Source organism: Synechococcus sp. PCC 6716, from assembly GCF_022570815.1.
Taxonomy (GTDB): domain Bacteria; phylum Cyanobacteriota; class Cyanobacteriia; order Thermosynechococcales; family Thermosynechococcaceae; genus Thermosynechococcus; species Thermosynechococcus lividus.
This window is the reverse complement of sequence record NZ_JAKLTU010000008.1, coordinates 113,971-171,362: the sequence shown is the minus strand read 5'-3', so window position 1 is coordinate 171,362 and position 57,392 is coordinate 113,971. Positions and strand designations below refer to the sequence as shown.

The 57,392-nt window shown below is 51.7% G+C and carries 56 protein-coding genes and 2 pseudogenes (2 of these 58 only partly in view); 30 read left to right on the top strand and 28 right to left on the bottom strand.

Annotated elements, in window-relative coordinates:
- Positions 1-901, bottom strand: the 5' portion of a protein-coding gene (locus tag L5220_RS06690; protein WP_499572493.1) for a CmpA/NrtA family ABC transporter substrate-binding protein. 428 nt of this gene lie to the left of the window's left edge; only the first 901 of its 1,329 coding nucleotides appear in the window; the start codon lies at positions 899-901; its stop codon lies beyond the left edge, outside the window.
- Between the two features lie 389 nt (positions 902-1,290).
- Between L5220_RS06690 and L5220_RS06685 the strand changes: the two genes are divergently transcribed.
- From L5220_RS06685 to L5220_RS06640, 10 genes are all read left to right on the top strand, one after another.
- The gene (locus L5220_RS06685) at positions 1,291-2,442 is read left to right on the top strand and encodes an NAD-dependent epimerase/dehydratase family protein (RefSeq protein ID WP_099799911.1); all 1,152 of its coding nucleotides are present in this window, start codon (positions 1,291-1,293) and stop codon (positions 2,440-2,442) included.
- Between the two features lie 115 nt (positions 2,443-2,557).
- On the top strand, positions 2,558-3,019 hold the full coding sequence (locus L5220_RS06680; protein WP_099799213.1) for a VOC family protein: 462 nt from the start codon (positions 2,558-2,560) through the stop codon (positions 3,017-3,019).
- A 10-nt stretch (positions 3,020-3,029) separates the two neighbouring features.
- Positions 3,030-3,302 carry a glutaredoxin family protein gene (locus L5220_RS06675; RefSeq protein ID WP_448526685.1) on the top strand — a complete coding sequence of 91 codons (273 nt, stop codon included), beginning with the start codon at positions 3,030-3,032 and terminating at the stop codon, positions 3,300-3,302.
- Positions 3,303-3,363: 61 nt separating this feature from the next.
- Positions 3,364-4,059 (top strand): potassium channel family protein, encoded by a 696-nt coding sequence (locus tag L5220_RS06670; protein ID WP_227517346.1) that lies wholly within the window; start codon positions 3,364-3,366, stop codon positions 4,057-4,059.
- A gap of 8 nt (positions 4,060-4,067) precedes the next feature.
- Complete coding sequence (locus tag L5220_RS06665; protein WP_499572487.1) at positions 4,068-4,982, top strand: energy-coupling factor transporter transmembrane component T family protein; 915 nt, start codon at positions 4,068-4,070, stop codon at positions 4,980-4,982.
- Positions 4,983-5,247: 265 nt separating this feature from the next.
- Complete coding sequence (locus L5220_RS06660) at positions 5,248-7,023, top strand: M48 family metallopeptidase (RefSeq protein ID WP_499572485.1); 1,776 nt, start codon at positions 5,248-5,250, stop codon at positions 7,021-7,023.
- A 92-nt stretch (positions 7,024-7,115) separates the two neighbouring features.
- Positions 7,116-8,075, top strand: a complete 960-nt coding sequence (locus tag L5220_RS06655; RefSeq protein ID WP_099799209.1) for an FHA domain-containing protein — start codon at positions 7,116-7,118, stop codon at positions 8,073-8,075.
- Between the two features lie 64 nt (positions 8,076-8,139).
- Complete coding sequence (locus L5220_RS06650; protein WP_499572483.1) at positions 8,140-10,515, top strand: endonuclease MutS2; 2,376 nt, start codon at positions 8,140-8,142, stop codon at positions 10,513-10,515.
- A 15-nt stretch (positions 10,516-10,530) separates the two neighbouring features.
- Positions 10,531-11,919 carry an asparagine--tRNA ligase gene (asnS, locus tag L5220_RS06645; RefSeq protein WP_499572481.1) on the top strand — a complete coding sequence of 463 codons (1,389 nt, stop codon included), beginning with the start codon at positions 10,531-10,533 and terminating at the stop codon, positions 11,917-11,919.
- 12 nt (positions 11,920-11,931) lie between these two features.
- A complete protein-coding gene (locus tag L5220_RS06640) occupies positions 11,932-12,759 on the top strand; it encodes an inositol monophosphatase family protein (RefSeq protein ID WP_499572479.1) in 828 nt (275 codons plus the stop codon).
- Positions 12,760-12,797: 38 nt separating this feature from the next.
- Here L5220_RS06640 and L5220_RS06635 read toward each other — a convergent pair whose 3' ends face one another.
- The 6 genes from L5220_RS06635 to L5220_RS06610 form a co-directional block, all read right to left on the bottom strand.
- Entirely contained in the window at positions 12,798-13,283 is a 486-nt protein-coding gene (locus L5220_RS06635; RefSeq protein ID WP_499572477.1) for a M15 family metallopeptidase, read from the bottom strand.
- A gap of 418 nt (positions 13,284-13,701) precedes the next feature.
- The gene (locus L5220_RS06630; RefSeq protein WP_499572475.1) at positions 13,702-14,832 is read right to left on the bottom strand and encodes a pentapeptide repeat-containing protein; all 1,131 of its coding nucleotides are present in this window, start codon (positions 14,830-14,832) and stop codon (positions 13,702-13,704) included.
- A gap of 29 nt (positions 14,833-14,861) precedes the next feature.
- A complete protein-coding gene (locus L5220_RS06625; RefSeq protein ID WP_499572473.1) occupies positions 14,862-16,130 on the bottom strand; it encodes a hypothetical protein in 1,269 nt (422 codons plus the stop codon).
- A gap of 8 nt (positions 16,131-16,138) precedes the next feature.
- Positions 16,139-19,408, bottom strand: a complete 3,270-nt coding sequence (locus tag L5220_RS06620; RefSeq protein WP_499572471.1) for a hypothetical protein — start codon at positions 19,406-19,408, stop codon at positions 16,139-16,141.
- Positions 19,409-19,421: 13 nt separating this feature from the next.
- Complete coding sequence (locus L5220_RS06615) at positions 19,422-20,900, bottom strand: hypothetical protein (protein WP_499572469.1); 1,479 nt, start codon at positions 20,898-20,900, stop codon at positions 19,422-19,424.
- A gap of 5 nt (positions 20,901-20,905) precedes the next feature.
- Positions 20,906-21,478, bottom strand: a complete 573-nt coding sequence (locus L5220_RS06610; protein WP_499572467.1) for a hypothetical protein — start codon at positions 21,476-21,478, stop codon at positions 20,906-20,908.
- Positions 21,479-21,849: 371 nt separating this feature from the next.
- Between L5220_RS06610 and L5220_RS06605 the strand changes: the two genes are divergently transcribed.
- From L5220_RS06605 to L5220_RS06595, 3 genes and pseudogenes are all read left to right on the top strand, one after another.
- Positions 21,850-23,175: a hypothetical protein gene (locus L5220_RS06605; protein WP_499572465.1), complete on the top strand. Its 1,326-nt coding sequence runs from the start codon at positions 21,850-21,852 to the stop codon at positions 23,173-23,175.
- A 131-nt stretch (positions 23,176-23,306) separates the two neighbouring features.
- A pseudogene (locus L5220_RS06600) lies at positions 23,307-23,465 on the top strand (IS1 family transposase); the annotation flags it as partial.
- Positions 23,466-23,564: 99 nt separating this feature from the next.
- Entirely contained in the window at positions 23,565-23,867 is a 303-nt protein-coding gene (locus L5220_RS06595) for a hypothetical protein (protein WP_499572463.1), read from the top strand.
- 70 nt (positions 23,868-23,937) lie between these two features.
- On the opposite strand, the gene L5220_RS06590 is transcribed toward L5220_RS06595, so the two are convergent.
- On the bottom strand, positions 23,938-24,144 hold the full coding sequence (locus tag L5220_RS06590) for a hypothetical protein (protein ID WP_499572461.1): 207 nt from the start codon (positions 24,142-24,144) through the stop codon (positions 23,938-23,940).
- Between the two features lie 9 nt (positions 24,145-24,153).
- Here L5220_RS06590 and L5220_RS06585 point away from each other — a divergent pair, with 9 nt between their 5' ends.
- A complete protein-coding gene (locus L5220_RS06585; RefSeq protein WP_448514529.1) occupies positions 24,154-24,312 on the top strand; it encodes a hypothetical protein in 159 nt (52 codons plus the stop codon).
- Between the two features lie 29 nt (positions 24,313-24,341).
- Positions 24,342-25,676: an alkaline phosphatase PhoX gene (locus L5220_RS06580; RefSeq protein WP_499572459.1), complete on the top strand. Its 1,335-nt coding sequence runs from the start codon at positions 24,342-24,344 to the stop codon at positions 25,674-25,676.
- Positions 25,677-25,912: 236 nt separating this feature from the next.
- On the opposite strand, the gene L5220_RS06575 is transcribed toward L5220_RS06580, so the two are convergent.
- The 3 genes from L5220_RS06575 to L5220_RS06565 are packed head-to-tail and all read right to left on the bottom strand — an operon-like array spanning position 25,913 to position 28,947.
- Positions 25,913-26,731, bottom strand: a complete 819-nt coding sequence (locus L5220_RS06575) for an urease accessory protein UreD (RefSeq protein WP_499572457.1) — start codon at positions 26,729-26,731, stop codon at positions 25,913-25,915.
- Between the two features lie 6 nt (positions 26,732-26,737).
- Positions 26,738-28,645, bottom strand: coding sequence for a tRNA uridine-5-carboxymethylaminomethyl(34) synthesis enzyme MnmG (gene mnmG / locus L5220_RS06570; RefSeq protein ID WP_499572455.1), 1,908 nt, complete (start codon positions 28,643-28,645; stop codon positions 26,738-26,740).
- 11 nt (positions 28,646-28,656) lie between these two features.
- Complete coding sequence (locus tag L5220_RS06565) at positions 28,657-28,947, bottom strand: YggT family protein (RefSeq protein ID WP_099799200.1); 291 nt, start codon at positions 28,945-28,947, stop codon at positions 28,657-28,659.
- Between the two features lie 68 nt (positions 28,948-29,015).
- Between L5220_RS06565 and L5220_RS06560 the strand changes: the two genes are divergently transcribed.
- The 4 genes from L5220_RS06560 to L5220_RS06545 are packed head-to-tail and all read left to right on the top strand — an operon-like array spanning position 29,016 to position 32,990.
- Positions 29,016-29,420 carry a hypothetical protein gene (locus tag L5220_RS06560; protein WP_448514534.1) on the top strand — a complete coding sequence of 135 codons (405 nt, stop codon included), beginning with the start codon at positions 29,016-29,018 and terminating at the stop codon, positions 29,418-29,420.
- 56 nt (positions 29,421-29,476) lie between these two features.
- Positions 29,477-31,402, top strand: a complete 1,926-nt coding sequence (gene speA / locus L5220_RS06555) for a biosynthetic arginine decarboxylase (protein ID WP_448514537.1) — start codon at positions 29,477-29,479, stop codon at positions 31,400-31,402.
- An 8-nt stretch (positions 31,403-31,410) separates the two neighbouring features.
- Positions 31,411-31,785, top strand: coding sequence for a hypothetical protein (locus L5220_RS06550; protein WP_099799198.1), 375 nt, complete (start codon positions 31,411-31,413; stop codon positions 31,783-31,785).
- 8 nt (positions 31,786-31,793) lie between these two features.
- Positions 31,794-32,990 carry an S-layer homology domain-containing protein gene (locus tag L5220_RS06545; RefSeq protein WP_499572453.1) on the top strand — a complete coding sequence of 399 codons (1,197 nt, stop codon included), beginning with the start codon at positions 31,794-31,796 and terminating at the stop codon, positions 32,988-32,990.
- Here L5220_RS06545 and L5220_RS06540 read toward each other — a convergent pair.
- The 3 genes and pseudogenes from L5220_RS06540 to L5220_RS06530 form a co-directional block, all read right to left on the bottom strand.
- Positions 32,987-33,205 carry a hypothetical protein gene (locus tag L5220_RS06540; RefSeq protein WP_499572512.1) on the bottom strand — a complete coding sequence of 73 codons (219 nt, stop codon included), beginning with the start codon at positions 33,203-33,205 and terminating at the stop codon, positions 32,987-32,989. The genes L5220_RS06545 and L5220_RS06540 overlap by 4 nt on opposite strands.
- An 18-nt stretch (positions 33,206-33,223) precedes the next feature.
- Positions 33,224-33,923: pseudogene (locus L5220_RS06535) on the bottom strand (IS1 family transposase); the annotation flags it as partial.
- A gap of 36 nt (positions 33,924-33,959) precedes the next feature.
- Positions 33,960-34,793: a hypothetical protein gene (locus tag L5220_RS06530; RefSeq protein ID WP_499572451.1), complete on the bottom strand. Its 834-nt coding sequence runs from the start codon at positions 34,791-34,793 to the stop codon at positions 33,960-33,962.
- Positions 34,794-34,937: 144 nt separating this feature from the next.
- Between L5220_RS06530 and L5220_RS06525 the strand changes: the two genes are divergently transcribed.
- Complete coding sequence (locus tag L5220_RS06525; protein ID WP_499572449.1) at positions 34,938-35,579, top strand: alpha-ketoglutarate-dependent dioxygenase AlkB family protein; 642 nt, start codon at positions 34,938-34,940, stop codon at positions 35,577-35,579.
- A gap of 242 nt (positions 35,580-35,821) precedes the next feature.
- Here the strand turns inward: L5220_RS06525 and L5220_RS06520 are convergent, their stop codons facing one another.
- The 3 genes from L5220_RS06520 to L5220_RS06510 all read right to left on the bottom strand — a co-directional run bounded on the left by L5220_RS06520 (position 35,822) and on the right by L5220_RS06510 (position 40,429).
- Positions 35,822-37,684, bottom strand: coding sequence for an iron uptake porin (locus L5220_RS06520; protein WP_499572447.1), 1,863 nt, complete (start codon positions 37,682-37,684; stop codon positions 35,822-35,824).
- A 377-nt stretch (positions 37,685-38,061) separates the two neighbouring features.
- Positions 38,062-39,738 carry a DUF3685 domain-containing protein gene (locus L5220_RS06515; RefSeq protein WP_499572445.1) on the bottom strand — a complete coding sequence of 559 codons (1,677 nt, stop codon included), beginning with the start codon at positions 39,736-39,738 and terminating at the stop codon, positions 38,062-38,064.
- Positions 39,739-39,757: 19 nt separating this feature from the next.
- Entirely contained in the window at positions 39,758-40,429 is a 672-nt protein-coding gene (locus tag L5220_RS06510; protein WP_499572443.1) for a potassium channel family protein, read from the bottom strand.
- 104 nt (positions 40,430-40,533) lie between these two features.
- On the opposite strand from L5220_RS06510, the gene L5220_RS06505 reads away from it, so the two are divergent.
- Genes L5220_RS06505 through L5220_RS06490 form a run of 4 tightly spaced genes read left to right on the top strand, consistent with a single transcriptional unit; the run spans position 40,534 to position 43,000 of the window.
- Complete coding sequence (locus L5220_RS06505; RefSeq protein WP_448527742.1) at positions 40,534-40,959, top strand: DUF4346 domain-containing protein; 426 nt, start codon at positions 40,534-40,536, stop codon at positions 40,957-40,959.
- A gap of 7 nt (positions 40,960-40,966) precedes the next feature.
- Complete coding sequence (locus L5220_RS06500) at positions 40,967-41,479, top strand: cytochrome C (RefSeq protein ID WP_499572441.1); 513 nt, start codon at positions 40,967-40,969, stop codon at positions 41,477-41,479.
- A gap of 34 nt (positions 41,480-41,513) precedes the next feature.
- Positions 41,514-42,302: a TIGR03943 family putative permease subunit gene (locus L5220_RS06495; RefSeq protein ID WP_499572439.1), complete on the top strand. Its 789-nt coding sequence runs from the start codon at positions 41,514-41,516 to the stop codon at positions 42,300-42,302.
- Between the two features lie 5 nt (positions 42,303-42,307).
- Entirely contained in the window at positions 42,308-43,000 is a 693-nt protein-coding gene (locus L5220_RS06490; protein ID WP_499572437.1) for a DUF1449 domain-containing protein, read from the top strand.
- A gap of 7 nt (positions 43,001-43,007) precedes the next feature.
- On the opposite strand, the gene L5220_RS06485 is transcribed toward L5220_RS06490, so the two are convergent.
- Positions 43,008-43,376, bottom strand: a complete 369-nt coding sequence (locus L5220_RS06485) for a YccF domain-containing protein (protein ID WP_448515370.1) — start codon at positions 43,374-43,376, stop codon at positions 43,008-43,010.
- Positions 43,377-43,550: 174 nt separating this feature from the next.
- Between L5220_RS06485 and L5220_RS06480 the strand changes: the two genes are divergently transcribed.
- The 3 genes from L5220_RS06480 (at position 43,551) to L5220_RS06470 (ending at position 45,629) form a co-directional block, all read left to right on the top strand.
- The gene (locus tag L5220_RS06480; RefSeq protein ID WP_448515371.1) at positions 43,551-44,222 is read left to right on the top strand and encodes a PHP domain-containing protein; all 672 of its coding nucleotides are present in this window, start codon (positions 43,551-43,553) and stop codon (positions 44,220-44,222) included.
- Entirely contained in the window at positions 44,223-44,432 is a 210-nt protein-coding gene (locus tag L5220_RS06475; RefSeq protein WP_499572435.1) for a hypothetical protein, read from the top strand.
- A gap of 120 nt (positions 44,433-44,552) precedes the next feature.
- The gene (locus tag L5220_RS06470) at positions 44,553-45,629 is read left to right on the top strand and encodes an isocitrate/isopropylmalate dehydrogenase family protein (protein ID WP_499572433.1); all 1,077 of its coding nucleotides are present in this window, start codon (positions 44,553-44,555) and stop codon (positions 45,627-45,629) included.
- On the opposite strand, the gene L5220_RS06465 is transcribed toward L5220_RS06470, so the two are convergent.
- The 3 genes from L5220_RS06465 to L5220_RS06455 all read right to left on the bottom strand — a co-directional run bounded on the left by L5220_RS06465 (position 45,626) and on the right by L5220_RS06455 (position 47,805).
- A complete protein-coding gene (locus tag L5220_RS06465; protein ID WP_448515374.1) occupies positions 45,626-46,990 on the bottom strand; it encodes a TrkH family potassium uptake protein in 1,365 nt (454 codons plus the stop codon). The genes L5220_RS06470 and L5220_RS06465 overlap by 4 nt on opposite strands.
- A gap of 92 nt (positions 46,991-47,082) precedes the next feature.
- Positions 47,083-47,487, bottom strand: coding sequence for a hypothetical protein (locus L5220_RS06460; protein WP_499572431.1), 405 nt, complete (start codon positions 47,485-47,487; stop codon positions 47,083-47,085).
- A gap of 93 nt (positions 47,488-47,580) precedes the next feature.
- Positions 47,581-47,805 (bottom strand): zinc ribbon domain-containing protein, encoded by a 225-nt coding sequence (locus L5220_RS06455; RefSeq protein WP_499572429.1) that lies wholly within the window; start codon positions 47,803-47,805, stop codon positions 47,581-47,583.
- On the opposite strand from L5220_RS06455, the gene L5220_RS06450 reads away from it, so the two are divergent.
- On the top strand, positions 47,746-47,994 hold the full coding sequence (locus L5220_RS06450) for a hypothetical protein (protein WP_499572510.1): 249 nt from the start codon (positions 47,746-47,748) through the stop codon (positions 47,992-47,994). The two genes, L5220_RS06455 and L5220_RS06450, sit on opposite strands and share 60 nt — an antisense overlap.
- Positions 47,995-48,137: 143 nt before the next feature.
- Here the strand turns inward: L5220_RS06450 and smc are convergent, their stop codons facing one another.
- The 4 genes from smc to L5220_RS06430 all read right to left on the bottom strand — a co-directional run bounded on the left by smc (position 48,138) and on the right by L5220_RS06430 (position 53,554).
- Positions 48,138-51,653, bottom strand: a complete 3,516-nt coding sequence (gene smc / locus L5220_RS06445) for a chromosome segregation protein SMC (RefSeq protein WP_499572427.1) — start codon at positions 51,651-51,653, stop codon at positions 48,138-48,140.
- Between the two features lie 87 nt (positions 51,654-51,740).
- Positions 51,741-52,178, bottom strand: coding sequence for a peroxiredoxin (locus L5220_RS06440; RefSeq protein ID WP_099799063.1), 438 nt, complete (start codon positions 52,176-52,178; stop codon positions 51,741-51,743).
- A 68-nt stretch (positions 52,179-52,246) separates the two neighbouring features.
- Entirely contained in the window at positions 52,247-53,272 is a 1,026-nt protein-coding gene (locus tag L5220_RS06435) for an ABC transporter permease (protein WP_499572425.1), read from the bottom strand.
- Between the two features lie 54 nt (positions 53,273-53,326).
- The gene (locus tag L5220_RS06430) at positions 53,327-53,554 is read right to left on the bottom strand and encodes a hypothetical protein (protein WP_099799064.1); all 228 of its coding nucleotides are present in this window, start codon (positions 53,552-53,554) and stop codon (positions 53,327-53,329) included.
- 142 nt (positions 53,555-53,696) lie between these two features.
- On the opposite strand from L5220_RS06430, the gene L5220_RS06425 reads away from it, so the two are divergent.
- Positions 53,697-54,542: a tetratricopeptide repeat protein gene (locus L5220_RS06425; RefSeq protein ID WP_099799065.1), complete on the top strand. Its 846-nt coding sequence runs from the start codon at positions 53,697-53,699 to the stop codon at positions 54,540-54,542.
- A gap of 5 nt (positions 54,543-54,547) precedes the next feature.
- Here L5220_RS06425 and ntcA read toward each other — a convergent pair whose 3' ends face one another.
- The 3 genes from ntcA to psaC all read right to left on the bottom strand — a co-directional run bounded on the left by ntcA (position 54,548) and on the right by psaC (position 56,488).
- Positions 54,548-55,213, bottom strand: a complete 666-nt coding sequence (gene ntcA, locus L5220_RS06420) for a global nitrogen regulator NtcA (protein ID WP_499572423.1) — start codon at positions 55,211-55,213, stop codon at positions 54,548-54,550.
- A gap of 155 nt (positions 55,214-55,368) precedes the next feature.
- Entirely contained in the window at positions 55,369-56,025 is a 657-nt protein-coding gene (locus L5220_RS06415; protein WP_499572419.1) for a DUF2834 domain-containing protein, read from the bottom strand.
- Positions 56,026-56,242: 217 nt separating this feature from the next.
- On the bottom strand, positions 56,243-56,488 hold the full coding sequence (gene psaC / locus L5220_RS06410; protein ID WP_011056855.1) for a photosystem I iron-sulfur center protein PsaC: 246 nt from the start codon (positions 56,486-56,488) through the stop codon (positions 56,243-56,245).
- 207 nt (positions 56,489-56,695) lie between these two features.
- Here psaC and L5220_RS06405 point away from each other — a divergent pair, with 207 nt between their 5' ends.
- A protein-coding gene (locus tag L5220_RS06405) for an EcsC family protein (protein ID WP_448527695.1) crosses the window boundary here: on the top strand, positions 56,696-57,392 show its 5' portion. It continues 146 nt past the right edge of the window; only the first 697 of its 843 coding nucleotides appear in the window; the start codon lies at positions 56,696-56,698; the stop codon falls past the right edge of the window.

Sequence of the window (57,392 nt, the reverse complement as noted above, 5' to 3'; positions counted from 1 at the left end):
AAATTTCAATTAATTCCGGACGGTTAGCTTTATCGTCACACCACTGCTGCGCCTCCATGACCGCTTTGAGGAGGGCTTTGGTGGCTTTGGGGTTTTGGTCAACCCAATCCGCTCGCACCGCTAGGTATTCCTCCGGATGGTAGGGCCACATTTGAGCTGTCAGGGTGGCCATAAAGCCAATATCGTCGCTGACAATGCGAAACGGCCAAGGGTCACCCGTACTAAAGGCATCCATGGTGCCATTGCGCATCCCCGCCACCGTTTCGGCAGGGGGCACCGCTAGCAGTTCAATGTCCCGATCCGGATCGATGCCATTGGCGGCAAACCAGTAACGGATCCATAGATCTTGGTTGGCTTGGGGGAAGGTGTAGGCAGCTTTGAATTTGCGACCATTGTTGGCGGCAAACCCTTTGATGTACTCCGGATCTGCCATTTTCAGGTGAACCCCCTTGCCTTTATGAGCACCGGAGATAGCAACGCCATTGCCTTGGGTGTTCAACTGCGCTAAGACGTACATCGGCATTTTCTGGTTGTTGAGGGTGATAATGCCTTCGCTAATGAGGTAGGGCATGGGCATCTGCCATTGGCCACCATCAATACCACCCCCGGCAGCGCCAATCACCACGTTATCCCGCGCACTGGCCCAGTTAGCCTGTTTGGAGAGTTCGGCATTGACCAACCCATGCTTGGCAAAAAAGCCCTTTTCCTTGGCAATAATGAGCGGGGCAGATTCAACAATGGGGATAAAGCCTAGCTTAATGGTATCGGTTTCAATATCAGCAGTGCTGCCCCCTGCTTGCTGGGAGGGGGATTCTGCTGGTGCACACCCCTTGAGGGCGATCGCCCCTACAGCAGTAGCCGTGGCAGTCATTAAAAAGCGACGACGTGACAATTGAGACATAGTCCAACCTATATCAAGAACCGTAAGATTAAATTGACAAAAAACGGTTTCCCCAGAGAGCACTGGGAAAAGTACAGTCGTTTGCGATGCACACACCCGGAAAACCGGATTGAAATCAATCTATCACTGTAGATGTAAAAAAAGATATATCTCTATTGGATAAGCTCGGCTAATTTTTTTTATTCCATAAATAAGTTGAACCAATTTTAGCCATTGCAGTTGACGGAAGACTCCCTAGCCTGATCTCCTGCGCTGCTGTTGGCTGGGGAAACGGTGACAGGTTCCCCGATTGGAATTCTGCTGAACTCGATACCGATGTCCCCATTAGCTGGTAACGTGGTATGGAAGCCATCCAATGGCGAAGCAGTATTGATTTCAGCACGGTTAGCATGAGAGTCCTCGTAATTGGCGGTGATGGTTATTGTGGCTGGGCAACGGCGCTTTACCTTTCAAATCGCGGGCATGACGTGGCTATTTTAGATAGTCTGATTCGGCGGCATTGGGATGCAGAACTGTGCGTAGAAACCTTGACTCCTATTGCCCCCATTCAGCATCGCCTACAGCGCTGGCAGGATTTAACCGGCAAGAAAATTGATCTTTACGTGGGCGATATCTGTAACTACACATTTCTTGAGCGGGCAATGCAGGCATTCCAGCCTGATGCAGTGGTTCACTTTGGTGAGCAACGGTCTGCCCCCTATTCCATGATTGATCGCGAACACGCGGTGTTAACGCAAGTCAATAATGTGGTGGGCACCCTCAACCTGCTCTATGCCATCCAAACCCATAACCCTGAATGCCACTTAGTTAAACTGGGCACGATGGGCGAGTATGGCACCCCCAACATCGATATTGAAGAAGGTTACATTACCATTGAGCACAATGGCCGCAAGGATACCCTGCCCTATCCCAAGCAGCCCGGCAGCTTCTACCACCTCAGTAAGGTGCACGATAGCCACAATATCCATTTTGCCTGTCGCATTTGGGGCTTGCGAGCCACTGACTTGAACCAAGGGGTGGTCTATGGTGTGCTCACCGAAGAAACAGGGATGGATGAGTTACTGATTAACCGTCTTGACTACGATGGCATTTTTGGCACCGCCTTAAACCGCTTCTGTATTCAAGCGGCCATTGGGCATCCCTTGACGGTCTATGGGAAAGGCGGGCAAACCCGCGGCTTCCTCGATATTCGCGACACCGTGCGCTGTATTGAGTTGGCTGTGAATCAACCGGCAGCCCAAGGCGAGTTCCGAGTACTCAACCAGTTTACAGAGCAGTTTAGTATCGGTGATCTGGCTCATAAAGTACAGGAAGCAGGGAAAGCCCTAGGCCTGAAGGTGGAGATTAACCACCTTGAGAACCCCCGTGTTGAAAAAGAAGAGCACTACTTCAACGCCAAGAATACTAAGTTGCTGGATTTGGGGCTGCAACCCCACTACCTCTCCGATTCGCTGCTAGACTCCCTCTTAAATATTGCGATTAAGTACAAAGAGCGAGTGGATGCGAACCACATCCTGCCTAAAGTAAAGTGGCGCCCCTAGTTGCTAGACCTTACAGCACGGTTTTGATCCGCTGTTAAAACCGAAAGATGGCCTGCTAGAATTGCTTATTATTTTCGTCTTTGCACGATATTTTAGTGATTCTTCGAGGCTCTCCATGGCTCAGTTGGCGATCGCTCCAGTGCTATTTCACTTGGCGTTTCCCGTTAGTAATATTCCCGAAACTAAAGCATTTTATGTGGAGGGGCTGGGGTGCGAGCCTGGGCGCGAAAACCCCCATTGTCTGATCATGAAGCTCTATGGCCATCAGTTGGTGGCTCACGTTACCTCGGAGCCGTTAACACCGCCCAGTAGCATCTATCCCCGACATTTTGGCCTCATCTTTTTGGCAGAGGCCGATTGGCAGAACCTGCGCGATCGCGTTGTCGCCAAGGAGTTAGGGTTTTATCAGCCACCGCGCACCCGGTTTGTGAACACACCGCTTGAGCATAAAACCTTCTTTTTGGCCGACCCATTTCATAATTTAATTGAGATCAAATTTTATCGCCACGCAGAGGCTATTTTTGGCAACCGCGATCAGCACGCCGTGGGAGACACACCTTTAATATCCACACCCTAGGGGTGGCGCTGTGGCTCATTTGATCCTTTACAGTAAACCCGGCTGTCACCTTTGTGAAGGACTGCAAGAAAAGCTGGAATCCCTAACAGCAAAAGGGTTTTCCTTAGAAGTTCGGGACATTACTCAGCAACCGGAGTGGCAGCAAGCGTACGAATACGATGTTCCCGTATTGTACTTGGTGGTTGAGGGTCAAACCCTCGGCGTGCCGCGATTTTCCCCCCGACTCAGCGCCGCGGAAATTGAGCGCCGCCTACAACGACTTGCGTTAGAGCGGAGTCATTAAGGGCATAATCGGCATAGCGATGCCAAATCCTTTGAGGACTGAACAAATGGACTTAGGAGCCATGCTATTTCGTGGTCGCGAACTGAACGTGACCCAGCAGTTTGCCGTGATTGGTCTAGGGCGCTTTGGCCGTGGCGTTTGTGGTACTCTACACGACTCCGGTTATGAAGTCTTGGGTACCGATAATCAGGAGCGTTTAGTCAACCAAGTCTTGCAAGATCGCCTTGTTAACCATGCGATCCAGTTAGATTCTACGGATCCACAATCTCTGAAAGAAGCTGGGTTATTTGAGTTTGAAACCGTCATTGTTGCCATTGGCAACCACCTCGATGCCAGTATTATTACCACCCTGAATCTCAAAGAGGCTGGCGTGCCCAAGGTCATTGCGAAGGCCTCTTCAGAGGTTCATAAAAAACTCCTAGAACGGGTGGGGGCAGATTTGGTGGTGTTTCCTGAGTATGAAGCAGGGTGTGAATTAGCGCGATCGCTGACACGTCCGGCGATTCTTGACTCCTTAGCCCTAGATCCTGAAAAAAGCATTATTGAGGTCAAAGTACCAGATGCCTTCCATAACAAAACGATTATGGAAGTAGGACTCCGCAGCCGCTATGGTCTGAACCTCATTGCCCTGCGCTGCGATCAAAAATTTGAAATTATTCCTGACCCTAACCAAAAACTCAAGCGAGGGGACATCATGGTTGTCATTGGTGCTAACACTGACATTGATCGCTTTTTGAGTAGTCACCACGTTACTTGACAGCGCTAGTGCCTCAGTCTCCCTTTTATCGTTGGTCGCCGCCAGCGCGGGTTGTAGCTCTTCTCTCGCTCATGTTTGGCATTAGTAGCTTGCAAACCCCTAATAGCTTAGGCGTTGCCTCGGTTGTGGTTGTGCTGTGCTGTGTTGCTAGTCAAGTGTCGTGGCGGCAGTTTGCTCACCGCTTGCGTCACTCCCGTTTTTTCTTGATCGGACTTTGGGTATTTCTGCCCTTGGGTGGCGATGGCTCCCCCCCCCTAGGGTGGATTTCCACCACAGGGCTACAGGTGGCCTGTCTTCTCTCGTGGCGGTTCATCCTCTGCCTAGCGCTAGCAGTGACCCTCCTCGAGACGCTCACCTTTAGCCAATGGTTGGCCGTCTGTCGCTGGTGCTACTTACCATCGCTGCTTACCGATACCTTGGCGTTGACCTATCGTTATCTGTTTGAGTTAGAGTTTTTGCTTTCACAGATGCAGCAGGCTCTTTTTTTGCGTGGTTTTCGCCTACATTGGCAACGACTGGGGGCGTGGGCACAACTGATTGGCGCCTTTCTCATTCGTACTGAAGAACGGGCGCAGCACATTTATCTGGCCATGCGTTTGCGGGGCTACGGCCTACGGGGGCAGATGCGTCCCACCTTTGCAGATGCTGCCCCTTGGAGTTGGGGATTGACGGGTATCGTGCTCCTTGGGGTGGGGGTACTCATTGGATGGGATAGTGGCTGGCTAGAGCGGCAGTTACGGKGATTCTTACTGACTAGCGGCCTGAAGGCGCTAAGGCTGCGCAGCTTCCATACTAGTGGCTGCCATTCCTTTGGTGGCGGCAAGTTTAGCAACTTCTTGATCGGTGAGCATAGTGTAGTCTCCACAGCAACAAAAAACGTTTCTCTCACCCCTAGGAGCAGTCGCTTTGTGTTCGAGGGGTAACACTTGGTTTTATTGCACAACTATTCCTTTAGTGACCGGAGGCCTAGACGCTTGGGCTTTAGCGTTATTGGAAGGCTGCTACTCGCTACGACTATTATAATCGAGAGTATCTTAAGAGTTGTGTTGTGGGAGGGTGTTAGCCAGTACCTTGAGGGCACAGAGGATGGCTGCACTGCGTCAATCCATGGCAGCGCATTCATATAGATAGTGCTAAGGGTTCCCATCGATTTAGTGGCCACATAAAGGGTGTGAAGAGGGACGGCCTATGGTTGGGTTACGCTACGGGTTGTTAAGTATGGCGGTGCTGGCTAGCCTGTGGGTGGCACCCGTCAAGGCACAGGAGCAACGTCCGCTTGAATCCATTGATTTGGTTGATCTCGTTGATTTCGTCGATGCAGTGGACTATGGGCTGACTGTGGTGGCGGGCGATCGCCTTGCCCAAGCGATGCCATCGTTGCCCCAGTCCCAAGGCTCGGCCATTGATTTATTGCCTTCAGCGCCAGCCCCTGCACCACCGGCCCCCGTTGTGGAGGAATCCCCTGCCCCCTTACCCTCTATGGCAGATATTAAGGGCGATCGCCCCACGACAGAGGACACTGAGGTGGCGGTTCCCATCGATCCTGCCATACCGGAGCGAAGTGCTGAGCAAGCGGCTCGTGAAACACGCTTAGCCATCTTGATGGAGGGCGATCGCCACTTCCAAGCGGGCGACCTTACCCTTGCCAGAACCTATTACCAAAAAGCAAAAGTAGAGACCAATTTACCACCACCGCGCTTCACGCCGCCAGCCATCCTTGAAATTAGCCAACTGCCCCCCGCCGCCCAAATTTATTGGCGCGAAGTCCAAGGGGGATCGCAACTGTACAGTGCCCAGTCTGTACCGTTGCGGCTTCTCGTTGAGCAGTTTCCTGAATTTATTCCCGCACACGTTAAACTCGCTGAATTTTTATTCCAGCAAGGGTCTTGGCAGGAAGCTCACGCTCAGCTTGAGCAAGCCACCAGCCTCTATCCCGACCAACCAGAGCTGCAGCGCGCCCTTGTTGCGTCTTACGATCGCCAAAAACAATGGCTAGAAGCGGCACTGACCGCCCGCCGTTTTGCCATTCTGAACCCCGACCATCCCGCTGCGCCTGAATTTGAGCACCTAGCCGCCGAGCGAATGCAGCGATTTCGCCGTCAAGTTCAAGGCCAGCTGCGCGAAAGTATGATTGTTGGTGCCCTGACGGGCTTAGTGGGGGTGGCTATTACCGGTAACCCCCTCCTCTCCCTTGACTCCATTCAAATGATGGCCTTAATGATGCAGGGGGAAGCGGCCATTGGTGCCTCTGCCGCCCGGCAAATTAGCCGTCAAGTGAAGCTTTTAGACGATCCCGATGTCCAAGCCTACGTCAATGAGGTGGGGCAGAAACTGGCCAATGTGGCTGGACGGAATGAGTTTGAGTACGAGTTTTTCATTATCAACGACGATAGTCTGAATGCCTTTGCCTTACCCGGGGGCAAAATTTTCATTCACTCAGGCGCCATCCTCAAAGCCAACACCGAAGCAGAGCTAGCGGGGCTGCTGGCTCACGAACTTGCCCACGCTGTCTTGTCCCATGGGTTTCGATTGGTGACCCAAGGCACGGCTACAGCCAACTTAACTCGCCTGCTGCCTGTGGGGGGCTACATTACAGGGCTGCTGGTCACAAGCTACAGCCGTGACATGGAGCGGGAGGCGGATATTTTAGGAACCCGCATCCTTGCCCGGGCTGGCTATGCTGCCGATGGCTTACTAAACTTGATGCACACCCTCCAAAAAGAGTACCGCAACCAAGAACCGTCCTTGCCATGGTTTTCCACCCACCCACCCACCGCCGAGCGGATTCGCTATATTCGTGGTCTGATGCGGGAGCAGAACTACACCCCCTTTGCCTTTGAAGGGGTTGAACGCCATCAACAGATTCAAGCCCACCTGCGCAGCATTTTGCAGCCTGCGAACCCGAAAACGCCCCAACAGCAGACTGCGGCAGAGCCAACCCTCACACCGACCTCATCGCGGTAAACTGGTAAGAGTATTCACCAAAATATTTTTTCATCGATAAGATAGCAACATCACAAAGCGCTAAATTATTCCGACGTTTTTTATCTGCCCCTATGGATGCCTCGGCCAATCGTCCCGATACCTACGTTCCGCATCTGCAATCCCCAACACGCTCCTCAGGAGAGTCGCAACGGGGTTTCATGCGGCCAACGGAACTGATTCTTGCTGCCCCGACACCACGGTTGCTGTTTCACTCTATCTATATACAGCGATCCATTGTGCTGGATCAGTTACCCAGGTGGCGCATTGGCCGCAGTAAAGACTGTGATATTGTCATGCCCGATCGCTGGTGCTCTCGTGCTCATATTGCCATTGAACGCCAACCGGATCATCGCTACCGGCTGATGGATCTCAAGAGTATGAACGGCACATTTATTGGCAATAGCCGCATTCAGGGAACTCATATCCTCCACCACGGCGATCGCATTGCGATTGGAGAGTCTGAACTCGAATACATCGATCTGCGGGATGCCCCCAGCCCTCACCCCTATACCGATCACTCCCATGAAAGCTATGGCCAAGCCACCGTGTTGATGACCCATTCCTCGCGCACCCAAGGGGAAATGTGGCGGGAACTCCTCAACTCTCAGGGGATTTCCACAATTTGGGCGACCTCCCACTTTGAGCTGGAGAAAATTATTGCCCACGTTGAGTCCCTCAATTGCAAAATCAGTCTGCTGTTGTTAGACTTGGGGATGCCGAAAACAAATCCCTATGACTTTTGTCGCCAGTACCGTCAGTCGTACCCAGAGATGCAGGTGATTTTACTTAGTGGGATGCGCACCCGGGTACACGAATCAGAGTGCAAGTGGGCGGTGAATCAAGGGGCAATGGCGCTGTTTGCGGGGTTGCCCCGGGAAAATATGTTTGCTGATCTGACCAGTATCACAGAACGGTTGCAAATCATTTCAAAGACGATTAATTGGCCGTACCTGAATGCCGAAGCGCTGACGAGCACGCTGTTGAAATTACAGGATAGTATCGATGCAGAAATATCGGGCTTGGTGCTCTAAGGCTGCACGGGGAGATTGGCGGTGTTACATTCAGTAGCAGTGGTGTTTTTAGCAATAACGAACATTGGTTCCTACAGGTTTAGCGATTAGTGCCCTAGAAAAGTCGTTGGTGCGTTTGGAGTGGCCGTGTCTGTGCCAGCAGTTGGCCACGTTTGCCGCCACAAAGCGTGGAATGCGTCAGCTTCAGTCCGGTGATATTTTGGCGGGGACGCGAGCCGCCAGTGAGGTGCTCTTGGCGCAAACGAGGGAGATCATTGCGCTAGAGACAACGTACCAAGGGCGGTTAGATTTTAGTTTGGTGACGGATATTGAGCCCTACCTAGAGCGGCTGCAACATCGCGGCTGTTTACTGGGCAACGAGTTGTTGGCGATCGCCCACGTGTTAACCACGGCTCGCCAGCAGCGACGGCACATCGATGCCCACCCCCTCCTTGTGGAATTGAATCGCCTTGTCAGTGGCTTGCGCACCTATCCAGAGGTCAGCCAGGAAATTCACCGCTGTATTACCGATCAAGGAGAGGTGAGCGATCGCGCCAGTCCTGAGCTTGCCGCCATTCGCCAACAGCAACGTCAGGCTCGTGCCACGTTGCATAGGGCTTTGCAACAGATTGTGCAACGGCGCGCCACCGCTTTGCAAGACGCCGTAATTACCCAGCGTCGCGATCGCCATGTCCTCGCCGTTAAGGCCACCCACAAAGATCACGTTCCCGGCATTATCCATGACCTATCGGCCAGTGGTGCCACCCTCTACATTGAGCCGCAGGAAACCATTGAGCTACAAAACCGCTTACAACAGTTAGGGCATCAAGAAGCAGAAGCAGAGCGAGCGGTCTGTCAAGCCCTCTCGGATCAGTTGGCAACGATGACGGATGACCTGTGGTACATCCTTGACGTGCTGACGGCGCTGGACATGGCCATGGCGCGTGCCCACTATAGCCTGTGGCTTGAGGGCAGTTGCCCCGAATTTTGCGATACGGCCTCCCTGCGGCTACAGCAGCTACGGCACCCACTGTTGGTGTGGCAGCACTACCACGAACAGGGGCAAGCGGTTGTGCCTATTGATGTGGACATTCCCGCCAGCATTGCCGTAGTCACCCTGACCGGTCCCAATACTGGCGGCAAAACCGCCACCCTGAAAACGGTGGGACTCGCGGCCTTAATGGCTAAAGCGGGCTTGTATATTCCGGCTGCCGCCACCCCCCAATTGCCGTGGTTTAGTGGCGTGTGGGCAGATATTGGCGATGAGCAATCCTTGGCTCAGAATCTTTCGACCTTTTCCAGTCACATCTGCAACATTCGCGATATTTTAACGGAGTTGGATGTAGCAGGGGGAGCTACCCTCGTCTTGTTAGATGAGGTGGGGGCAGGCACAGATCCAAGCGAAGGAACAGCCTTGGCGATCGCCCTGCTGCGGTACTTGGCGGATCATGCCACCCTCACCCTAGCAACCACCCACTATGGCGAGCTCAAAGCCCTGAAGTACCAAGATTCCCGATTTGAAAACGCCTCTGTGGAGTTTGACGAACAGACCCTTGCTCCAACTTATCGCCTGCTGTGGGGGATTCCCGGCCAGTCGAATGCGCTGGCGATCGCCCATCGTTTGGGGTTGCACGAGAGCGTCATTGAAGGAGCCAAAAAACTCCTAGCAGGAGATACAGGTTCAGTCAATCAAATGATTGCTGGGCTGGTGGATCAACGGCAAGAACAAGCAGCAAAAATCAGCGCCGTCACGCAGTTACTACAGGAGACCGAGCACCTGCATCAGGAGGTCGAGCGTAAAGCGAAAGAACTGCGGCAGCGGGAACAGCAATTGCGACAGCACCAAGAAGAACAAGTGCGCAGCAGTATTGTCGCCGCCCAAAAGGAAATTGCAAAGGTGATTGCCCAACTGCAACAGGCCGCCAGTCCCGAACAGATCAAGAGCGCCCAAACTGCCCTTGACCACATTGCCCAGACCTATCTACCACCCCCTGCCCCCAGTGGATTTATCCCCCAACCGGGCGATCGCGTTCGCTTACCCCAGTGGCAACAGGTCGGCGAAGTCCTGAGTGTTAGCCAGCAGGGCGATATTGTCGTGCAACTTGGGCAGCTCAAACTGGCGGTGCCCCCCCACGCCGTTGAATCCCTCAGCGGTGAACCCGTCCAGCCCCCCGTCAAAACCAAATCCGTGAGCATCAGCCCCCCTACCCAAAGTGCCCCAGCCATCCGCACTGAGTCCCGTACTCTAGACTTGCGGGGCAAACGCCTGCGGGATGCAGAACCCCTCCTAGAGGAATTTTTGAACCGTCAACAGGGAACAGTATGGATTATTCACGGTCACGGCAGTGGTGCACTACGGCAGTTTGTCCATGAGTTTTTGTCCCACCATCCCAGTGTTCAGAGCTATGAACTCGCCGCTCCCGAAGAGGGGGGGCGGGGCGTAACGGTGGTGCAGCTATAGGAGAGCAAATAGACCATGCAACAACGCATTTGTGAAATTGTCCGCCACGGCGAAGCTGGCACTCAGGTCACCGTCAAAGGCTGGATTCGCACCAAACGAGAACTGAAGGAATGCACCTTTGTTAACGTCAACGATGGCTCGTTGCTAGCGGGCTTGCAGGTAGTGATTCCCCACACGCTTGAGGGGTACCCCGACCTGATCAAGCACTTAACCACAGGAGCCGCTGCTGAATTTAGCGGTGAGCTTGTCCCTTCCCCCGGCAAAAACCAACGGATCGAACTCCACGCCAGTTATATCCATGTATGGGGCACAGCGGATCCCGACACCTACCCCCTGCAAAAGAAACGCCATAGCTTTGAGTTTTTGCGCACCATTAGTCACTTGCGCCCCCGTACCAACACCATCGGTGCCGTGATGCGCATCCGCAATGCCTGTGCTACCGCCATTCATCAATTTTTTCAAGAACGGGGCTTTCTCTGGGTGCACACCCCCATTATTACCGCCAGCGACTGCGAAGGAGCCGGAGAACTCTTTACCGTCACGAGCCTGAATCTAGCAGCGCCACCCAGAACACCTACGGGAGCAGTGGACTTTAACCAAGACTTCTTTGGTCGCCATGCCTACCTCACCGTAAGTGGCCAACTAGAGGCAGAAATCATGGCCACTGCCTTTAGTCAGGTCTATACCTTTGGACCAACCTTTCGGGCTGAAAATTCTAATACCTCGCGCCACCTAGCCGAATTTTGGATGGTGGAGCCAGAGATGGCCTTCTGTGATCTGCAAGGGGATATGGATCTGGCTGAAGCCTTCTTGCAATATGTGTTTCGCTACGTCCTTGAGCACTGTCCCGACGATCTGGCCTTCTTTCAGGAGCGGGTGGACAACACCGTCATGGCCACAGCACAGCAGATGGCGAGCCAAGCCTTTGCCCGCTTGAGTTATACCGAAGCTATTCACCTGTTAGAAAGCAGTGGTCGTCCCTTTGAGTTTCCAGTGGCGTGGGGTCTAGATCTGCAATCAGAGCACGAGCGCTACCTTGCCGAAGAGTACTGCCGCCGTCCGGTCATTGTCTATGACTACCCTGCTAGCATCAAAGCCTTTTATATGCGCTCGAACGACGATGGTAAGACTGTCGCGGCCATGGATGTGCTTGCCCCCAAAATTGGCGAAATTATTGGTGGTTCCCAGCGGGAGGAACGCTACGATGTGTTGCACAGCCGGATTACCGAGCAGGGGCTAGATCCAGCGCCCTACTGGTGGTACTTGGACTTGCGCCGCTTTGGCAGCGTCCCCCATGCCGGATTTGGGTTAGGTTTTGAGCGCCTAGTGCAATTTATGACAGGGATGGATAACATCCGCGATGTCATTCCCTTTCCCCGCACCCCTGGCAATGCTGAGTTTTGAGGATCCCTGTTTGTGACGCCTGAATTTTGGAACGATGTCCTAGAGACCTGCGCGCAGGTGCAAACCATTGTTGCCCCCCGTCTGATGGAATGGGCGGGGCAGTCTTCTGTAGAGCACAAAGCCGACGGCAGCTTAGTGACCCGCGCGGATTTGTGGGCAGACCAAAAAATCCGTGAACTTCTTCAGCAGGTGTTTCCAACCCATGCTTATCTGACTGAGGAAGGCAACCACACCTATCAAGGTGAGCCATGGTGCTGGATTATTGACCCCATCGATGGCACGACCAACTATAGCCATGGGTTGCCGATCTGGTGCATTGCCCTGAGTTTACTCTATCAAGGCATGCCGATCTTTGGCTATGTCCATGCTCCACCCCTAGGACAAACCTTCCACGGCTATTATCATGCCCCCGGCCACCCCAATGGGGCATTTTTGAATGGGCAGCGAATCGGAGTGAAGGTAGCTGAGCCTAACCAGCATGCGTTTTTTAGCCTTTGTGCCCGCAGCACTGAGGTTCTGAAGCGATCGTTTCCGTGCAAAATTCGCATGTTGGGGTCTGCCAGCTACAACCTATTGACCGTAGCGGTGGGCTATACCCTTGGCGCGGTGGAGCGCACCCCCCACATCTGGGACATTGCCCCAGCTTGGCCAATTCTCCACGCAGCGGGAGCAGACTGGCGCTGGCTGAATGCTCCGATGCTAGGGCAAAAACCATTTCCCCTCACCACCAATGAAGATACCAACCACCGTACATTTCATACATTAGTAAGTGCCAACACTAGTCTTGGCAAATTTTTCTCGGCCTATATTCTTCCAAACACTTTGAATAGGGGTACCTGACATTGCATAGGGGTATTATGGCTGCCACGTTACAAACATTACCGAAATCTTGGCCGAGCGGCTCTAAACACAGCTTCTGCCTCCGGAGTGCCGACAAATCGCCAATGCCAAGGTTCGTACATCACTCCTTGGCGGTTATTTTCGGGAAATGAAAGCTCAAAACCAAACTCACGACCATGACTGTTCAGCCACTCAAAGGCCTTGGTATTGATAAATCGAAGGGTAATATCATCTTGCGTTGGCCGGGAACCGTCGGCAAGGTCAATGGAGTAGCCTGTGTGGTGCTCGCTATAACCCGGGGGGGCACTTAATCGGGCAGCTAGTTCCTCTGAACCCTGCCGTTGTATTTGATCTTGCCAGAGGAGAGTTTGTCGTTCTATGTCGCGAAACCCAGAGACCGGGACAATCCACACCCCTTCATCCCTTGCTGCACTAATCATTCTCATTAAGGCGTTAGCCGCATCTCGATGGAGATATTCGTAGCGTTGATAGTCTCCTCGACCATAACTAGCAATTTGAACCATGGAATCGCGACTGGCTTCTTTATAGGGAAAATGACCATATTTTGGAGAAGCTATCAAGTCACTAGGAACAGATAGGGCAGGGGAGGATGGGAACTGGTTCTGGTGATCACGAGATAGGGGATGGGGAGATTGGGACTGGTTTACTAATGCAAAGATCGATGGCAACGCCCAGAAATAAAATAGTAGGCAAAAAAATAGGGAAAGAGCAAAGGATGCAATAAGAACAATGGGGTTGCTGAATCTGTTTATGAAGCGATTTCTGGAAGCCTTAGTACTCCGTCTAGAATCCAGCAAAATCATAGCGTCATTCAGCAACGCCAAAATAAAATCAATAATCTGGTTTTTGAGCTTTCTAAAATGGTTCATGGGTGGCTCTTTTTTCTACTTTGTTCATCGATACCGTTGCCTTGGATGATATCTATAATTTTTTGGAATTAGCTATTTTCCAAGATTTACTATTATCGTCATAAATAATCAAATATTGGTAAACTTTACCATAAAAGCTATCATCCTTAACGAATTCACCGTTACGATACATAGAGAGTTCTTCTGAAACGGAAACTACAATTGTAGCAACACCATTATCAGAAGAAAAAGATTGCGGCTTTAAGGCATAGCTATTATAGACGTAATAGGTTCTGTTATTGCGCAGCCAAGGAACTGACTCATATACAATAGTATTTAATAGTTTGCCGGTTATTATCTGATAGGCGGGATCTACGTTATAGCTGGGACCAAAAATAGCTGGCTTCGCATTAAACCATGCTTCTAAGATATCCATTGCTTCAGTTTCTGAGAGATATTTAGGTTGAGGTTCAGGCGTGGCGACTGACTCACTTGTATCAGAGTTCGTGACTTGCTCAGGTCTGGCGACTGGCTCACTTGTGTCAGAGTTCGTGACTTGCTCAGGTGTGTTATTAGGCAGATTGCTAAATACAATAGCAATAGCAATGAAGGCACTGAGGACAGTTAAACCCGCAAATAAGCCTAGTAAAAATAAAATTGCTATAAAATTGAATGATCGCTGTTGACCAGAATCAGCGCCGGCTGAAGAATCTTCACCCTTAGGAGGCTGAGGGGGTCCAAGTTCCTCTGTTTGGGTTACTTCTGGCGGTGATAATGAAGTTGGCTGAGGATCTGCAGGATCTGTCGAAATGATGGTATCATCTGTTCCAGATTCTTCCTCCTCGTCTTGATCAATGCGTGCTCCCGCTTGCTCAGGATTAAACCCACGAGGAAATCGTGTTTTTTGATTATAGATTGCACCTTTTACATCTACATCTTGAAATGAAGCCTTAGTAAAGTCGGTTCCCCTAAGATCTGCATCCGTGAGATCGACATAGCGAAGTTGTGCACCATTTAGCGTCGCCCCAGCTAGATTGGCCTTGCTCAAATTTAGACCTACAAAAATAGCTCGGATTAGTTTTGCATTTTGCAGATTAATATGACTTAAATCCTCGTCATAAATAGAGATATCACAGGCAATGTCTTGATCCGCAAAGTTCCGCTGTCCAGATTTGTAGGCTTCAATGAGTTCTTGGATATTCATGGGGACACAATCCTACAGCCAAATAGAATTTAAGAAAATTCAACTTCACCGGGTTGAACTAATTCCCACTCATTGCCACTCATTTCAACCTGAGCCGGTTTGAGTACACGATAAGGACGACCTGGCTGGACAAAGCCAGAAATGTTAAATAGTTTCTGAAACGTTGACGATTTACCAGGTTGCATGGGATTTAGATTAGGCTTAGGCATGAGCCAATATTTATCATTCCTAGCATCCTTAATAATTAAATAGCTATAGTTATTTTGCTGTGCTAGAGTAACGTCTGTGCAGTCAGGATTTTCATTACGCCGACGCACACTTGAAGTTGTTTCTGAAACTTTGCAAGCACCCTCACGCAATGAATCAGGATTATTTTCATAGGCATCAATAATATGTTGCCAAGATTCAGAGGGTGGTGGGGCAGAAGAACTAGATGATGATGAAGCAGAAGAATTACAACTTGAAGTCGGGTGATTGTAAGGCTCTAAAGATGATGAGGACTCAAGACAAGATATTTGACTTCTAGTTTGTGGAATAGGTGAAGATGCTGCTACTTCTTTTTCTAGATTGTCAATTCGTTTTTTTAGATCAATCATTTGAGAATTTAGATTATCAGCAAATGAGTTTTGGTGTAATTTTGGTAATATTTGTTCTTGTTGCTTATGCAATTTTTGTCTGTTAACTGAAATAAGCTTTCTATGACCTAAAATAAGCATTGTCAAAACAATGTTCCAAATGAATAAGATAAGGGCAAAACTACCACCCACAATCATCGGCAAAGAAAGAAGATCATCAGAAGGTTGAGCCTCCTCTGTGCTACTATTGTTTAGCTGTTCTGCGGCATCACTGCCACTGGATCGCGACTGAGCAGGAACTCTATCAACTGCAATAGTTAGAGTAGTGGGGTTATCGGGTGAGTCAGTGATAACCTTTGCTTGTAAACCGTCTTTTGTTGCTTCTAGTGAGTTATTGCTGATTGATTCAACCTTCCATCCTGATAATTCTGATAATTGCTTTTTATAAAAACCAACTATATTACGAGTGTGTCCTGAGTCAAGATAAGATCTAAGTTGCCAAGTTAATTCGACACGATTGGGGCTTTTGTCCTTTATAGTCGGATGCGTATCGTGTTGTACTACCTCAGAGTCTTTCCTAGGACAAAGCTCTTGTGGAAATGGAATCTCTCCAATGCTGTAGTTTTGTGGCTCACAGATAACTTCTGCCAAGGCAGACGGTGAATTGATACCAACAAGTATCATTCCTGAAAATAATGCAAGTAGTGATGACTTGTAACCCATTATCTTGTTTACCTCTGATTCTTAAATTGATCTGCCCAACGATTGCCCAGTACGGTCAACAATGACTTGAGTGCCAAAATAAAGGGCGGCTCAATCCGAATGTTATCACTGTTCCCGCGCATACGCAGTAAAGTATCCTCTAAGTTACGATAAACGGGGCGCCAGAAAAGATCATTGTCAGCAATGTTATCGGTCACTAGATATCCATAAACCGGTGGCAGCAAGTAATCTAAACCGAATTCAATAGCTGTTTTATGGTAACTATTGAGAAACTTAGCCAGTTGTGCTAATTGACTGACATTAAATCCTGTAATATCGCCCTTCAAGTCCATGCGGCTGTCCCAATCATAGGCTTGACCATTCACTTCAAACCCTTCACCAGCAATGATCGAATCCGCTTCCTTGGCATTCAGGCCGGTTAACTTACTCTCAGTTAAGACCAAACCACAGGCCACTTCATCCTTGGGACGGTAACTCATATAACTTGAAATACTACTATTTTCAAAACCAGAGGCGATGCTTAACATCGCACTAAAATACTGGTTAACTGGACTATAGCTATTAAATGTGCCGCCGTCGGCTAACCAATGGAGTAAACGGGAACCATTACCGCCTAGATAAACGGGCGTGGCTTGGCCGTAGGTGTATTTCTGCTCTTGGTGTAGTACTCTCAAAATCAAGCCAATGTAATAGTATAGCCCACCGAGCCCCAAGGCCATTAACTGCATGAGCCCTTGGAATTCTGGATCACTGGCATACTTATCTCGACTAGCTTTGAGCCACCCCTCACTTTCTCGGCTCATCAAGGAATCGAGCTTCACCAAAAAACTAAAACCAATTAAATCCCAACTTCTACCATCCTCCCTGAATTTCCGCACTAAAAATCCAGGATTCATTTGCACAAACTGCGAGAAGATATCTTTACCCGCCAACTGAACTGAACATTGATGAATGAGTTTGTTCCTTTGCCAGATGGAAATATCAGAGCTCCCCCCACCGATGTCTAAACAGGACGTGGCTACTAGGTCTAGCTGCTCTTTCACTCCTGGTACTTGGTAGTCGGCAAAAAACTGAGCGACAGCAAGGCTTTCTGTTTTGAAATTCTCGGCGACATTACGCTTGGGTGCATCATGCTTGATTCCCGTTGTTGAGTTTAGCTCATTGGTTAGTTGTTCCCATGTCCCTAAGTAGGTTGTAATATCAGTGCGGGACAAGGCCGAGGGGTAGGAAACACACCAATCAATTTGCTTGACATTTTCGCGGGCGGCTTGGGCAGAAATCAGTAGGCTCAGGTTTTTTAAGAATAATTTGTTATGGTCTTGGTTTTCGCGAGACCACTTTAAGTTGGTTTTAATCCAGTTATCTTTAGCCTTAAAAAATTGAGGTAGTGCAGGGGCAAAGTAAATGCGGCCGTCTAAAACCGGATAGGATTCACCCCGCGTACCACGGGTTGTCAACACAGTGGACAGAGGCACCCGCATGACCGTAGCCATAAAGTACTCCCGTAGAACATTCTCCCGACGCTCTGGCTCACTATCCGTGATCTGTAATAGCAGGGGTTCTAAGGTTAGAGGTTCGGCTACCCCATTTCTTGAAACATACATATTGGTAAACGAGGTACCAAAGTCAACCCCCACGCGCCATTTCGCCGTGGAAACACCTTGAATTTCAGGGGGAGGATTCAAGAAAACAATGCCCACATTCTGATTTTTGCTACCGCGGCAGGAAATATAGTCTGGAAAGGACGACATTTGGGAAATAACTAGGCGACTTCCTGCATCGGATAGGGAAATTGGTCCGTCATGGAATTCACCGACACCCTGAAAACGATAGGTTTCAGTCACTTGTGGAAACTCAATGTTAAAGGTCTTGGAGTTGGGGGGGGTGTAATAGAAGCCATAGTAATGCTGCCACCCTTTGCGGCGGAAGTTGGGCCACAGTTCTAGGACAGGCAGTTCACTAACGGCATTCTCGTCTTTGAGAGGGTAATCACGAGCGATACGATAAAAGGTTGGACTATCGACGCCGGACAGTTTGATGTCTAGGGTAAAGCGAATAACTTGACCCCTGTTCCCAGAGACCTGCTGAATTTCCAGATTCTCGATAATGTCTTGGGGACTCAGGTAATCGAGTAGGCGGGGATTCAGAGGAATGATGGGCGTGATCGGATCTCCTTTATACGCTTGGCGCAGGCTATCTTGACCCATGGGGCTGAGGCAACCCACAAATGCCTCTCCTTGGGTAATGAAATAAAAATCCGGCAAAAATACATTATCTTCTCGCAAGTAATTAATCCCGTAAATGTTATTTTCATCTAGGGAGGCTAAGTTAAAGGTGCTGTAAACCCAGATGTCTTGAGCCCGTTTACCCCAACTTTGGGTGATGCTCTGGCGATCAGGAATAATAATCAGGTCTTGGTTGGGATTTTTATCTTCGCTCGGAATAACTTTCAGGCTAGAGGGCTTAGGTTGTGCTTTGATGGGTTGATTTAGGGCACTGAGAACACCACGGTTAATTGATATTCCAAAAAAGTTGGCTTTGGACGTGAGGGTTAAACTCGTTCCTTGATTTGCAGAGATATGGGCTAGCCTGTCCTTAAATTCTCGGCATAGCCTAGCAATTGCATTTTTGGTTGTGTCATGGCCATTGCCTGCCATAATCGTTTCCCGCAGAGCGTCCAACCAACAAGCAAGTTGCTGTGCTTCATATTGATTGAGGTGGGGAACTGGGTCTTGGAGTCCCTCTTTCTGGTTCCACCATGGTAACTGTGCCCAATTAGAATCTTCTCCGGGGCAAACTAGGGTTGTGGGACTGGTCATGCCAACGGCATTATTATTCCACAGAAAAATGTAGATGTCTTCCCAAGGGTTTTTATCCTCTAGCTGATAAAGGGCTGTGCGCGGATCGGGGAGGAGTTGATAGAGGGAGCGGGCAAACTTGTCTTCGTTTCTGTAGTCCCGAAGTTGTAGAAGCTCCGCTTTCAGTGGAAAAGTACGAACCTCAGCAAGGGCGATCGCTGCTACCATGGCTTCCCATTGCCGCACAAGTGCTGGACGAATTGGGTTATACAAGTCTTTTAGCGCCATTTCAAAAGCAAGGGGGCGCGCCCACATGTCAGGAATGGAGCTAAAGGAACGGACTTCCGTGCTGGTTTCAGGAATTTCTAAGCTACTGGCTATGGCTTGGAACGTATCCTCACTTTTTTCTGTCCATTTTCCCCGAATGCCTTCAGCAACATCGGAACCGGATTCTTTAAGCTTAGGTAGAAAAAGTGCCATCAGAGAACCTACGCTAAATGTTACAAACCGTATATAAACTGTTGACTAAGCCAACTGTCCCTTGGCTTGACGGCTGAATTTCAGTCACTTTCTGAAGAAGGATATCTGCAGTTACTGGAGAAGCTGTCCAACTTCTGGTTAATCCTATAATGCCATCAAGGGTTAATTTGCTGGGATCCGGATTCAAGTTGTATAGAGGGAATAATTCACCCAAGTTGACATGGTTTTTGCCTGATCGCAGCATTGTTGCCAGCCATTTGATATAGGATGTACAGTAATCTGTCACATGGGCTAGCGCCTGCTGTTCTTGTGGATCGTTAACTTCCGGTAAACTGACACCACCGAAGCCAAAAATACCCCGTCGCCCTAGTTTATAGTAGGCATTTGTCCAAGGGGCAAATCTCAGAAGGTCTGAAAGTGCTGTATTTTTTAGCTGTGGGCGTACTGCAGAGAGCCAAAGGTAGCTAAATAGAGTGGCTTGCCGTAGGTTGCTTTGGATGGCTTCCCTATCGGGAATATCCTGCCATGTCACCTGTTGTTGTTCACTGCGGTGTAAAATTGCCACCTTGTCAACATCCTGATTATTAAAGAAGTGGAAGATGCTGAGGGCACCCAAAAACTCAATAAAGTGAGGGTCATTACATTGAGTATTTTTACCTAGGCTAAATCGGCCAACTTCATTAAGCTGCTCTTCCCCCAGTAGATAAATGGTGTCAAAGATGGAGCGATCGCGGTAGTACCGTAAGGCAGCTTCAGTGTTGAGCAAAAACTGTTCCGGTCGGGCGCATACTTCATTATCGGAATCGGCCGGAATGATGAATTGGAAATAGGGTAGAACAAGGAGTCCCCCCATTTTTACTCGCCCCGTTAATCCCTGTTGCTGTAAGCGGTTTTTCAGTAAGCGACCAATAGTGGGAAACCCAGAAGCTCCGGTTCCACCAAAGATGGAGCCACATAAGAATATCTTAGGGAATTTCCCTAGACTCGTATTCTGCTCAATTTGCTGTATCAGAGAATGCCACGGTTCTCGACCTCTTTCCTCTAGGTTCAGCTGACTCATAATTGCAGAACCAATGGCTGGACGACCTCGAAAGCCTACATCTAAATTGGCCTCCCGCTCTTGCTGGGTATATAGAACGTCGAACAAATGCCCAAGGGGAGCATCGCTGCCTCCCACTTTATACTTCTCATAGTTAAAAAATTGACCTAGGCTTCGGCTGAGCATGCCATGAAAGGGAGACCAAAGTTCCATTGCTCCTATCGGGGTCTGTACCCATGGACAGAGCCGGGAACTCGTTGCCATGAGTTGATGGTTAGCGCTGTATTGATTTAGGGATGTGAGCGATCGCTGAAGGTTGCCATTAGATTCATCGGGGTCAATGAAAATAATTTTAATTTCTTCGGAACCAAATATGCCGGTAGAGGCAATATGAATAAAGGATTCTACGACCCTAGCACCGGTTCCACCAATGGCAATAATATAGTTTGACATAAGGTTTATAGTCCTGGAATAATGGAACGCACAAGCATTGACCCCGGTGGAACATATTTTAATAATTTAGGTGAGCTAATGGCTGTATTAAACCAGTAAAGTAGCAGTACATCACCGATATACATAGCGGTGATCCAAAGAAGAGCCTCACTGCTGTTGTTAAAGAAAATCAAGGCAGCACCAATGGCAATCAGGGGCAAGAAAAGTAATAACGCCCAAACAAGTCGCATTGATGAAATGGCTGAGGCTGTAACCGCCTTTGATCTGGCAGCAACCATATACCAAAGAAGGGTTGCCAGCAGAGAAACTGTAAAAACAATGGCTGCACCCCGCATATATTGCTGATTGACCCAATCAACAGGATCAACATCAGTGAGGACAATGATGCCACTGTAAAATAAAAACGGCTGAATGAAGAATACAAAGATAGCGGCAAGAACCGTAATTCCACAAATTCTTAGCAAATCAAAAAGCATAGACTTAATATGTTCGAGGATTTGGGGAACTGAAACATTATAGAACGGTGGTTGTTTAATGGCTACATTCAACAATTTATTGTTAAAGAAAATTTCTGTCAAGAATCAATATTCTTAAGGCAGGTTGTTTTAATGCCACCAATCTTATCATTAGGTGTTTTATTTTTGCAAATATTTAACAAAACTTAAGATCTGGGTCAATGATGCAGTAAGGATTCAGTAGTAGGTGATAGCAGTGCTTTTGATTATTATGTATTCGCCGCTACAATGTATTGAATGTTACAAGTTTGACATATAAACTGCCGTATTTTGCTTTGTTTCCCTGAATTTATTGTGAGTGGGCTACTTGTTATCTTGGGAAATTGGTATAGTTTGGGAGATGTTGATCATTAAGATTCGTCATTAAGTTCTACGGGAGCGTTTCGGTGGTGAGGTTCTCTAGTCGGTCAGTTATTCGCAGAATACTTTATCTGATGTTGAGTTTGGTCATCTGTTTTTTGGTGATCGCCTGTGCCCCCCGCCAAGAAATCCTTGCCTGTGGCGATCCAGACGATCCGGCCAACCCTGCCAATAGCATTAATCTAGAGCGCACTGATAAGATTCATGTCTCGATTTATGTGGATGCCACCCTTTCCATGCAGGGCTACGTTGTTCCCGGTAGCGAAACCAAGTATGGTCAAGTGCTACAGCTTTTAGAAAGTGTTGCTACAACGGCTTGGGTCGGAACAAATTCTGAAATCAGCTACTACCGTTTTGGTACTACCAGTCAGAAAATTAATCGCTCGGTCTATCGTACTGCCCTAACCCCAAGCTTTTATGGTGCTGGTGGCTCTGATGTGAGCGTGGCTGCCATTGACTCAGTGATTCAGGCTCCCAGTGAAAACGATGTCACGATAATTGTGACGGACTTGTATCAGAAAGATGCGGACATTGCCCTTGTGCAAAACGTGATCACTAAAAACTACCTTGTAAATGGTTACGCTGTCGGGGTTCTATCCTCAAGAAGTGAATATAACGGCACGATATTTGACGTGGGCTTGGCTAATCGTGATTTTAAGTTTAATACTGCCGGCCTGCCTCCGGAACGGCACCATCCCTTTTATGTGATCTTCCTAGGCAAAATTGGTAATCTCAACTACTTTGCTCAGCAAATGCAGCGGGCAAACCCCCAAATACTTAAGCAGGGTCACTTTGAAATTTTCTATTCCAGTCCAGTCACTGAAACCGCTACCCTAACTGACGATGGTTGGCCCCAAGAGTTGCCCCGGGGGTTTCGTCGCGCCCATTCCCTCAATGATGGCAATGTTATGCTCCAGTCCCGTGCTGCCAATTCTGTTGATTTCTTAGTTGTTAGTCGGAAAGTTGGTGATCAGCCCTTAGATTATCAACTGACTTTGAAGCCCCTTCCTAACGCCTTGGCCATTAATCCACAAATGCTGGAACCAAATGTGAATAATTATCGTTATTTTCGGCAACATGGTGGCTTTGGCGCTAGTGATAGCGTTTTTGGCAAGGTTCTGCGTACCGTCCTACGTGGCGAGACCTTGGATATTGCGACAACGATTGATCCCGATAATTTAGCCAATGGCGTGTACTATATGCGATCACGGTTTATGCCCAAGGAACTACTTCAGCCGCAGTGGTGGCAGGAGTGGAATGCCCGCGAAAATGAACTGGATGGCTCTAAAACCCATTTTCTGCTGACCTTTATGCAGGATTTGAAGCGAGCCTCAGAAAATTTGATGAACAATCAGGGTATTGTGGCCGCAGATTTGTGTGTTGCGGTTCAGAAACGTTAACTCCTATCCTTTTACTTACAGCGGTTTGCATAACTAACTGGTACAGTAGCAGCAGATAAGCAAAGTAGTTCTTCAACGTCTCATAATATTGTTTCTGCAAGAATTGTTCCATATCGTTGCGGAAACCGCTGTATGTAACTGATGGATGGCCAGTTTATGGACATTTCATAGCAGACGAAGACCATATGGTTAGTAAGACGTATATGACGAGAGTAGAAAGTGAGAATACACGTTTAAGACATTATCTTGCTCGGTTGCACCGGAAAACGTTGTGCTATTCTAAATCCGTATAGATGTTAAGATACTCTAATTTGTTTACTAATTTATTATTTGAATTTTCAAGAAAATCTGTTTGCCTCTGATTCATAGCTCCATTCAGCAATGCCTTTTTGTCCAGAATGGTACAGTATTTGCGCCAGTTAGAAGTCATCCTTGGCCAACGCTTGGGATATCGTGTGGAAGTCGTGAAGGGACTTTTTGACGGCGATCGGGTTGTGGCAGAGGGGGCGATGCAACTCTATGCTCAATCACTGCGGGGAGACACTTCAGCAATAGAGCCAGACTCAGAGATGCGAACGTTGCCCTTGCCTTGGGGATGGCTGATTATTGGCAGTAGTGCTACTGCTGCAACATTATTCGCAGCCGGAATGCACTGGCAAAAGCAGCGCTCGCGGTTAACAAGTACCTCTTAGGCTAGAAGCAAGGGGGAACGTTCATAACGAGCTACAACCGCTGTGGCCACTGCGGAAACCTATCCGTAAACTACCTCGCCCGATAGAGGACGGGGCTTTCAGCAGCCCTCAAGACAACATCCTGCCATGAGCAGGACAGTATCTCGGAGCCTCTAGGGATGTTTACAAGCCCCCCCAAAGTAGCAATATTTTTCGCTCCATTCACATCAGCATCTCCTATCCAGCCGCAGGACAGGTTCAGGCACGCACACCTTTTGCCCTGCCGATGACCTATCACGTTGCAACAATGACAGGTTTTCGAGGTGTAGCGAGGGTTGACGATAAACTCTCGATGGGCGCGATCGCCCTAGGTCTTCAGCAGCAGTTGCTAAGCGGGCGACTCAAGCTTGAAATTGATTGGGGATTCACGGTAAGACAAAGGGGAGCACTGATGGTGCCTGTGTAGTCTAGCTTACAGAGAGTTTAAAATAAACCATGAGTTTGCAACGTCGCCGATTTCTTACGTTAGCGGCCACAGGGGTCGGCTTAACGTTATTTCCCCAAGGGCTACAACTGCTCTACCAGCGTGCTGCCGAAGGTCGTTCCGTCGCAGGTCGGGGGTTTGGATCCTTGGTTAAAGATCCTCAGGGGCTGCTGCATCTACCGGCAGGGTTTCAATATCGAGTCTTTTCTAGGCTAGGCGATCGCCTCAGTGATGGTAACCCCGTTCCCACCTGCCACGATGGTATGGCGGCTTTTCCGGGGCCGGATGGGTCAACAATTTTGGTGCGCAATCATGAAGTCTATCCCGGACTGCCCCGTAGTTTCCAAGGCGTTGTTGCTGCCAAAGATAAAATGTATGACCCCATTGCCCCCGGGGGCACCACCACTCTAATAGTGAGTAAGGATCGGCAACTGCTGCGCCACTATGTGTCCTTGGCAGGTACCTCCCGCAACTGCGCTGGCGGCACAACTCTCTGGGGCAGTTGGATTAGCTGCGAAGAAACCATTGCCACCCCCGAAAACCCAGCCAACCGAGGCCCTGTGCAAAAACGCCACGGCTATAACTTTGAAGTCCCCATTACTGCTCAAGGCCCAGTGACTCCGGTGCCCCTCAAAGCCATGGGTCGCTTTCAACACGAAGCGATCGCCATCGATCCAAAAACCAACATCATCTATCAAACAGAAGATCGCGGCGACAGCCTCTTCTATCGGTTTATCCCCAAGGAGCCTAGGCAGCTAGCAGCGGGGGGAGTGCTCCAAGCCCTCAAAATTAAACGCTATCCCAAAATCAACACTGGCAGCGACTTTCCCCTACGCAAACCCTTTGAAGTCGAGTGGGTCACTATTCCTGAGCCAGATCCTGCCGTGGACACCGTCCGTTATCAAGGCAATGACCGCGGGGCAGCCCAGTTTGTCCGTGGGGAAGGACTGTGTTACCACAACGGCGAGTTTTATTTCACAGCCACCAGTGGCGGCGACAAACGCCTAGGGCAAATTTGGCGGTACCGTCCAGGCTCTACAACTAATGACGGCGGTACGATTGAACTGTTTGTGGAGTCTCCCGGAAAAAATATTTTGGACTATCCCGACAACCTTGTTATGGCACCGTGGGGGGATCTCTTCTGCTGCGAAGATGGGGACTCCAGCAACAAACGCCTAGTTGGCATTACTCCTCAAGGAGAAATCTACCCCTTTGCCCAGAATGCTCTCAACGATCAAGAACTGGCGGGAGTCTGCTTTTCTCCCGATGGTCAGACGATGTTTGTCAACCTCTACCATCCGGGGATGACCTTTGCCATTTGGGGGCCGTGGGGTCAGCGCGCCTAGACTGCGTGTCAGTGCCATGACTCCCGAGGCTCATCCGAAGTGGATAGAGTGCAGGCTATCCAGTGGTTTAACGATTGACCGTGATCACAATGCGGCTGTCAATATCAAGTTTCTGGCGGTAGGGCATGCCGTCAATAAAGCTCAGGTAACATCCGATGCACTAGCAGGAGTCACTGAGCAGCCCACACGCTATGCGTCAGCATGAGTGTCCGGGGTATATCACTGGCGCAATCCCCTCACAACGGCCACACCCGTGGATGATGGCGAGGCTGATCTGGGTGCAGAGTTTGCCGCAGCAGGTGCCAAGCGGCCATAAACCACTGCCGTAACTCTGGGGTTGAGTGCCCTCGATACCGGCACACCACGCCCCGAATGAGGCGAGTGACCCCTAGCTCTCCTTGGAAAGGGCTGGCCAGTTCCCGCAGTGCCATGATCTGGTCTGGTGTCACGGTGGTGCCAATCCATGCTAGGGTGCCCACAAGGGTACGCCCTGCCAAGCCATTCAAGGCGGTGCAGAGTGTTCCGTCGAGGTGTTGGCGATCAATCCAGAGGGGAACGCCTGCCTGCCACACGTCGATGTGCGATCGCCAGTGTCCTGTTAAAAACGCTTCACCGCGAGCCGTGCGGCCAAAGCGGGTCATCTCCCAAAGGCAAACTTGGGCTGTGGTGGCCAGTTCAATATGCAACTGGTGGCGATACTGAGCACCATTAAAGACAATGGTTTCTTGGGGCAGCCATTCTAGGGAGGCTCCCTCACCAATATGACAGTGAACCCGGTTGTCCACTGGCTGCTGGGCACGACCATACACCTTGGCCGCAGCAGCGGTGGTAATGAGGGCATGGCAGTGGGGCTGCAAGGTAATGGTTTGCGCGAGGCGATCGCCCCCCACATAGCCGCCAGCCGTATGGAGCAGCACATTATGGCAAATGTGCCCCCCTTCGGGATAAAAGGAGCGCTGTAGTTTCAGGGGTGCTGACGCATAGGTACGACAGGCAACAGTGCGTCCCTGCTGCCAAGCGTAGGCTAACTCCAGTTCACCAAGCCATCCTGCCACGCATCGCTACCCGGTGACCGTTACTAACGACTGCCGCTGCTGCTGCACCTCTAAATAGACAAGCAGGGCATTAATGTCGGCGGGGTTCACCCCACCAATGCGATAGGCTTGCCCTAGGGTCAGGGGGCGAATGGCACTCAGTTTTTCTCGCGCCTCCATAGAAAGGGTAGGAATGGCAAAGTAATCTAAATCCGCTGGCAGTGGCCGTTGCTCCTGCCGAGCGATCTGCTCAATTTCCCGCTGTTGCCGCTCAATATAGCCTGCATACTTAATGGCAATTTCCACCGCCTCTTTTTCCTGAGGGGCAAGATCGGCATTGCCCAAGCCATAGCGATCTAGCACCTCGTAATGGACCCCCGATCGCCGCAGCAGATCAGCGAGGGTAATGGCACTTTTAATCCCTTGGCCGGTGGCAGCCACAATCTGCTCACCTATGGGGTCGTGGGCTTTAAGACGCGTGGTTTCCAGCCGTTGACGTTCCGCCTTTAGGCGCTCTTGCTTGGCTTGAAAGATGTGCCACTGTTCCTCAGACACCAAGCCAATCTCATACCCTAGGGGGGTCAAGCGCTGATCGGCATTGTCGGATCGCAAAACCAACCGATACTCCGAACGACTGGTGAGCATCCGGTATGGCTCCCGCAGCTCTTTGGTACACAGATCGTCAATGAGGGTGCCAATATAACTTTCTTGCCGTGGAAACGTGATCATGGGTTTGCCCTGGGCAAACCGCGCTGCATTAATCCCCGCCACAATTCCTTGGGCAGCAGCCTCTTCGTAACCCGTGGTGCCATTGATCTGACCTGCACAAAACAACCCCTGAATTTTCTTAGTCATCAGGGTAGGAAAGCACTGGGTGGCCGGCAGGTAATCATACTCCACCGCATAGGCGGGGCGCAGCATAATGCAGTGCTCTAACCCCGGGAGGGTGCGCAGCAGTTGCAGTTGTAGGGGTTCCGGCAGTCCGGTTGAGAACCCTTGAATGTAAAGCTCAGGGGTGTCGCGGCCTTCGGGTTCAATAAAAATCTGGTGGCTGTCTTTATCGGCAAAGCGAACAATTTTGTCCTCAATGCTGGGGCAGTAGCGGGGGCCTTTGGCTTCTACCCAGCCGCCATAGACCGGCGTGAGGTGCAGGTTCTCGCGGATCAGTTGGTGGGTTGCTGCGGTGGTACGGGTAAGGTAGCAGTGTTCTTGAGGGCGCTCTACCCACACGCTGGGATCAAAGCTAAACCAGCGCACCTGCTCATCGGGGGGCTGGGGTTCCATTTTGCTGTAGTCCACGGAGCGGCGATCGACCCGTGCTGGGGTACCCGTTTTCAGGCGATCCACTTCAAACCCCAGTCGTGCCAAGGTTTGGGATAGCCCCTCTGCCGCAAACTCGCCAGCGCGACCGGCGGCCATAGACTTATTGCCAACCCAAATGCGCCCGCCGAGGAACGTTCCCGTGGTCAAAATGACGGCTTGGCAGCGAAAGGCAACACCAAAGTAGGTTTCCACGCCGATCACACTATCGTTGCCATCTAAGATTAGGTCGGTAACCATGCCTTCGCGCACTAGGAGGTTGGGCTGGTTTTCGACAATTTGCTTCATGAGGGCGCTGTATTCACGCTTGTCGGTTTGTGCTCGCAGCGCCCAGACCGCTGGCCCGCGGGAGGCATTCAAGAGGCGTTTCTGCAAGTACGTGCGATCGGTGATGCGGCCAATTTCACCACCGAGGGCATCCACTTCGTGCACTAATTGGGATTTGGCAGGCCCCCCCACCGCTGGATTACAGGGTTGCCATGCAATTTTGTCAAGATTTAGAGTCAGCAGTAGGGTGCGGCAGCCTAGGCGTGCCGTGGCCAAGGCCGCTTCACAGCCTGCATGGCCAGCCCCCACCACAATCACCGCAAACTCATCTTGAAACAGCGTGGACATGCCGCAAGACCCTAAAAGAACGTGGCACTACTGGAAAACCCCGCCAACAGTTGTACGAGAAACTGCAAAAGGAAAAAGGCAATAATGGGGGAAAAATCTAGACCGCCAATGGGAGGAATCAGCCCCCGAAAGATGTTGAGGTAGGGATCCGTTAGCTGGCTCAGGAAGGAAAAGGGCGGGTTGTACCAATTAACATTGGGAAACCAAGACAGGAGAACCCGAATTAAGAGGATAATGAGATAGATTTGCAAAAAGTTGGCAATCCCCATCAGTAGGATGGGTAAAACCGGTGCCTCGGTCATAGAACTCCTCTTGGCGATGCTGGCGGATACCCTTTATTCTACCCAATGCAGGCGGAAGCGAGACAGGCATGACAACAGAACACCCATGGTATGCGGCGGCTCAACTGCTACAACCGGCATTGATTCGCTTACTAGATCATTTGCGGCGACAATTAGAAACCTCAGGGTGGCAGGGGGAGTACGAAACGGTTGAACTGCCCACCTCAGAGCCGCAGGTGCTCTACTGGTTGCACTTACGGCGCGGCGATCGCCACCAGCGGGTTAATTTATGGGAACTGTGCTACGAAATCTGCTTTGCGGACTATACCCCAGACTTAGATTACGCAGGCATTCATGACTTTCAGGTGGGGGAGGTGACGGCTGATATGGGGTTATTGGATGCGGCAGGAGAGGTGGACTGGCACCAACTTGATCAAAAAGCCCAGCGGGTTGTGGCTGCGATGTTCGCAGGGCTAGAGTATCCCCTTGACTAGTCGCTATTGCTGAAACAGGTTAGGATCAGCACGGTTTGGTTGGGCAACAAGCAGATATGGGTGCTGGATCAGCAACTGTAGAAACAACAACAGCAGGCTGGAGCATTGAGGCCAGTGAGCAACTGTACCGCATTCAAGGCTGGGGGGAACCCTACTTTGGTATTAATGCAGCCGGCCATATCACCGTCTCGCCGAAGGGCGATCGCGGTGGATCACTGGATCTCTATGAACTAGTGCAGGCTCTGCAACAGCGCAATATTGGCCTGCCGATTTTGCTGCGCTTCTCCGATATTCTTGAAGATCGCATTGAGCGGCTGAATGCCTGTTTTGCCCGGGCGATCGCCCGCTATGGCTATAACGGTACCTATAAGGGAGTCTTTCCGGTTAAGTGTAATCAGCAACGCCACATCATTGAAGCACTGGTTCGCTTTGGTCAGTCGCACCAGTTTGGCCTTGAGGCAGGGTCTAAGCCAGAGTTATTAATTGCCCTAGCGATGCTCACGACCCCAGGTGCCCTTCTCATCTGCAATGGCTATAAAGATCGCAGCTACATTGAAACAGCGATCCTAGCGCGACGACTAGGACATACCCCCATCATTGTCCTTGAGCAACCGGAGGAGGTTCCAGAGGTCATTGCCGTCAGCCAAGCCCTAGGGATTGACCCCATTGTCGGCGTGCGGGCAAAGCTCAGTACCCAAGGGGTGGGGCGGTGGGGCACCTCTGCGGGCGATCGCGCCAAATTTGGCCTCACCGTGCCGGAAATTTTAACAGCAGTGGAGCAGCTACGCCAAGCCCAGATGCTGGACGCTCTCCAACTGTTGCACTTTCATATTGGTTCGCAAATTTCTGCCATTAGCGTGATTAAAGATGCCATTCGCGAAGCGGGGCAGATCTACGGTGAACTGGTGCGCCTCGGTGCTAATATGCAATACCTCGATGTGGGCGGCGGCTTAGGCGTTGACTACGATGGCTCCAAAACCAATTTCCATGCCTCCAAAAACTACAGTATGCAAAATTACGCCAGTGATGTGGTGGCCGAGATCAAGGAAGCCTGTAGTGAGCGCAATATTCCCGTACCAACTCTCATTAGCGAAAGTGGGCGCGCCATTGCCTCCCACCAATCGGTGCTGGTGTTCAATGTATTGGGGGTGAGCAGCGTACCCAAGGTCGTACCCGAGGCGGCAACGGCGCAGGAGCATTTAATTATTCGCAACCTCTACGACACGTACCAAAGCATTGATGTGAGCAACTACCAAGAAGCCTACAACGATGCCTTGCAGTTTAAGAGTGAAGCCATCAGTCTGTTTAACTTTGGCTATCTAAGTTTGCCGGAGCGCGGACGGGCAGAGCAGCTATTTTGGGCCTGTTGTAGCAAAATTCTGGCGATCGCCCGCCAACAGGACTACGTACCCGACGATCTCGAAGACCTTGAAAAGATCATGGCCTCTATCTACTACATCAATCTTTCGGTGTTTCAGTCGGTACCCGACAGTTGGGCGATTGATCAGCTTTTTCCGATTTTGCCGATTCACCGACTTGAGGAGGAGCCAACAGAGCGAGGAATTTTGGCGGATCTCACCTGTGACAGCGACGGTAAAATCGATCGGTTTATTGACCTGCGGGATGTCAAGTCGGTGCTGGAGCTGCATCCCTTGCGGCCAGGGGAACCCTACTATCTGGGGTTATTTCTGAATGGTGCCTACCAAGAGATTATGGGCAACCTCCACAACCTCTTTGGTGATACCAATGCTGTTCATATTCGGCTGACCCCCAAGGGATATGAAATCGAGCACTTGGTACGAGGCGATACAATGCAAGAAGTACTGGGCTATGTTCAGTATCACGGGGACGCGCTCCTTGAAAATATTCGCCGCCGTGCCGAAGATGCCCTTGCCGAGCAGCACATTACGCTAGCGGAGGCACAACACCTCCTAGAAAACTATGAGCGGAGCTTACGCAGTTACACGTACCTATCGACCTAGGGGGATCTATGCTGGGAACCTTTCAGTCGAGCCACCTGCGCATTGAAATGCCAGCTACGGCAGCGCAGTTGACCGCCTACTTAACGGAGCCAACCCAGATGCGTCAATGGCTGTGGCCGCTGCACATTGACACCAGCAGCGATCGCCTCAACGAAGGATGCCAGTTTACAACCCAGTTGGGCTGGCTCACCATTGAGCACAGGGTAGAGCTGGTCAGTGACCATCGACTGGTGTTGGTGTTACGACGCGGGATCGAGGGCTGGCAGGAATGGTGTTGGGGAGAGGGATGGGTGCAATCCTGTGTGGAAGGCGTAACACTCCTGCCCCTTGAACTGGGTCAAACCCTGCTATTGTGGCGGCTGCGTGCTGCCCTATCCCCCTAAATCACTGCATGATTTGTGAGGTATCGGTTCCGTTGAAGAGTTCGCGATCGCCCCTTGTGCGCGTCAGTTTAATCCTTTGTGTCCTGTTGCTAACCAGTTGCGAAGGCAGTGGCCTGCAAAACCTGTTTGCCGCCGATTCCAATGCCGATCAGTGGGGCGCCAGCCCATCCCCTAGTCCTGCCACCACAACCTTGCCCCAGACCCTGCGCTTCCCCAATGCCACACTCCTAGAGACTCAGCCCCTTGCCAACGATCCGAACACAATTCAAACCCGCTGGCAAGCCTCAGCACCAGCGATCGCCATTCAGCAGTTCTATAGCGAACAGTTTCAGCAAACTAACTGGCGGCTGGTTGAACAACAGGTTGCTGATAACAGCATGACCCTCAAGGGCGTTGGTGCCGATTTAGAAGTAACGGTAACCATTAACACCGCCACCACCAATAACACCACTGAATTTACCGTAGCCTATCGACCCACAACGACTACCACAACGACTAATGGAGAGTCCGCGCCAACGCCATCGCCAACAACGGCACTCACCCCGCAAACCTTCAGTGATCTTGACGCTGCTCCCACACCATTCCAGCCCGCCATCCGCGAACTAGCGGAACTGGGCACATTGCCGACCTCCGGCAATCAGCTAGATCCCAATAGCCCAATTAGCCGCAGTCAATTTGTCCGCTGGTTGGTGACTACCTACAACCGATTTTACGAAGATCGCCCCGCTCGCCAAATTCGCCTAGGCACCAGTAACGATGATCCGGTTTTTCAAGACGTGCCCCGCCAACATCCTGATTTTGCCTATATTCAGGGCTTGGCCATGGCTGGATTTTTACCTAGCCCGCTAACCGGTGATGCGAGTGCTTTGTTTCGTCCCGATGCCCCCCTCAATCGCGAAACCCTCTTGCAGTGGAAGGTTCCCCTTGATCAACAGGGGCAGCTCAGCCCCAGCACCATCGATCGCATCCAGCAAACGTGGGGCTTCAAAGACAGCACCCGTATTGCCCCGAGCGCAGTCAACGCTGTGGCTGCTGACTACCTTGCTGGCGATCTCTCTAATATTCGCCGGGTGTGGGGGCAAACCCTACTGCTGCAACCCAAGAAAGCGGTGAGCCATGCCGAAGCAGCCATGGCGCTATGGTATATCGGCAATGGCAGCGATGGCCTTTCAGCCCAAAGCGTTTTACAAGCACGCCGCAGCTAGTTTACGGGGGCAACTTGTGTCTCTCTCTCGCGTCTGCGCGTAAAGCGTACCTCAATCCGACGGCGAGAGCTATCTGGATTGCGATTTGGTGGGGCAAGGTTACCGTTAAGCAGGTAAAGTTGTCCGGCAGAATAGGCATAAAACTGTAGATTTTTGAGTTCGGGGTTCGTGGCTTGCACCTTGCGCAGTTCGTTGGCGATCGCCAGTGCTCGCATTGGTAGTCCTAGACAGGTTAATGATGCATTGTAAGCATGGATGAAATACCAGATTGCACCAATATGATTTTCTAGAGATTTTGAGAAGGATAAGGTTTGGCGGACTCATCGAGACACCCGTTGCCTCAGGGTGTTGTTCAATCGTTCAATATAGCTAGTCTTGCCACCATCCTTCCCAACCGCTCGATGGCGCTTGCTCGGTAGCACTGCTCCGTAAGCTGCCCAAAAGTCAGTGGAAGCCACTGCACATTGACGATACACCGCAGGCAATGACTCCCACATGTGACGAGCAGCCGTTTCATCCCGTACTCCAATATACCCCCCACAATTTCATGAGAGTCCGCATCAATCGCTAGCCATACCCACTGTTTATTTCCCGTGCTACCCACAAACGACCATAACTCATTGCATTGAATGGTTAGCCGCCCCTTTTTTTCGATGTCACCTACATATAACAGGGCACCGTCGCATATTTATCATTGACATAGGTTTGTAACCATCGGTCTGACACTTGGGCAGCACGGGCAATCCCCACTAGGGAGACCCGTTCGAGTAGCAAGCGGTCAATCAATGCACGAGTGTCTTGGTGAATGACTTTTTTGCTAGGTTGCTCAATGAACTGTCATCCGCACTCATGGCATTTAAAGCGGTGTTTGCCATTGTGGATGTGGCCAGTCTTGACCGTTTGGGATGATGCACATCTAGGACAGACAGGTATAGAACCGTAACTCCGTCAAACCTTACTTCTCCATCATTACATTTTTGGGACTACCCTGTATTCTTGGTCACCCACCGCCACCGTAACTGTCCACGGAAGTTGCTGCCTCAGCCAGCGAATGAAGAAAAACAGGCCGCCGCCTCCCACAACCATTCCAAGCAAACTCACTAGCAGCAGTTGCCACCAAAGTTGTACCCAAAGGTAGCTATTCACAAGGCAGACTTCACCACCACCGGGTTTGGGGGTACAAAATTCCTGTACGGTCGGAGGAATATCAACAACAGTAAGCTGAAACTGCCCCGGCTGGATACTGCGTTGGGTCATGGGTAAGGTCCCCAGCCATTGGCTCCGCTCGTCTGCCCTAGGGCTGTTATGGATGCCGCAGGGGCTATTGGGAGCTTCAGTCCACCGTTGTGATTCACCTTGAGGAATGTTCAGGGGGGCATCGGTTAACCAAATGACTGACTGTGCCTTAATGGGCTGTTGCTGTTGAAGTCGCCTTTGATTCAGTTGCGCAAGGTACCGATAAACGTAAAGCTCAGCACATTGAATATCGGTGCCGCGCTCGGGCCCAGCATTCATGGGAATGACTTCTAAAATTTTGGGAATGTCCTGTTCCCCTTGATACTCAATCGTAATGGGCGATCGCGCCGTCGTAGCAAAGGGAATGATATGGATTGTGTCCCCTTTATTAAGGGTTTGTTCAACAATGTGGCGCAAGTGGAGCCGTCCCGAATCGTTAAGACCTACGCTTTCCGTCAGGTCGATCGCCAGTGCCACATCTCGACCTCCCCATAACTGCACCCAATCCAGTCCTTTCTGTTGTAGAGGGCTTAAAGGTCGATTACCAAGAACGACAGGGGAAGTCATAGGGAAAGTATGCCCAAAGTTGTTTTGATATTAGGATGTCAGCGCTCAAATGTCAGCCCCTTCTGCCCTAGCCCTGCCTCGTTCAAAAATGTCCGTTAGGCTGAGATGACGTGACAGGATAGGAGTAGTCGTCGGTGGCGAGTGATGCAGCAGCTCAATTTCTTGGACTCTCAGGACGCGTCAGTCCAGCTTACACCCCAAATTATCGACATCCCTGATGCCAGCGTTATATTCTACGAGCAATTTTTCAGTGCTATAGACAGTGAACACATCTATTCAGAATTGCTGAATCAGACTCCGTGGCGGCAGGACTCAATCACCCTATTTGGCAAAACAATGCTTGTGCCTAGACTTACTGCTTGGCACGGCGATCCGGAGAAATCCTACACCTACTCAGGAATTACAATGGAGCCGGAACCTTGGACACCGACTCTGATGATGATTAAAAACGCTATCGAGAGCGTGTGTGGTGTGAGTTTTAATAGCGTCTTGATCAACCTCTATCGGGATGGAAATGACAGCGTTGCCTGGCACAGCGATGATGAACCGGAGCTAGGAGAGAACCCGATCCTTGCCTCAGTGAGTTTTGGGGCAACGCGGAGGTTTGCATTCAAACACAAGAGGAACCCTCACCTGAGGGTGTCGTTTGATCTCAGTGCCGGTAGTTTGTTAATCATGGGTGGAGCGACTCAGCACTACTGGTTTCACCAAGTTCCAAAAACGTCAAGGAACGTCGCACCGCGAATCAACTTGACCTTTAGGATCATCAAGACGTTCCTCAATTAAGGAGTTCAGTGGCGATCGTTAGTAAGCCAAGTTTGAAAGCATTAGAGAATGAATACTCCTCCACCTGCTACGCGAGGTGGCGGTGTCTTAATTAGAAGGATTTATTCAATCAGCAATGCTGACAAGTTGACTGGATGAAAGAGGCATCCTCCGCCTTTAGGCAGGGGGAGGATGTCAGAACCACAAAAAAGGGAACCCGATGATGAGTTCCCTGCATGCATTACGATTGAGCGAAGGAGTGTCTAGAAACTAAAGGTGGTTCGCACTGCCCCGACAACAATAGGATCGTTGTTGGAGTTACTGTTGGGGTTAATAATGGCAATGATACCGGGAGTAATCGAGATATTCGGCATCACTGCAAACCGGTAGAATCCTTCTAAGTGGAACGAGTTGAACGCCGTACGACTCACTGGCGTTGCCGGTAAAGGCGCAGGCAAATTAGCGACGAAGGTGTTGCTCAGGCTAATCGTTTGCGGTGGCTGACCAAAGATAAAGCCCAACACATCCCCTTTATTCCATAGATCTGGAGAAGCAAGGGTGACCGCCCAGTTCAGCACCTCAGCGCTGTTGGCACGAGTCGGATAGTCAAAGTTGTTTTGTACACCATTCACACTCGAATAGCCAACCCAACCAGCAATGTTCAACTTCTGAATCGGGCGATAGGTAAACTGGAACCCTAACGTGTCTGCCGTGCTGTTCGCAAAGCTAATACGGGTCGGGTTAGCCGCTGAGAAGTTCCCTGTGCTGCCGGTACCGCCAAAGGGGTCGAGGCCAAAAGAGCGCACATAGGTTAAACCCAGGGCAACATTTTTAACCGGGCGCACATCTACTTGTGCCAGCGCGGCATAGGCACCATTAAAGAAACCGTTGGTATTCCCCACTGCATTGTTGAACCCTGCAGGGTTACGGTCATTACGGAAAGGATTATCAGAGGTGGGGGCAAGATACCCGATGTTCAGGGTCACCCCAGTCCCCCGCTCTTTGTTTTGCACGACATCGTACTTAAAGGTAACCCCCGCTGCGGCTGCGGCATTTCCTGCACGATAGATGGGGTTGAAGCGGCCAAAGCGAGACAACGCACCCGTATCGCTGGACTGCAGCAGCGGGTTAAAGTTGAACACGTTATCGTTGAACTCACCCCCTACGAAGTCCAGCACCATGAAGCCACGACTCGTCACAGGGAAGCTATAAAACGCTTTTTGTAGGGTAAAGGCATTAGCTGAAGTACCGTCATATCCTAACCGCCCCATGTTCGTGCCAGTCAAACCCGCATAGCTCAGGATGTTTGCTGACTGCAAACGCAGGCGCAGGCGGTCTTTGCCGTAAAAGCTCGTATCAAAGTTAATACGGGTTCGTTGGTTAACAACAGGGTTGTCGTCAACGGTTAGCCCGGGGTTAATCAGTCCGGGGGCTACGGCACGGTCATTCGTCAGCACATCCGACACGTTGAAGATGACAGTGGCACTCAGTTTGGTCATGGTAGCAAACTGGGTGGCTTCTAGGTTGGCAACCCGGCCTTCTAGGTTGGTGACCCGACCTTTCACAAGTGCCAGTTCGTTGGCAAATTCCTGCATCAGTTTTTGCAGGGTGGCCAAGTCTTCTTTGGTGGCAAAGCGATCGCTGATTACATCCAAGCAAGCGTTTAAGGCAGCCGCTAGTTCATAACGGGTGGCGGCGCGGTTTCCCCGGAAGGTGCCGTCTGGATAGCCCGCAATACAGCCATATTTTTCGACCAAGGAGGCTAAGGCTTGGTAGGCCCAGTCGGTCGGGCGCACATCCGAAAGTTGGTTAACCGAGGTCACTTGGGGTAAGTTGCGTTGGATACCCAAGCTCCGCTCCTGTGGCTGGGATGCGGCGGGGGCAATAACTGGCCCAGATTCTAGTTCTGCCACTGAGGGCATGGGAGCCGCCGTACGCCGATTCTGGGCAATTAGCTCAGAGGTTGTGGGCAACGTTGTTAGGGGTTGCGCCCCAGGGGTGGAGACTTGAAACTCTGTGGCGCTGATAGTCGTCAAAGAGCTATCGGCAGCGGTGGCTGCACTGGTGAGCGTTCCCAATACGAAAATCGGCGAGGCCAAAGCCAAGCCTAAAACAATACGAGACATACGTTTTACTCCCTTCACTCCTCAATGAACTTGACTTGGCCAGAGGACAGGCTCCCAACCAAGACAAAGTCTTAACTCCAGTCACCATCTATAGTACTAAGACATCAACGGGACTTATGCACGGTGCAGAGGTGGGTTCAATACGAACTTTTGATCTCTGCCCTAGCAAAACTCATTACCACGAGTGTAGCACTCCACCTTTAGACCCTCAAGGTTCAGGTAGCTCTTTGATCGAGGTAATTCAGCGTGGTTCTAGAGTAACACCCAGCATAACTCTTTAGGAGCTATGAGGTAGGGTACTTCTAGTCTGGTTTTACTGTACAAACATTGAGGTTATGTCAGGGTTAAGCACGGTTTAAGTTTTGCTGTTACTTTCTTTAAGCTGAGGGGGGTTTCTTTGTTTCGGAGGTGCTCCAGCTATTGCTGACGGACTGGCCAATGCCTTGTAAAATCCCCCGGCCAATCAGTCCTAGCCCGCGGCCAATGACTTGGGTCAGTAGGTAAATGACCCCTTTGCCCACCCAAGCGACCACAGCACGCACTGGTGGCGCAAGGGCATCCCGGGTTTCTAGGGCAAGGGTGAGGGCGTAGGGAATGCCTTCGAGTTGTAGCAGTTCCTGTTGCCGTGGGAGGGTGAGGGTAAATTCCTGAATGCCGCGATCGCTCAGGCGCAGCAGCACCAGCCGGCTTTCAAAAATATTTTGGGGTTCTTTGACCCACCGCTGCCACCGGTAGTGCCAGGAGAGGGTGTTACGGAAGCGTTCCATTTCGCGGCTAGAAATGTACTGAGCACTAAAAAAGGTTTGCTGGATGGGTGCGCTGTAGCACAAGCGATTGAGCAAGGGGTAAACGATAGCATTAGCAAGAGTCAGTAGCCAATGATCCAAAAGGACATCAAGAATGTCCAAGGTCTCTGGAGTGCTGTAGCGGTAGGTGTGCTGATTGATATTGAGGGGATGCTGCCACAGCAGATGCGCCAGAAACTCCGGTACTAAGGGCAGCGGCGCTAGAAAGACGTCTGCTACAATATCGGCATCGGCTAATAAGGTGTCAATTAGATCGCGATCGCCCCCAAGAGCTAGGTAACGGTAGGGGCTAAAAAATTCCCGTAGGCTCTGCTCCCACAGATCCCGTAGTAGACGATCGCGCCGGTGCTGCAAAAAGTCTTGAGTCGGGGGTGTTGCTTGCAGCGTCCGCACGAATGCATCCCATTGCTGCACAACGGTATAGAGTAACTCCCGCCGTTGTGGCACCCTGAGCACATCTAGTTCGAGGGGGCGGCTGGTAAAGTTAAGCAAGTCTGACTTGGCTCGCTCTAGACAGCGGTCAACGAGTGTAGCTCGTAATTCCACCGTTGGCTGCGGCAGATTGAGGTGCACGGGCGGTGGCGGAGCGCTGGGCTGGGGTAAAAAGCGGGCAACTAACCAGCGAGCGGCACGAATTTCACGGTGTCGCCCTTCGCATATTAGGCGCTCAAGGGAACCAAGGCTAGCCTGACCCAAGTGCTGATCCAGTGCTCTCAGCCATGTGTCCATTTCCATTAACCCCTCCTGTAGCAATTGGTACCGCCAGCGATTGAAGGGGTTAGGAAACAACGCTTTCAGCGGCGGGTCTGGGGGGGKCAGGGTATGGATGATCTCTCCTTGGGCAATGGCTACTACCCCTGCCACCAGTTCACTTAGGGCAATCTGGCGGGGGTAGATGCCTTCCACGCCAGCCTGTTGGGCTGGTTGCACCAATTCCAGAGCCGCTGGACGCACCGTCAGAATCACCCGTAGGTTTGGATAATGGCGTTTGATCCACTGCCATAGCCATGGCGTTGCCGCATCATTCACGGTGGTTTGGGCATCGCATAGGAGTAACCACGGCTGGCGATCGCTGTCTAGGGGTGCTGTCTTAAGGTAGGTGATCAGATCATTGCCATCGCTAAACACCAAGGGTTCAACCCCAAGCTGCTGGCGAATTCCCACCGTCAGTCCTAGTCGCACCACCTCCTCCCCTTCCACAAGGAGCAGGCCAACGGAGGGGGGTGATGGTGTAGGAGTACTCGTCATAGTTGCCTTATAGCGGTGGTTAGCCCATGTTCCCAGAGCGACTATTGAGATATTGACTTACCAAGCGCGCCATGACAATAGCTGAGTACATCTGACCAAAAATCGCCTCTAGGTTGGCGATCGCCATCCCAAAGGGAGTGGTTGGCGTAATATCCCCATACCCTACACTCGTGAGGGTCGTAAAGCTAAAGTACAACAAACTAAATAAACCGTCTAAATGCATAGGCTTGGAGAAGCTGTGAGGGTAATAATCGAGCAACATCCGATAAATAAAAAAGAACGAATAGCCCACCAAAAAATAAACACAAACCCCCCCACGAATCGAGTCACCAGTAATCACATTGGCTCTGAAAATTCTTCGTAAAATAAACACAACGGCCATGGCTGTGATTCCCAAATGAAACCCATTGAGCACTAAAGAGATATGCGGATAGTCAGCATCAAGCAGTACCAGCACCACTTCCACCAAACCGACCGCAACGGTCATCATGAGAAAAAAAACTAACGTCCGTACCTGAACCTCAAATGTGCGTAGGGTAAGAGCCACCGCCAGAGACACAAGAGCAATATAGGTCAACATCGATGCACTTTCACCATCGATCAGCGTTGGCAGGATCAACAGCAGAATTTGCGTCACCAGTAATTGAGTATATTTATTCTCAAGGATAAAATGATGTGGTTTGTAGGTCATGGGACAACACCGGCGGCAGGATGGGCGTCTCTCCTTGCAAAAAACAAAAAAGTAAGGGGCAAAGGATTGCTCTTACGATACGGTAAAGCTATTGTCGCGTACAGATGCAGCAACCCCGTAAAATAGAGGTTGAATGGCTAGAGGATGCAGTAGTCTTGAGTAAAGCGGAACGGGATGCCCTTGACAACAAACTGTCGCAGCGGTTTATTCACCTTGATCCAGCGGGTTACTTCATCATCTACATTGATCACGAGCAGCAACGCATCTGGATGAAGCACTACCCCAATGCCATCAATGAAAAAGGCTTAGCCGTTGATCCACAGACGGGGGAACCTATCCCCACTAAGGGGAAGGTACTGCGGGAACCGGATGTGGTGCTCAGCGGTCGTACGGCAAAGGAGTTGTGCATTGAACTCTTTGAGAAAGAGCGAGAGTTCGTCACAATGTTTGACCATGCGGCTTACCTTGGCCGCGAGCTAATGCGGGCGCAGTTCTGTTTGGACGAGGGCATTGAGTATATTCAAGATTAGACCATTCATGATTAGCCAAACGGGTCGGCAACAGCAGTGGCGGCTTTGGCTGGGGCTAGCGGTACTAGGGCTGTGCGCTCTTGTGGGGATGGGGCTAGGGGCGATCGCTGCCCCTGATTTTAGTGGCACTGTGGATGTGTTACCCCTCAACGCCCAGTTAGGGGCGCAAATTTATCTGCGGCGCTGCGGTACCTGTCACTTGGCTCTCCCCCCAGAAACCATGCCCGCTGAGGCTTGGCAAGTCTTAATCCAAGATACCAATCACTATGGGGCAACCCTACCCCCCATTCCCCGTCCGGAAATGACCCCGCTGTGGAACTATCTGCGCACCTACTCCCGCGCCTTGGGTGCTGATGCTCAGATTCCTTTTCGGCTGGGGCGATCGCCATTTTTCAGAATTTTGCATCCCCGGGTGGAGTTACCAGACACCGTGACCCTTGGCAGTTGCAGCCAGTGCCATCCCAAGGCCACGCTGTTTAACTTTCGGGAGTTGACCCCAGAGTGGCAACATTCCCCCTAGAATGTTTAGCGAAAGGTGAATTCCCCACCGCCTCATGTTTTCTGCGTCATCGAGTCGCTATTCCAGTCGCGCCCAACGCCTGATCACCCGCCGTCGCTGGCTGATGCAGGAGTGGTTGACGGTCTTGGCACTTTTCCTATGGGCAATGGTCTTTCTCAGCTATTGGCTACAGGGGCGGCTGGGGTTACTCATTCACCCCAATTACTTTGCCTTGGCGATCGCCGCTGGGTTTCTGTTGCTCGCAGTGAGTGGTTGGCAAAGCTGGCGGCTGTGGCGAGGTGCCACTGCGCCGATGCAGCACGTTACCCTGTTGCCACCGGCTTGGACACTTGCCATCTTAATTGTGGCAGCAGTCATTAGTTTGCTCATTACCCCCCGTCCCTTTAACAGCGATACTGCAATTCACCGTGGCCTTGACGAAGGGTTAACCGTCACCCGCAATAGCCCCGCCACCTTTCGCCTTAACCAACGACCGGAGGATCGCACCCTCATTGATTGGGTTCGCACCCTCGATGTCTATCCTGAACCGGATGCCTACGCAGGCTTACCGGCTAAGATTGATGGCTTTGCGGTTCACAGTCGCCAACTTCCAGACAATTACCTGACACTGACGCGATTTGTGATCACCTGCTGCGCTGCCGATGCTTACCCGGTGGGCTTACCTGTTAAACTGCCGCAACCCCGCCAAGCCTATCCCCAGGACCAATGGTTCCGCGTTGAAGGGCAAATGGCGACGGAAACCCTAGGAGAGCGACGGCAACTGGTACTGGTGGCAACCACCATTACCCCTATTCCGGAACCTGATAATCCATTTATGTACTAACTCGAATGCTGTTCCATCTGGTTCACTTACCGTACTGGATTGTGTTGGGGATGGGGATTTTACTCTTTTTGACCGTCATTGTTGGGGATATTGGCGACGAAGACGCAGAGGTGGATACCGATGCTGATGCCCTTGAGGTGGACATCGATGGTGAAGAGGGCATGTCCCTGTTGACCCTACTGCACTGGCTAGGCGTGGGCAGAGCACCTCTGATTTTGCTACTTGCCCTAGACTTTAGCTTTCTTGGGCTTCTGGGGTGGTTATTGAATGTGCTGTTTTATCTGGTCAATGGCAGCTGGCCGATGGGGGGGTGGGGGGCACTCATTGCCATCGTGGCGATTGGGAGTTCCCTCGGTCTTGGTAGTCTCTGCTCCCGGCCATTGGGACGGATTTTTGCCCAGTTTAGCGAGGATACCAGTGGCGATCGCCTGTTGGGGTGTCAAGGGCATGTCAGCTCTGCTCAAATTCCGCCCAGCGGAGCTGGCATTGGCCAAGTCAGCGTTTTAGATGCAGCGCGTAACCGTTTGACGGTGCCTGCCGTGCTACCACCGTGGGCAACCGTTATCCCCCAGTACCGGCAAGATGTCCTCATTATCGATCGCCAAGGCAGTGAGTATGTGGTGATTGCTAAAGACAGCTTAGACGAAGGACTATGGCTGCGCCAGCAAAAGCAACCCAGCGACGAACAACATTCCTAGGCACAGCCTACTTGAGTTCCCTGCCAAAGGGAAGTAAGCCCAAAATCATCAGCTTGAAGTGCTGCTGGGCAAAGGGCAGACCAATCACAGTAATGGCTAAGATCACGCCCCAGATCAAATGATTGAGGGCAATCCCCCAACCAATAATAAGTAACCAGAGAATATTAAAGATCATGGTTAGGGTACTATTGGCACTGGGCAATTCCACAATCTCTTTGCCAAAGGGGAGCAGGGTACTCCAGCCCAGTTGAATGGCTTTCAGGCCAAAGGGAATCCCAATAATGGTTAGACAAAGGCTCAGACCCCCAATCATATAGCCAATGCCAGTAAATAGCCCCCCAAAGATTAGCCAGATCAGATTGCCAAGCAAGCTCATGGATCTGTTCCTCACCAATTGCATGTACTAGCCTTAGCCTAGCAAGTGCATGTACTAGCCTTAGCCTAGCAAGTGCCGTTGCCGCCATGATCACCCGTATTAGGAATGCTTATCCCCGATTCCTTAAGGAAAGTTTATATTGGAGAAGTAAAGGCGTAATGTTTGGTAATGCCCATGACCCTTGCTGCACTTATGGTGACGCAGGCTGAAGCCCTCCGCGGTCTGTTTCAGACATTGACGGCAACCAGTTGCCCCTACCACTACAACTTTCATCTCCACACCATTTATTCCGATGGTCAGCTCACCCCACAGCAAGTGGCGCAGCAGGCAATGATTCACGGTCTAAAAGGGTTTGCCATTACGGATCACCATGCCCTCGAAGGCTACTTCCAAGCCCGAACCTACGTTGAAGCCTACCCAGGGAGCGATCGCCCCCAAGTGTTCACCGGCATTGAAATCACCGCCCAACTCCTTGACACTGAAGTCCACATCCTTGGCTATGGCTTTGATCCTAACGCACCTGTTCTCCACCTCTACGCCATGGGGTCTGCCCCCCAAGGGGAGTTGGCACGGGCAGAGCGGGTGATTGCTGCCCTGCACGAGGCGGGTGGCTTAGCAATTTTGGCACACCCCGCCCGCTATCGACTCCCTGCCGAGCAACTCATTCCTGCCGCCATTGCCCGTGGCATTGATGGCATTGAAACCTATTACTGCTACGGCAACCCCGATCCGTGGGAATCAACCCCAGAGACCACAGCCATTTTCCACCAAATTGCCGTAGAGCACCAGTTACTCGAAACCTGCGGCACTGATACCCATGGGCAAGACATCCTCGTACGGCGCTAGATGACAGGCACCGAACTTCTCATCACGGTGGGGTCGATCGCCATTACATGGTTCGTGCTGCGCTGGCTAGTGGGGGTGATGAAACTGACCCTAGGCACAGCCCTGAAAGTTGCCGCTGTGGTCTTATTGCTGCAACTCGTGTTTGGGATTGGCCCAGAGCGACTCTGGGAATACTGGCGACAGTTGTGGTCAAGTATCACCAGCCAATGAATTCCAAAGCTACTTCACGGTTTCTGGAAGGGTATGCTACGCTCTAGTGTGATCTGAGCGACCTATCCTCGTGCGATCGCCAGTTTACTTGATCTTACAACCGTTAGGGAGAAACCGTCCGTGTCCCATTCTGTAACCCTCATCCGTGGTGATGGTATTGGTCCTGAAGTTGCCGAGGCCACTCGTACAGCCATTGACGCAACGGGTGTGAAAATTGACTGGTTAGTCGTGGATGCCGGGGTGGAGATGATGGAGCGCTACGGTACTCCCTTGCCCGATGAGGTAATCGACGCCATCAAGACTACCAAAACCGCCATCAAAGGTCCAATTACGACCCCAGTGGGCACCGGCTTTCGCTCTGTGAATGTGGAAATTCGCAAGCGGTTAAACCTCTATGCTAACCTCCGTCCCGCTAAATCCATTAGGGGGGTCAAAAGCTACTTCCAAAACATTGATCTGGTGATTGTCCGCGAAAACACTGAAGATCTCTACGCTGGGATTGAGTTTGAGTACACCAGCCCGGAAGCCGCCAAAGCCCGTGCCTTTTTAAGTGAACTGGCGGGCAAGCCCATCCGTGACGATGCAGCCATTGGCGTGAAGCCGATCTCAGTCGGCGGCAGCGATCGCATCATTGAGTTTGCCTTTAAGTACGCCCAAGCCAACCATCGCAAAAAAGTGACCGCCGTACACAAGGCTAATATCATGAAATTTACCGATGGCCTGTTTCTGGAGCGGGCGCGGCAGATTGCCCCCCACTATCCAGCCATTGAGTTTGAAGACCGCATTGTTGACAACATGTGCATGCAACTCATGCAAAAGCCGGAACTCTACGATGTCATGGTGATGCCCAATCTCTACGGCGATATTCTTTCAGATTTGTGCGCAGGGATGATTGGCGGCCTTGGGGTTGCCCCCGGTGCCAACATTGGCGATGAGTATGCGGTGTTTGAAGCCATCCATGGCTCTGCTCCCAAGTATGCTGGACAAAACAAAGCCAACCCCACTGCCCTCATTTTATCGGGGGTTCTGATGCTCCAACACCTTGGGGAAATGGAGGCCGCCCACCGCCTGCAAGCTGCTGTGGAAAAAGTCATCGGTGAGCAGAAATCGGTGACCTACGATTTAGCCCCTCCCGGCCAACCCCCCGTCGGCACCCAAGAAATGGCAGCGGCCATTGCTGAGTACGCTGCCCCCTAGCCCACCAGCAGGTTCTCCTCAGGGTACTGAATATTAGACGGGCGCGGATCACCCATGATGGCGGCCATCAGCAGCAGAATGCCCACCCGTCCAGCAAACATCGTTACCACTAACACAAATTTAGAAAACACCGTCAACCCACTCGTAATACCGGTAGAAAGGCCAACGGTTGCAAAGGCGGAGACCGTTTCAAAAAGGATGTTAATAAAGTTGATCTCCGGGTCGGCGATCGCAATCAAGGTGGTTGAAATCAGCACCGTAAACATCGAGCCAACGGTCACTGCCACAGCTTTCATAATCAGGGTGGGGGGCACTTGGCGGCGATAGAGCAGCACCACATCCTTACCTTGGAGCGTTGATTTGGTAATCCCAGCAAGAATACGGAACGTCGTTGTTTTAATGCCCCCTGCCGTACCGCCAGGACTACCGCCAATAAACATTAAGGCAATCATGATAAAGAGGCCGCTGTTTCTAAAGCTGCCAATGTCAACGGTGTTAAAGCCTGCGGTGCGAGCAGTTACCGACTGAAACCACGCAAGGAGTAGCTTTTGATCAAGGGAAAACTGACCAAACGCTTCTGGTGACCGGAACTCCGTTAGCAAGAGCATTGCTGTTCCTAAAATCAACAGTATCCCCGTCGTACTGGTGACAATCTTGAAATTGAGACTAAACGTCATTTGGCGAGCCTTACGCACTAAGTAGCGAGGTCGCCCCCAGTGCCGTAAACAGTCGGTCAGCCACAGGTAAAATTCAAAAATCACGTCATAGCCAATGCCACCAAAAATAATCAGAGCAGAAATGACAAAGTTGAGCGGCACTGAGGTTTGGTAACTCATTAGGCTATCGCTAAAAAGGCTAAACCCGGCATTATTCCAAGCACTGATACTGTGAAAGACTGCTAGCCATAGTCCCCTTAAATCCCCGTAGTCTTGGCGAAATACGAACCAGAGCAACAACGTACCGGTAATTTCAAAGAGGAAGGCCAACCCCAAAATTGAGCGCACCAGTTGCCGCGCCCCCTGAATGCCCCGTCGGTCAAGAGCCTGTTGTACCGCTATTTTCTGCCGCAAATTAAACTTCCGTCCTAGCAAAATAATTAGAAAGGTGGTGGCGGTCATATACCCTAAGCCTCCCACCTGAATGAGCAGCAAAATGATCAAATGACCAAAGGTCGAAAAATGCGTCGGGGTATCAACGATGATGTGGCCGGTCACGCAGACCGCTGACGTGGCTGTAAATAGAGCAATGACAAAGGGGTTCCACTGGCCGTTACTGGTGGACCACGGTAGCCATAGCAACAGCGTACCCACCGTAATGACGGCTAAAAACCCTAGGCAGATCGTGCGCGGAACAGTGAGCATGAGATCAAGGAGATCGATAGAGGGGTTCCACGCTAATCTATCAAGTTCCGTCGCTGTGCTCCAATAGCGTCCCGTTGGTCTTAGGGAGCGGCTTAGTTGCGGATGGGGCCATTGTAGTCTACCGTTGTGCGCCCATCGGCTGCCACAGTCACAATGGTTTCCAGTGATGGGGTAGAGGCGGACACCCCATTAGTTACTCGATAGCCTAGCACCCGGAAGGTATAGGAGCCATCAGCATTGCGCACGTAGGGAGCCTGCAACACTGGACCGTGCATCGATTGATCGGCTCGATAGCGGGTTAAACCACCATTGACCCGCTCAGCCGCTTGCCGGGCATAGTTGCGTGCCCGCACCAATTCGGCAATGTTGGTGGTCATAGGTTCATTTCCACGCATTTGAGCCATGGCCGTGGGTAGAGTGGGTGGGGCGATCGCTAGGGGGACAACACCCAGACAGAGAAGGACACTGAGCCATTGACCGTAGCAAGATAACAGCATAATCGACCGTTTAATGACAACCTTACCTTAGCGCTTCGTAAACTACCCCGCCCGATAGAGGACGGGGCTTTCAGCAGCCCTCAAGACAACATCCTACAATGAGCAAGACAGTATCTTGGAGCCTCTAGGGGTGTTTACAAGACCCCCCAAAGTAGCGATATTTTTCGCTCCATTCACATCAGCATCACCTATCCAGCCGCAGGACAGGTTCAGGCACGCACACCTTTTGCCCTGCCGATGACCTATCACGTTGCAACAATGACAGGTTTTCGAGGTGTAGCGGGGGGCTACACGCTTGACGGCTACGCCAACCTTCACGCCCTTGTAGGCGAGGAATTGGCGAAGCTGATAGAGCGCCTAGCTATTACTGCATCGCCGTTCAGTCTTGGAACGGGGCAATTCGTTGGTGCGTTCTCGGATGCCGGTGAGATCGTCAATTGCGATGGCCTGATTTATCGCCTTAGCCTGCTGGATGGGTCGATAACTGATGGTGTGGTTCACTGCTAGGATTATACGCTATTGGCGGCTTTTCGGGGTGTCGCAGCCAAAGCCCACCGAAGGTGTACCCCTCAGCCGCCGCTCCTATCCTTCCGCGGCTTGTCGAAGCGCGGGGATTCTCGGAGGTTGTGTTGAGAGGAATGCTTGCAGCGTCAGCTTTGGCGGTGTGCCGTCAGATCTAAACCAATGACTTGGGTATGTTGCCCCCGGGCTTGAGTGACCCCAATGGTGCGCTGTGCGGCCTCAATCATTGGACGACGGAGGCTAACCACGATAAACTGAGCATCTTGACTTTGCTGCTGAATCATTTTTGCCAGTCGCTCTACGTTGGCTCCGTCCAAGAACATATCCACTTCATCAAAGGCATAAAAGGGTGAGGGGCGATAGCGTTGCAGGGCAAAGATAAAACTCAACGCTGTCAGCGACTTTTCTCCCCCGGACATCGAGGCCAACCGCTGCACCGGTTTACCTTTGGGGTGCGCCACAAGGTTTAACCCTCCGGCAAAGGGGTCTTCGGCATTTTCGAGCTGTAAGTACCCATCCCCGTCAGAGAGGGTGGCAAAAATCGTCTGAAAGTTGGCATTGACTGCTTCAAAGGCTTCTCGGAAGGATTGATGGCGCAGGGTGGTAAAGTTTTCAATGCGCAGCAGAATTTCGGTGCGCTCGGCCTCAAGAACGGCCAGCTTCTCCTGAAGTTCGTTCAGGCGGGCTTGGGTTGCCTCAAATTCACTAATGGCTAGCATATTCACTGGCTCTAGGCTGCGCAGGCGTTTTTCAAGGGTTTGGCACTGCTGTTGAATATCTGTGAGGGTCAGTTCAGCGGGAACCTCTGGCAGCGGATCTGGCAAGGGGGGATGTTCAATGGTCTCTAGTTCACGGTACTGGCGTTGAAGGGTGGCGATGGTTTCTGCAGCTTTTTGCTGTTGCCATTCCAGTTGTTGGTAGGCTTGCTGCGCCTGTCGCAGTTGATAGTCTTGGCGATCGCGATCGCCTTTGAGGGTTCCCAATTGATCTTCAAGGCGGCTGAGGGTCTGCTGCTGCGCTTGAATTTGAGCGGTTAAATCCGCAAGGGTCTGATCAAGGATTTGCTGTTGGCAGAGGGTGTCCTGTTGAGTGCGGCGGAGGCGGTCAATGTCGGTGTCGGTTTGCTGCAGGTCGCGCCCTACCTGCTCAAGCTGACGTTGGAGGTACCCTAAGGCTTGATCAAACTGTTGAAGAGCGGCCACAGCAGCGGCATACTGCGTCTCTTGCTCCTGTAGTTTGCTTTGCAGTTGTTGCCAGTGCTGGTGGCTTGGGTTGGCCTCTAGGGCACTCAGTGCCAGTCGCTCTGCCGCGAGTTCTGCGTCTAGTTCAGGGAGCCGCGTTTGCAGTGCCGCCAGCTCGGCTTGGCTGATGTGCAAATCCGTGATGACTTGCTGGTGTTGGCGCTCTAGTTCCTGCTGTTGGCGCGCCTGCTGCTGCTGTTGCTGTTGGAGGTGCTGCCACTGGCGTTGGCGATCGCGGTGGGTTTGCCGTGCCTCCGCAAGGGCTTGGCTCAATTCGTTGACAGCGGCTTGCTGTTGGCTGCGCTCTTGCAGTAAGCGATGGAGTAAACGTTCGATTTCGCTGAGGCGATCGCGCAACTGTGTCATTTCCGCTGACTCTTGGGGGGTGCTACTCTGGCCAAAATGCAGTGTACTAGTGCGGCTGTGGCTACCACCGGTCATAGCTCCTGAGGGTTCTAATAGCTCTCCGTCGAGGGTGACCATGCGATACTGCCCCAAATACTGGCGAGCGGCTTCAAGGGTATTAAAGACCACTGTGGTGCCAAAAACGTAGGCAAAAATCGGCGCATACTCGGGAGCAAAGGTCACTAAGTTCAGGGCGTAGTCAAGGGCACCGTCCACAGACAAGGGCGCAAGCGGTTTGGGACGTACTATTTTATTCAGAGGTAAAAAGGTTGCCCGACCCGCCCGCTCCCGCTTGAGGATGGCGATCGCCGCTGCCGCCACACTGTCATCCGCCACAACAATATTGCCAAGGCGCGCCCCGGCGGCAATCTCTAAGGCTAATTGGTATGGGGGAGCCACCTGCCCAAGTTGAGCCACGGTGCCCAACACGCCGGGCAAGTCCGCGTTTAAAATCAGGCGTGCGGCATAGCTGCCTTGGGTTTCTTGCACCGCCTGCTGACGCGCATCCAGTTGATCCAGTTCCCGCTGTTTTTGGCGTTGCTCCCGCTCTAGGCGTTGGTAGGTGTCCTCCGTTAGAGCCAGGTGGTGCTGAGCTGCGGCGAGTTGCTGGGCAAGGGTTTGTACCTGCTGTTCACTGGTGGTTAGCTCTGTAGTTGCCCTAGCCAGTGCACTCGTCAATTCTTCGTGCTGGCTTCTGAGGGCGATCGCCGCCTGCTCTAGGTCTCCTTGGCGGCGGCTCAATTGGTGCGATCGCTCCAGCAGACGCGAAAGTTCACTGCGCCCGGGTTCTAACTCATGAATGATCTGATCAATGCGTTGCCGCCGTTGACGATGCTCAGCAAACCAAGCTTGGGCAGCAGTACTCAGGTCTTGGGCTTCGCGGCGCAGTTGGTTGAGGGTCTCCTCCGCCGTAGCAGCCGCCTGTACCAACGCTTGCCGCTCGTGGGTCTGCTGCTGGGCGAGTTGCGCTCCTAGCTGCTGCTGCTGTGCCAGTTGCTCTTCGCGTCGAGCCTGCTGAGCCTGTAACTGCTCCCCTATAGACTGTTGCTGCTGTTGCAAGTCCTGCTGCTGCCGCTGGCATTGTCGCTGCTGTGCTTGCAGATCCGCCAAGTGAGCCTGCACCCGCAGATACTCCTCTTCGCCGAGCGCTTTGACCTGTTGATTGAGCTGCTCAAGGGTAGTGATGGCGGCAGCAATCTGTGCCTGCTGTTGCTCAAGTTGCTGCTGGCGGGTTATCTGTTCCTGTTTTAGCTGCTGGAGTTGTGCCGCCAGTTGAGCTTTCTGCTGGGCGTGGGCTTGCCACTGCCGTACTAAAAGCCACTGCTCCCGTTCCTGTAGCTCTTGGCGCAGGGCTTGGTACTTTTGGGCTTGGATCCGATCTCGATCGAGGCGATCGCGCCGCTGAATGAGTTCATGTTCAACAATCCGAAAGCGCTCCTCACGCTCCTTCACCGTGTCAAGTTTTTCCCGTGCTTGGGCAATTTTGCGGTCAAAATCTGCCACCCCCGCTAATTCGTCAATGATTTCGCGGCGCATTTTGGCATTCATCGAAATAATGCCAGTCACATCCCCCTGCAACACCACGTTATACCCTTGGGGATAGATGCAAAACGCCTGTAACTGCTCGTGCAGTTCATTGAGCGTGCAGGGTTGGTCATTGATGGCATAGGTCGAGGTATAGGTGCCCTGCTTTGTTACCCGCAACCGCCGCGTTACCCGCCATTCAGCGGTATCATCAAGGGCAAAGGTCACCGTCACTCGGGTTTCCACAACACTGTGACCACGGCGCGTTTGGCTGTGGTTCACTAAATCTGGCAAGCGCTCCGCCCGCATTCCCTTAGAACCGGCCAGCCCCAAGGCAAACAGTAGGGCATCCAAAAGGTTAGACTTCCCCGATCCATTCGGCCCCGAAACAACGGTAAAGCCCGGTAACAGCGGAATCAGCGTTGTGCCGCCAAACGACTTAAAATTCGTGAGTTCAAGCTGCTTAATATACACAGGCGAGGATGCGTTGCCAACCGTTTCATTATGCACAAGAATGCCATGAGCGCACGAGGCCAGTAGCGCGATCGCCTGTGGATGAACTCAAAGACCTAAGTCTGCCAAAATATCGGTGGCATGGGTGTCCGTTTTCACACTGGTATAAACGTGGGTAATAATGCCATTGCCATCAATGACGTAGGTCACCCGCTTGGCATAACCCCCACCATCAACATCGTAGGCTTTGATAATGGACTTGTTGACATCGGCGAGTAAGGGAAAGGGGAGACTAAATTTTTCGGTAAATTTTTGGTGAGAGGCTTCGTCATCACCACTGACCCCCAACACAACAATACCTTTCTCCTGATACGCCGCGTAGTTGTCCCGGAAGCTACAGGCTTCTTTGGTGCAGCCCGGGGTGTCGTCCTTGGGATAAAAGTAGAGAACAACGGTTTTCCCAGCAAAGTCTGCCAACGAGACCGGCTTACCCGTTGTATCTGTGGTAGTAAAGGCCGGAGCAGGGGTGCCAACCGCTAACACCATAGTGAAACATCTCCCAGTTTTAAGTTTTGTAACTATATTATCGGCAACGGCGGGGCGATGGTGCAATGCTAATAATGAATGCGCGGATCTACCCACGCATTGATCATATCAATCACAATACTGGCAACAACAACAATCACCGCAAAGAAAACAATAATTCCCTGTACAGTTGGGTAGTCCCGCAGGGCAATGGCTTCGTAGAGGCGATTCCCCAGTCCCGGCCAAGAAAAGGTGACTTCGGTGAGCACTGCCCCCCCCAACAGGCTGGCTAGGGTCAACCCCAGAACGGTGATGACGGGAATTAGGGCATTTTTTAGGGCATGGTGAACCAGAATTCGGGATTCGGGGATGCCGCGGGCGCGAGCTGCTTCAACGTAGTCAGCAAGCAGGGTTTCTTTGAGGTTGACGCGGACAATGCGCTCAAAAATACCACTGAGGACAATCCCCAAGGTTAATGCCGGCAGTGTGAGGTAGTAGAGGGCAACGCCAAATTGGGGCAGGTTAAGGCTGAGCAGGGCATCGAGGGTGTAGAGTCCGGTGGGGCCATTGGGGGGGGAGAGGGTAATGGGGTAGCGCGTGCCTAGGGGTAACCAGCCTAGTTCTACCGCAAATAGCAGTTGCAACAGCATCCCCAGCCAAAATAGGGGTAAGGCGTAGGTAATAATGCCAAACAAACGCCCGCCTATATCCCACGCGGATCCCGCTCTAACGGCTGCGACGCTACCGATGATGACCCCCAACCCGAAGGCAATCGCCAAACTAAAGAGCGCCAGTTCTGCGGTTGCTGGAAAGTGGTTGGCAATAATTGTCGTAACTGCCTCCCCTTGGCTAGTGAGGGAGGTGCCCAAATCGAAGTGGAGCAATTGGCCAAGGTAGGTCAAATACTGTTGCCACAGGGGCTGAGCTAAGCCTAACTGTTGCCGCAGCGCCTCCTTGACCGCAGCCGGTGCCCGCGGCCCCAACACCGCATCGACGGGATCCCCCGGCGTGGCTCGCAGCAATAGAAATACGATGGTCACAATCGTCCAGAGCATGAGGGGTGCAAGCAGCAGCCGCACCAGCAGGTAGCCTTGAAGAGCGCGGAGTCGAGACATAGCAGTAAACTAGGGTTGCCCCTCACCCTACCACCCTAGGGCACACTGGCGGTGTTAGTCTTGAGACGTGTCTGATAGCCGCAGGCGATCGCGCTCCAAGGCAGCTAAAAAGCGTTTTTCCACACTGTCGGCAGCAATTTGCAGGATTTGGTCAAGGGGGGTATCGTGCATAAACTTACTAGCAGCAGCGCTATACTCGCGGTTGGGGCAGCGATCGCCTAGGACACAGCCATTGACACAGGCTTCGGCACAATTAATGGTTTCGGGGGTTAAATCAGTCATGGTGCTTTGGTGCTCAGAGGAATCCTTCAAATTTTAACAAGGGGTGCACCGCTGCCAAAATTGGCACAGATCGGCATATAGACATGGGCTAGAATCGTACAGACAGTACCCCTCAATGGCACACTGCTCCTAAGGACTCCCTATGCGCAAAAAATGGGTCACGCTTCTGGTTTTAATTTTGGGGATCATTCCCTTTGTGGCCATTTCCTTGGTGCCCTTGCTCACCAGTGCCTTTACTAAACCCGCAGAGACTCCCACCCCTGTCGCCAGTCCTAACACCAGTGACCAAGTGGCCGAACTGCAAGCTCAGGAAAAAGGCTATCAATTGGTCTTAGAGCGCGAACCCAATAACCCCACCGCGCTCGAAGGCTTAGTGATGACCCGGCTCCAACTGATTCAACTGGGGAAAGGCAGCATTAAGAGCGTGATTGATCCCCTGAAAAAATTGGCGGCACAGCGCCCTGAGCAAAGTGAGTATGCCATCCTGCTAGGTCAGGCACAGCAGCAAACGGGAGATCGCGAAGGGGCAGCGCAAACCTACCAAGCAGTTTTAGCGAAAGCACCCGGCAACCTCAACGCCCTGCGTGGCCTTGTTGATCTCTATCTGCAAGAAAATCGCCCCCAAGCCGCCCTAGGTCTGATTGAAGAGACACTCCAAGGCGCAGAGCAGGCCAACCAAGTCCAACCCGGCAGCGTGGATGTGACCTCGGTACAACTATTGCTGGGGGACATCTACATTGCTCAAAAACAATTTGGCGAGGCGCTGACCCTGTTCCAAAACCTTAGCAAGGAACATCCGGCAGATTTCCGCCCAGTGCTGGCGCAGGCGATGACCCTCACCGAGCAAGGAAAAGCCGCTGAAGCCGCGCCCTTGTATGCCAAAGCAGTAGAGCTGGCACCCGCAAAGTACAAAGACCAAATCCAGCGGGCGGCGCAGCAAGTGCAGCGCCAATCTGAATCTGCAGCCCCCACAGAATCCACAGAATAAGGGAATTACGTAAACTGCTGGCTCAGCATTAGGGGATTGTGAACCGTGATTTTCTTCTTGTGAATTGAAATCATATTTTGATCGCGCAGTTCCCCCAGCAAACGAGTTACGGTGACGCGGGTGGAGCCAATCGCCTCGGCGATCGCCTGATGGGAGAGCTTCAGATCAACTGTCACGCCAGCACTGGTGGGGATGCCAAAATCGCGGCAGAGGATGAGTAAAAAACTCACTAACCGTGACCCCATATCACGGTGGGCAAGGGTTTCAATCATCATTTCTGTCTGTAAAATCCGTGACGATAACCCCTGAATCATAAACATGGGCAGGGAGGGGTCTTCGTGCATGGCTTTTTCCMCCTGTTCAATGGGAACCGCCAGCAACTCCACACTGGTAAAGGCAACGGCATGGTAAAACCGATCCGAGCGGGTACCCGTAATCAGGGACAGGACGCCAAATACGGTATTCTCCCGCAGCAGCGCCACGGTAATTTCTTCCCCCGCCTCATAGACCCGTGAGAGTTTAACGGCACCTTTGAGCAAAAAATAGACCTTTTCCGCTGGATCCCCCGGAAAGAAAATTGTTTTCCCCCGCTCATAGGTTTCAGTTGTGGCAGGAAAAAGCCCACTAGCCATGTGGCGAAAGACGGTTGCTAATGGTTGTTCTCTATTCATGACCTACTGTGGCTGTTCGATCCAAGGTAGTGGTTCAGTTGCCTGAGCCTCCCCCGCGTGTGGCATAACGTTCCTGAAAACAAAACTACACTACCGTTTGCGGAGAGTTTAGCTTTGAGAGATTAGTTAAACGGATTCAGGGGCACTTTTTTGTATCATGACACACATTTTTCCGAGAGAATTAACGGTGGCCGTCTCAGATAGTACAGTAGTGCCCCTACCAGTGGTAGCACGGTCCACCACCGCCACGGGCGATCGCCCATAGCGCGTCGCGCCCAATCATCCGGCAACAGGAGCGGAAACAACAGGGATAGCAGGCAAAAGTCAAGGGTCATGACGTGAATAAAGCGGCTAGAGCGCCATTGCTGCCAAAAGTCGGCCCACTCACCCCAAAGGAGGCCATAGCCGAGAAGTACCATCACTAGAAGCGATAAAAGGATAGCGGTTCCCCGCCACTCCCAGAGTTTGAGACCCTTGTCCAAGGTGCCGATCACCCGTGGATTGGGTTGGCGCAGCGCAAGGTAGGGCAAGAGGGCAAAGGCACCCACAAGAAAACTAGCAGCCACAAACGGCCATGCCGGGAACCGTTGACCGCGGCCATCCACTGCCAAAATGCCAGCGTAGAGAAGAGGCCATACCCCCATCAAATTAAAGAGGCTAACAATCAAGGGGTTAATGCCCTGCCAGTCGCCAAGCGCCAAGCGCTGAATCAGCTCCCATGTCTCGGGGCGATCGGGGGGGGCTAAGAAAAAACTGTAGAGGATAAGGCTGAGCCACAGTGCCCCTAAAAAGAAACGGTACCAAGAGGACACGAGCAAACTTGACAGGGTGGAGGGTAACGAGTTGTTCAATTCTGGCCTGTGTTCAACGAGACGCTAGAGTGTCCCGCAGTAGGGGATAGTCTTCACTAGTATATTAAAGAATTGTTTCCTATTAAAGAATTGTTTCCGGCGTGCAGACACAACAATAGACTTGAGACTCAGTAAACTGTCCCAAGCCTATGCTCAAAGAAACGTTGGTGCAGCCGCTCTAGTACGCCAAGCCCATACTGCGGGTGGTTTCAGCGCCCAGATAAACACGGATGCTTAAGAAATCGGTGGGGCAGGCGGTTTCGCACCGCTTACAACCAACACAGTCTTCGGTGCGGGGGGAGGAGGCAATTTGCCCAGCTTTACAACCATCCCAAGGCACCATTTCCAGCACATCGGTGGGGCAGGCCCGCACACACTGGGTGCAGCCAATGCAAGTGTCGTAAATTTTTACAGTGTGAGCCATGTAATAACCGCTCCTAAACGATCAGGATACAGGGGTTGCCCTGCGGATGCCGTGCACCAAGGTACTCCCCACGGGACGACAGTAAGGGCAGTCTGGAGATAAATACCGAGAATTAGGATACCGCAGTGGCTGTAGTCTAAGTTGAGGAGCAGCAACAAACTTCAAAGAATGTAACTTTTTTGTAAAGTCTTATGAGGACTCCCCATTGTGTCTCAGGTGCATCTTAAGGATTACGAGCAAGCTCAGCTAAACGTCATTCGCCGCTGGCTTGCCCATGATGAAGCAGGCATGGCACACCTGTTCGATCCAGTCACCACTGCACTACAGGGGGGAATTGCCCCGTTGTTACCTCCAGAGGGGCTGACGGTTCTCCGTGCTGTGTGCGATCGCCTCCTTGGGGCGAGCCATCAGGAGTGGAATCATCTGCGGCGGCAACTCTCGGCAGACCTAGCAGAAATAAAGGATTGGCAAGACTTGCAGCAGCAACCGCTAGAGGTGTGCGATCGCCTGCAAGGACGGGTACAGGCGATCGCCTTGGGACAGGCCACCGTAGAGGGGCTGCTCACTGCCCCCCTAGAAGGGGTAGGGGAACTGGCGGATGTGGGGCTAACCCTTCTATTAGGGCTAAAAACCATTCAGCGAGTTGGGTTATGCTATGGCTTTGGTTCAGCGGCAGTCTTTGAGCAGGAAATTGTTTGGAGCACCTTGGCAACCAGCTTTGCAGCCACAGCGGTGGAGCGGCAGCATACGCTTGGCAGTCTCTTGGTTCGGGATCCAGACCTACCCCGGCAGACGGTGGCCGAGTTATTGACAGACACCGCTCTAGAAACACTCACAGATACCACTGTTGAAGCAGTGTTTGAGCAAGCCATCATCAATTTAAGCGAGGAGCTGAGCGGTGAAC

Bases quoted from the DNA above. Each gene is read 5' to 3' on its own strand.
- psaC (WP_011056855.1), bottom strand. From the start codon at position 56,488: ATGGCTCACACTGTAAAAATTTACGACACTTGCATTGGCTGCACCCAG.
- L5220_RS06550 (WP_099799198.1), top strand. From the start codon at position 31,411: ATGCTGGGAACCTTTCAGTCGAGCCACCTGCGCATTGAAATGCCAGCT.
- L5220_RS06625 (WP_499572473.1), bottom strand. From the start codon at position 16,130: ATGGGTTACAAGTCATCACTACTTGCATTATTTTCAGGAATGATACTT.
- mnmG (WP_499572455.1), bottom strand. From the start codon at position 28,645: ATGTCCACGCTGTTTCAAGATGAGTTTGCGGTGATTGTGGTGGGGGCT.
- L5220_RS06530 (WP_499572451.1), bottom strand. From the start codon at position 34,793: ATGACTTCCCCTGTCGTTCTTGGTAATCGACCTTTAAGCCCTCTACAA.
- L5220_RS06620 (WP_499572471.1), bottom strand. From the start codon at position 19,408: ATGGCACTTTTTCTACCTAAGCTTAAAGAATCCGGTTCCGATGTTGCT.
- L5220_RS06435 (WP_499572425.1), bottom strand. From the start codon at position 53,272: ATGTCTCGACTCCGCGCTCTTCAAGGCTACCTGCTGGTGCGGCTGCTG.
- L5220_RS06510 (WP_499572443.1), bottom strand. From the start codon at position 40,429: ATGACCTACAAACCACATCATTTTATCCTTGAGAATAAATATACTCAA.
- L5220_RS06525 (WP_499572449.1), top strand. From the start codon at position 34,938: ATGCAGCAGCTCAATTTCTTGGACTCTCAGGACGCGTCAGTCCAGCTT.
- L5220_RS06685 (WP_099799911.1), top strand. From the start codon at position 1,291: ATGAGAGTCCTCGTAATTGGCGGTGATGGTTATTGTGGCTGGGCAACG.
- L5220_RS06425 (WP_099799065.1), top strand. From the start codon at position 53,697: ATGCGCAAAAAATGGGTCACGCTTCTGGTTTTAATTTTGGGGATCATT.
- L5220_RS06480 (WP_448515371.1), top strand. From the start codon at position 43,551: ATGACCCTTGCTGCACTTATGGTGACGCAGGCTGAAGCCCTCCGCGGT.
- L5220_RS06475 (WP_499572435.1), top strand. From the start codon at position 44,223: ATGACAGGCACCGAACTTCTCATCACGGTGGGGTCGATCGCCATTACA.
- L5220_RS06560 (WP_448514534.1), top strand. From the start codon at position 29,016: ATGACAACAGAACACCCATGGTATGCGGCGGCTCAACTGCTACAACCG.
- L5220_RS06670 (WP_227517346.1), top strand. From the start codon at position 3,364: ATGCTATTTCGTGGTCGCGAACTGAACGTGACCCAGCAGTTTGCCGTG.
- L5220_RS06655 (WP_099799209.1), top strand. From the start codon at position 7,116: ATGGATGCCTCGGCCAATCGTCCCGATACCTACGTTCCGCATCTGCAA.
- L5220_RS06615 (WP_499572469.1), bottom strand. From the start codon at position 20,900: ATGTCAAACTATATTATTGCCATTGGTGGAACCGGTGCTAGGGTCGTA.
- L5220_RS06540 (WP_499572512.1), bottom strand. From the start codon at position 33,205: ATGCGAGCACTGGCGATCGCCAACGAACTGCGCAAGGTGCAAGCCACG.
- L5220_RS06500 (WP_499572441.1), top strand. From the start codon at position 40,967: ATGATTAGCCAAACGGGTCGGCAACAGCAGTGGCGGCTTTGGCTGGGG.
- L5220_RS06490 (WP_499572437.1), top strand. From the start codon at position 42,308: ATGCTGTTCCATCTGGTTCACTTACCGTACTGGATTGTGTTGGGGATG.
- L5220_RS06605 (WP_499572465.1), top strand. From the start codon at position 21,850: ATGTTGAGTTTGGTCATCTGTTTTTTGGTGATCGCCTGTGCCCCCCGC.
- L5220_RS06660 (WP_499572485.1), top strand. From the start codon at position 5,248: ATGGTTGGGTTACGCTACGGGTTGTTAAGTATGGCGGTGCTGGCTAGC.
- L5220_RS06460 (WP_499572431.1), bottom strand. From the start codon at position 47,487: ATGCTGTTATCTTGCTACGGTCAATGGCTCAGTGTCCTTCTCTGTCTG.
- L5220_RS06495 (WP_499572439.1), top strand. From the start codon at position 41,514: ATGTTTTCTGCGTCATCGAGTCGCTATTCCAGTCGCGCCCAACGCCTG.
- L5220_RS06485 (WP_448515370.1), bottom strand. From the start codon at position 43,376: ATGAGCTTGCTTGGCAATCTGATCTGGCTAATCTTTGGGGGGCTATTT.
- L5220_RS06680 (WP_099799213.1), top strand. From the start codon at position 2,558: ATGGCTCAGTTGGCGATCGCTCCAGTGCTATTTCACTTGGCGTTTCCC.
- L5220_RS06440 (WP_099799063.1), bottom strand. From the start codon at position 52,178: ATGGTGTTAGCGGTTGGCACCCCTGCTCCGGCCTTTACTACCACAGAT.
- L5220_RS06430 (WP_099799064.1), bottom strand. From the start codon at position 53,554: ATGACTGATTTAACCCCCGAAACCATTAATTGTGCCGAAGCCTGTGTC.
- speA (WP_448514537.1), top strand. From the start codon at position 29,477: ATGGGTGCTGGATCAGCAACTGTAGAAACAACAACAGCAGGCTGGAGC.
- L5220_RS06635 (WP_499572477.1), bottom strand. From the start codon at position 13,283: ATGGTTCAAATTGCTAGTTATGGTCGAGGAGACTATCAACGCTACGAA.
- L5220_RS06585 (WP_448514529.1), top strand. From the start codon at position 24,154: ATGACAGGTTTTCGAGGTGTAGCGAGGGTTGACGATAAACTCTCGATG.
- asnS (WP_499572481.1), top strand. From the start codon at position 10,531: ATGCAACAACGCATTTGTGAAATTGTCCGCCACGGCGAAGCTGGCACT.
- L5220_RS06465 (WP_448515374.1), bottom strand. From the start codon at position 46,990: ATGCTCACTGTTCCGCGCACGATCTGCCTAGGGTTTTTAGCCGTCATT.
- L5220_RS06565 (WP_099799200.1), bottom strand. From the start codon at position 28,947: ATGACCGAGGCACCGGTTTTACCCATCCTACTGATGGGGATTGCCAAC.
- L5220_RS06580 (WP_499572459.1), top strand. From the start codon at position 24,342: ATGAGTTTGCAACGTCGCCGATTTCTTACGTTAGCGGCCACAGGGGTC.
- L5220_RS06545 (WP_499572453.1), top strand. From the start codon at position 31,794: ATGATTTGTGAGGTATCGGTTCCGTTGAAGAGTTCGCGATCGCCCCTT.
- L5220_RS06450 (WP_499572510.1), top strand. From the start codon at position 47,746: ATGACAGGTTTTCGAGGTGTAGCGGGGGGCTACACGCTTGACGGCTAC.
- L5220_RS06520 (WP_499572447.1), bottom strand. From the start codon at position 37,684: ATGTCTCGTATTGTTTTAGGCTTGGCTTTGGCCTCGCCGATTTTCGTA.
- L5220_RS06630 (WP_499572475.1), bottom strand. From the start codon at position 14,832: ATGAATATCCAAGAACTCATTGAAGCCTACAAATCTGGACAGCGGAAC.
- L5220_RS06505 (WP_448527742.1), top strand. From the start codon at position 40,534: ATGCAGCAACCCCGTAAAATAGAGGTTGAATGGCTAGAGGATGCAGTA.